Source organism: Neoalteromonas flava (assembly GCF_002807685.1).
Classification (GTDB): domain Bacteria; phylum Pseudomonadota; class Gammaproteobacteria; order Enterobacterales; family Alteromonadaceae; genus Alteromonas_E; species Alteromonas_E flava.
Window position 1 is genome coordinate 1 of record NZ_PEAX01000008.1, and the last position, 56,961, is coordinate 56,961.

At 46.4% G+C, this 56,961-nt stretch carries 60 protein-coding genes (1 of these 60 only partly in view); 29 read left to right on the forward strand and 31 right to left on the reverse strand.

What is annotated here, in order from left to right; genetic code table 11:
• The 4 genes from CSH92_RS15740 to CSH92_RS15755 form a co-directional block, all read left to right on the forward strand.
• A partial coding sequence (locus tag CSH92_RS15740) for an EF-Tu C-terminal domain-related protein (RefSeq protein WP_164084780.1) occupies positions 1 to 75 on the forward strand: 75 nt, incomplete at its 5' end.
• Between the two features lie 612 nt (positions 76 to 687).
• On the forward strand, positions 688 to 1,335 hold the full coding sequence (locus tag CSH92_RS15745; RefSeq protein ID WP_124916984.1) for a hypothetical protein: 648 nt from the start codon (positions 688 to 690) through the stop codon (positions 1,333 to 1,335).
• A 133-nt stretch (positions 1,336 to 1,468) separates the two neighbouring features.
• Positions 1,469 to 1,801: a DUF3392 domain-containing protein gene (locus tag CSH92_RS15750; protein WP_100658613.1), complete on the forward strand. Its 333-nt coding sequence runs from the start codon at positions 1,469 to 1,471 to the stop codon at positions 1,799 to 1,801.
• Positions 1,802 to 2,016: 215 nt separating this feature from the next.
• Positions 2,017 to 2,964 (forward strand): DUF4382 domain-containing protein, encoded by a 948-nt coding sequence (locus CSH92_RS15755; RefSeq protein WP_100658614.1) that lies wholly within the window; start codon positions 2,017 to 2,019, stop codon positions 2,962 to 2,964.
• A 14-nt stretch (positions 2,965 to 2,978) separates the two neighbouring features.
• Here CSH92_RS15755 and CSH92_RS15760 read toward each other — a convergent pair whose 3' ends face one another.
• From CSH92_RS15760 to CSH92_RS15775, 4 genes are all read right to left on the reverse strand, one after another.
• Positions 2,979 to 4,184: a hypothetical protein gene (locus CSH92_RS15760; RefSeq protein ID WP_124916985.1), complete on the reverse strand. Its 1,206-nt coding sequence runs from the start codon at positions 4,182 to 4,184 to the stop codon at positions 2,979 to 2,981.
• Between the two features lie 13 nt (positions 4,185 to 4,197).
• Positions 4,198 to 6,543: an EAL domain-containing protein gene (locus CSH92_RS15765; RefSeq protein WP_100658616.1), complete on the reverse strand. Its 2,346-nt coding sequence runs from the start codon at positions 6,541 to 6,543 to the stop codon at positions 4,198 to 4,200.
• On the reverse strand, positions 6,536 to 7,192 hold the full coding sequence (locus CSH92_RS15770; RefSeq protein WP_100658617.1) for a methylamine utilization protein: 657 nt from the start codon (positions 7,190 to 7,192) through the stop codon (positions 6,536 to 6,538). The genes CSH92_RS15765 and CSH92_RS15770 overlap by 8 nt, the downstream gene beginning before the upstream one ends.
• Positions 7,193 to 7,280: 88 nt before the next feature.
• On the reverse strand, positions 7,281 to 9,233 hold the full coding sequence (locus CSH92_RS15775) for an alpha/beta hydrolase family protein (RefSeq protein ID WP_100658618.1): 1,953 nt from the start codon (positions 9,231 to 9,233) through the stop codon (positions 7,281 to 7,283).
• Positions 9,234 to 9,385: 152 nt separating this feature from the next.
• On the opposite strand from CSH92_RS15775, the gene CSH92_RS15780 reads away from it, so the two are divergent.
• A complete protein-coding gene (locus CSH92_RS15780) occupies positions 9,386 to 10,453 on the forward strand; it encodes a CNNM domain-containing protein (RefSeq protein WP_100658732.1) in 1,068 nt (355 codons plus the stop codon).
• 31 nt (positions 10,454 to 10,484) lie between these two features.
• Here the strand turns inward: CSH92_RS15780 and CSH92_RS15785 are convergent, their stop codons facing one another.
• Entirely contained in the window at positions 10,485 to 11,537 is a 1,053-nt protein-coding gene (locus CSH92_RS15785; protein WP_100658619.1) for an NAD(P)-dependent alcohol dehydrogenase, read from the reverse strand.
• A 321-nt stretch (positions 11,538 to 11,858) separates the two neighbouring features.
• Between CSH92_RS15785 and CSH92_RS15790 the strand changes: the two genes are divergently transcribed.
• The 3 genes from CSH92_RS15790 to CSH92_RS15800 all read left to right on the forward strand — a co-directional run bounded on the left by CSH92_RS15790 (position 11,859) and on the right by CSH92_RS15800 (position 13,987).
• On the forward strand, positions 11,859 to 12,308 hold the full coding sequence (locus CSH92_RS15790) for a DoxX family protein (protein ID WP_100658620.1): 450 nt from the start codon (positions 11,859 to 11,861) through the stop codon (positions 12,306 to 12,308).
• 11 nt (positions 12,309 to 12,319) lie between these two features.
• Positions 12,320 to 13,015, forward strand: a complete 696-nt coding sequence (locus CSH92_RS15795) for a pirin family protein (RefSeq protein ID WP_100658621.1) — start codon at positions 12,320 to 12,322, stop codon at positions 13,013 to 13,015.
• Between the two features lie 78 nt (positions 13,016 to 13,093).
• Positions 13,094 to 13,987: a LysR family transcriptional regulator gene (locus CSH92_RS15800; RefSeq protein ID WP_100658622.1), complete on the forward strand. Its 894-nt coding sequence runs from the start codon at positions 13,094 to 13,096 to the stop codon at positions 13,985 to 13,987.
• Positions 13,988 to 14,059: 72 nt separating this feature from the next.
• Here the strand turns inward: CSH92_RS15800 and pdsS are convergent, their stop codons facing one another.
• Positions 14,060 to 16,258: a proteobacterial dedicated sortase system histidine kinase gene (gene pdsS / locus CSH92_RS15805; protein WP_100658623.1), complete on the reverse strand. Its 2,199-nt coding sequence runs from the start codon at positions 16,256 to 16,258 to the stop codon at positions 14,060 to 14,062.
• A complete protein-coding gene (pdsR, locus tag CSH92_RS15810) occupies positions 16,259 to 16,951 on the reverse strand; it encodes a proteobacterial dedicated sortase system response regulator (RefSeq protein WP_100658624.1) in 693 nt (230 codons plus the stop codon).
• Between the two features lie 211 nt (positions 16,952 to 17,162).
• On the opposite strand from pdsR, the gene CSH92_RS15815 reads away from it, so the two are divergent.
• From CSH92_RS15815 to trmB, 6 genes are all read left to right on the forward strand, one after another.
• Entirely contained in the window at positions 17,163 to 17,822 is a 660-nt protein-coding gene (locus tag CSH92_RS15815; RefSeq protein ID WP_100658625.1) for a hypothetical protein, read from the forward strand.
• A 300-nt stretch (positions 17,823 to 18,122) separates the two neighbouring features.
• On the forward strand, positions 18,123 to 19,517 hold the full coding sequence (nhaD, locus tag CSH92_RS15820; protein ID WP_100658733.1) for a sodium:proton antiporter NhaD: 1,395 nt from the start codon (positions 18,123 to 18,125) through the stop codon (positions 19,515 to 19,517).
• Positions 19,518 to 19,655: 138 nt separating this feature from the next.
• Entirely contained in the window at positions 19,656 to 20,396 is a 741-nt protein-coding gene (gene pdsO, locus CSH92_RS15825) for a sortase-associated OmpA-like protein PdsO (protein WP_100658626.1), read from the forward strand.
• 305 nt (positions 20,397 to 20,701) lie between these two features.
• On the forward strand, positions 20,702 to 21,637 hold the full coding sequence (locus tag CSH92_RS15830) for an ABC transporter ATP-binding protein (RefSeq protein ID WP_100658734.1): 936 nt from the start codon (positions 20,702 to 20,704) through the stop codon (positions 21,635 to 21,637).
• A complete protein-coding gene (locus CSH92_RS15835) occupies positions 21,634 to 22,404 on the forward strand; it encodes an ABC transporter permease (protein ID WP_100658627.1) in 771 nt (256 codons plus the stop codon). Before CSH92_RS15830 ends, CSH92_RS15835 begins: the two co-directional genes overlap by 4 nt.
• Before the next feature lie 3 nt (positions 22,405 to 22,407).
• On the forward strand, positions 22,408 to 23,064 hold the full coding sequence (trmB, locus tag CSH92_RS15840) for a tRNA (guanine(46)-N(7))-methyltransferase TrmB (protein WP_100658628.1): 657 nt from the start codon (positions 22,408 to 22,410) through the stop codon (positions 23,062 to 23,064).
• Here the strand turns inward: trmB and CSH92_RS15845 are convergent.
• Complete coding sequence (locus CSH92_RS15845; protein ID WP_100658629.1) at positions 23,061 to 23,783, reverse strand: EAL domain-containing protein; 723 nt, start codon at positions 23,781 to 23,783, stop codon at positions 23,061 to 23,063. The two genes, trmB and CSH92_RS15845, sit on opposite strands and share 4 nt — an antisense overlap.
• A 167-nt stretch (positions 23,784 to 23,950) precedes the next feature.
• On the opposite strand from CSH92_RS15845, the gene panP reads away from it, so the two are divergent.
• Positions 23,951 to 25,585 carry a pyridoxal-dependent aspartate 1-decarboxylase PanP gene (gene panP / locus CSH92_RS15850; RefSeq protein ID WP_100658630.1) on the forward strand — a complete coding sequence of 545 codons (1,635 nt, stop codon included), beginning with the start codon at positions 23,951 to 23,953 and terminating at the stop codon, positions 25,583 to 25,585.
• A 135-nt stretch (positions 25,586 to 25,720) separates the two neighbouring features.
• On the forward strand, positions 25,721 to 26,212 hold the full coding sequence (locus tag CSH92_RS15855; RefSeq protein ID WP_100658631.1) for a hypothetical protein: 492 nt from the start codon (positions 25,721 to 25,723) through the stop codon (positions 26,210 to 26,212).
• Here CSH92_RS15855 and panC read toward each other — a convergent pair.
• The 7 genes from panC to sfsA all read right to left on the reverse strand — a co-directional run bounded on the left by panC (position 26,205) and on the right by sfsA (position 32,180).
• Positions 26,205 to 27,056, reverse strand: coding sequence for a pantoate--beta-alanine ligase (gene panC / locus CSH92_RS15860; protein ID WP_100658632.1), 852 nt, complete (start codon positions 27,054 to 27,056; stop codon positions 26,205 to 26,207). The genes CSH92_RS15855 and panC overlap by 8 nt on opposite strands.
• 26 nt (positions 27,057 to 27,082) lie before the next feature.
• Positions 27,083 to 27,877, reverse strand: coding sequence for a 3-methyl-2-oxobutanoate hydroxymethyltransferase (gene panB, locus CSH92_RS15865; RefSeq protein ID WP_100658633.1), 795 nt, complete (start codon positions 27,875 to 27,877; stop codon positions 27,083 to 27,085).
• Positions 27,874 to 28,404: a 2-amino-4-hydroxy-6-hydroxymethyldihydropteridine diphosphokinase gene (gene folK / locus CSH92_RS15870; protein WP_100658634.1), complete on the reverse strand. Its 531-nt coding sequence runs from the start codon at positions 28,402 to 28,404 to the stop codon at positions 27,874 to 27,876. The genes panB and folK overlap by 4 nt, the downstream gene beginning before the upstream one ends.
• Positions 28,397 to 29,686: a polynucleotide adenylyltransferase PcnB gene (pcnB, locus tag CSH92_RS15875; protein WP_100658735.1), complete on the reverse strand. Its 1,290-nt coding sequence runs from the start codon at positions 29,684 to 29,686 to the stop codon at positions 28,397 to 28,399. Before pcnB ends, folK begins: the two co-directional genes overlap by 8 nt.
• A 152-nt stretch (positions 29,687 to 29,838) precedes the next feature.
• Entirely contained in the window at positions 29,839 to 30,723 is an 885-nt protein-coding gene (gene gluQRS, locus CSH92_RS15880; protein WP_100658635.1) for a tRNA glutamyl-Q(34) synthetase GluQRS, read from the reverse strand.
• 73 nt (positions 30,724 to 30,796) lie between these two features.
• A complete protein-coding gene (gene dksA / locus CSH92_RS15885; RefSeq protein ID WP_100658636.1) occupies positions 30,797 to 31,246 on the reverse strand; it encodes an RNA polymerase-binding protein DksA in 450 nt (149 codons plus the stop codon).
• A 226-nt stretch (positions 31,247 to 31,472) separates the two neighbouring features.
• Positions 31,473 to 32,180 carry a DNA/RNA nuclease SfsA gene (sfsA, locus tag CSH92_RS15890; RefSeq protein WP_100658637.1) on the reverse strand — a complete coding sequence of 236 codons (708 nt, stop codon included), beginning with the start codon at positions 32,178 to 32,180 and terminating at the stop codon, positions 31,473 to 31,475.
• A gap of 57 nt (positions 32,181 to 32,237) precedes the next feature.
• Here sfsA and pepB point away from each other — a divergent pair, with 57 nt between their 5' ends.
• Positions 32,238 to 33,527, forward strand: coding sequence for an aminopeptidase PepB (gene pepB, locus CSH92_RS15895; protein WP_100658638.1), 1,290 nt, complete (start codon positions 32,238 to 32,240; stop codon positions 33,525 to 33,527).
• Between the two features lie 27 nt (positions 33,528 to 33,554).
• Here the strand turns inward: pepB and CSH92_RS15900 are convergent, their stop codons facing one another.
• The gene (locus CSH92_RS15900; protein WP_100658639.1) at positions 33,555 to 33,737 is read right to left on the reverse strand and encodes a MerR family transcriptional regulator; all 183 of its coding nucleotides are present in this window, start codon (positions 33,735 to 33,737) and stop codon (positions 33,555 to 33,557) included.
• A gap of 114 nt (positions 33,738 to 33,851) precedes the next feature.
• Here CSH92_RS15900 and CSH92_RS15905 point away from each other — a divergent pair, with 114 nt between their 5' ends.
• Together CSH92_RS15905 and CSH92_RS15910 are read left to right on the forward strand one after the other, a co-directional pair.
• The gene (locus CSH92_RS15905; protein WP_100658640.1) at positions 33,852 to 34,457 is read left to right on the forward strand and encodes a YhgN family NAAT transporter; all 606 of its coding nucleotides are present in this window, start codon (positions 33,852 to 33,854) and stop codon (positions 34,455 to 34,457) included.
• Entirely contained in the window at positions 34,454 to 35,050 is a 597-nt protein-coding gene (locus CSH92_RS15910; protein WP_100658641.1) for a DUF416 family protein, read from the forward strand. The genes CSH92_RS15905 and CSH92_RS15910 overlap by 4 nt, the downstream gene beginning before the upstream one ends.
• Here CSH92_RS15910 and rsmD read toward each other — a convergent pair.
• A complete protein-coding gene (gene rsmD, locus CSH92_RS15915; RefSeq protein WP_100658642.1) occupies positions 35,047 to 35,646 on the reverse strand; it encodes a 16S rRNA (guanine(966)-N(2))-methyltransferase RsmD in 600 nt (199 codons plus the stop codon). The genes CSH92_RS15910 and rsmD overlap by 4 nt on opposite strands.
• Before the next feature lie 92 nt (positions 35,647 to 35,738).
• Between rsmD and ftsY the strand changes: the two genes are divergently transcribed.
• The 3 genes from ftsY to ftsX are packed head-to-tail and all read left to right on the forward strand — an operon-like array spanning position 35,739 to position 38,670.
• Positions 35,739 to 36,983, forward strand: a complete 1,245-nt coding sequence (ftsY, locus tag CSH92_RS15920; RefSeq protein ID WP_100658643.1) for a signal recognition particle-docking protein FtsY — start codon at positions 35,739 to 35,741, stop codon at positions 36,981 to 36,983.
• A gap of 17 nt (positions 36,984 to 37,000) precedes the next feature.
• Positions 37,001 to 37,690 (forward strand): cell division ATP-binding protein FtsE, encoded by a 690-nt coding sequence (gene ftsE, locus CSH92_RS15925; protein ID WP_100658644.1) that lies wholly within the window; start codon positions 37,001 to 37,003, stop codon positions 37,688 to 37,690.
• The gene (ftsX, locus tag CSH92_RS15930) at positions 37,687 to 38,670 is read left to right on the forward strand and encodes a permease-like cell division protein FtsX (RefSeq protein WP_100658645.1); all 984 of its coding nucleotides are present in this window, start codon (positions 37,687 to 37,689) and stop codon (positions 38,668 to 38,670) included. The genes ftsE and ftsX overlap by 4 nt, the downstream gene beginning before the upstream one ends.
• Here ftsX and CSH92_RS15935 read toward each other — a convergent pair.
• Together CSH92_RS15935 and CSH92_RS15940 are read right to left on the reverse strand one after the other, a co-directional pair.
• Positions 38,664 to 39,905: an EAL and HDOD domain-containing protein gene (locus CSH92_RS15935; protein ID WP_100658646.1), complete on the reverse strand. Its 1,242-nt coding sequence runs from the start codon at positions 39,903 to 39,905 to the stop codon at positions 38,664 to 38,666. The genes ftsX and CSH92_RS15935 overlap by 7 nt on opposite strands.
• A gap of 31 nt (positions 39,906 to 39,936) precedes the next feature.
• On the reverse strand, positions 39,937 to 41,160 hold the full coding sequence (locus CSH92_RS15940) for an EAL and HDOD domain-containing protein (RefSeq protein WP_100658647.1): 1,224 nt from the start codon (positions 41,158 to 41,160) through the stop codon (positions 39,937 to 39,939).
• 246 nt (positions 41,161 to 41,406) lie between these two features.
• On the opposite strand from CSH92_RS15940, the gene rpoH reads away from it, so the two are divergent.
• The gene (gene rpoH, locus CSH92_RS15945; RefSeq protein ID WP_100658648.1) at positions 41,407 to 42,261 is read left to right on the forward strand and encodes an RNA polymerase sigma factor RpoH; all 855 of its coding nucleotides are present in this window, start codon (positions 41,407 to 41,409) and stop codon (positions 42,259 to 42,261) included.
• Positions 42,262 to 42,352: 91 nt separating this feature from the next.
• Here the strand turns inward: rpoH and CSH92_RS15950 are convergent, their stop codons facing one another.
• From CSH92_RS15950 to pip, 5 genes are read right to left on the reverse strand one after another with little or no spacing between them, the layout of a single operon-like run.
• Complete coding sequence (locus CSH92_RS15950) at positions 42,353 to 42,826, reverse strand: SixA phosphatase family protein (protein ID WP_100658649.1); 474 nt, start codon at positions 42,824 to 42,826, stop codon at positions 42,353 to 42,355.
• A complete protein-coding gene (purT, locus tag CSH92_RS15955; RefSeq protein WP_100658650.1) occupies positions 42,823 to 44,007 on the reverse strand; it encodes a formate-dependent phosphoribosylglycinamide formyltransferase in 1,185 nt (394 codons plus the stop codon). The genes CSH92_RS15950 and purT overlap by 4 nt, the downstream gene beginning before the upstream one ends.
• A 1-nt stretch (position 44,008) precedes the next feature.
• On the reverse strand, positions 44,009 to 44,926 hold the full coding sequence (locus tag CSH92_RS15960; protein WP_100658651.1) for a bifunctional GNAT family N-acetyltransferase/hotdog fold thioesterase: 918 nt from the start codon (positions 44,924 to 44,926) through the stop codon (positions 44,009 to 44,011).
• 60 nt (positions 44,927 to 44,986) lie between these two features.
• On the reverse strand, positions 44,987 to 45,424 hold the full coding sequence (gene dtd, locus CSH92_RS15965) for a D-aminoacyl-tRNA deacylase (RefSeq protein WP_100658652.1): 438 nt from the start codon (positions 45,422 to 45,424) through the stop codon (positions 44,987 to 44,989).
• A complete protein-coding gene (pip, locus tag CSH92_RS15970) occupies positions 45,421 to 46,389 on the reverse strand; it encodes a prolyl aminopeptidase (protein ID WP_100658653.1) in 969 nt (322 codons plus the stop codon). The genes dtd and pip overlap by 4 nt, the downstream gene beginning before the upstream one ends.
• 92 nt (positions 46,390 to 46,481) lie before the next feature.
• Between pip and CSH92_RS15975 the strand changes: the two genes are divergently transcribed.
• Both CSH92_RS15975 and CSH92_RS15980 read left to right on the forward strand, forming a co-directional pair.
• Entirely contained in the window at positions 46,482 to 46,715 is a 234-nt protein-coding gene (locus tag CSH92_RS15975) for a hypothetical protein (protein ID WP_100658654.1), read from the forward strand.
• A complete protein-coding gene (locus tag CSH92_RS15980) occupies positions 46,715 to 47,347 on the forward strand; it encodes a DUF2959 domain-containing protein (RefSeq protein ID WP_100658655.1) in 633 nt (210 codons plus the stop codon). The genes CSH92_RS15975 and CSH92_RS15980 overlap by 1 nt, the downstream gene beginning before the upstream one ends.
• Before the next feature lie 58 nt (positions 47,348 to 47,405).
• Here CSH92_RS15980 and CSH92_RS15985 read toward each other — a convergent pair whose 3' ends face one another.
• Together CSH92_RS15985 and metF are read right to left on the reverse strand one after the other, a co-directional pair.
• Positions 47,406 to 48,284, reverse strand: a complete 879-nt coding sequence (locus tag CSH92_RS15985; RefSeq protein WP_100658656.1) for a virulence factor BrkB family protein — start codon at positions 48,282 to 48,284, stop codon at positions 47,406 to 47,408.
• Positions 48,285 to 48,335: 51 nt separating this feature from the next.
• Positions 48,336 to 49,220, reverse strand: coding sequence for a methylenetetrahydrofolate reductase (gene metF / locus CSH92_RS15990; protein WP_100658657.1), 885 nt, complete (start codon positions 49,218 to 49,220; stop codon positions 48,336 to 48,338).
• Positions 49,221 to 49,391: 171 nt separating this feature from the next.
• On the opposite strand from metF, the gene metJ reads away from it, so the two are divergent.
• On the forward strand, positions 49,392 to 49,730 hold the full coding sequence (gene metJ / locus CSH92_RS15995) for a met regulon transcriptional regulator MetJ (protein ID WP_100658658.1): 339 nt from the start codon (positions 49,392 to 49,394) through the stop codon (positions 49,728 to 49,730).
• Here metJ and CSH92_RS17145 read toward each other — a convergent pair.
• From CSH92_RS17145 to rpmE, 5 genes are all read right to left on the reverse strand, one after another.
• Entirely contained in the window at positions 49,727 to 49,873 is a 147-nt protein-coding gene (locus CSH92_RS17145; protein WP_164084773.1) for a hypothetical protein, read from the reverse strand. The two genes, metJ and CSH92_RS17145, sit on opposite strands and share 4 nt — an antisense overlap.
• A gap of 74 nt (positions 49,874 to 49,947) precedes the next feature.
• The gene (locus tag CSH92_RS16000) at positions 49,948 to 51,162 is read right to left on the reverse strand and encodes an ABC transporter substrate-binding protein (RefSeq protein WP_164084774.1); all 1,215 of its coding nucleotides are present in this window, start codon (positions 51,160 to 51,162) and stop codon (positions 49,948 to 49,950) included.
• A 284-nt stretch (positions 51,163 to 51,446) separates the two neighbouring features.
• On the reverse strand, positions 51,447 to 51,872 hold the full coding sequence (locus CSH92_RS16005) for a hypothetical protein (RefSeq protein WP_100658660.1): 426 nt from the start codon (positions 51,870 to 51,872) through the stop codon (positions 51,447 to 51,449).
• A 149-nt stretch (positions 51,873 to 52,021) separates the two neighbouring features.
• Positions 52,022 to 53,263 (reverse strand): malic enzyme-like NAD(P)-binding protein, encoded by a 1,242-nt coding sequence (locus CSH92_RS16010; RefSeq protein WP_100658661.1) that lies wholly within the window; start codon positions 53,261 to 53,263, stop codon positions 52,022 to 52,024.
• 272 nt (positions 53,264 to 53,535) lie between these two features.
• Positions 53,536 to 53,748, reverse strand: coding sequence for a 50S ribosomal protein L31 (rpmE, locus tag CSH92_RS16015; RefSeq protein ID WP_100644335.1), 213 nt, complete (start codon positions 53,746 to 53,748; stop codon positions 53,536 to 53,538).
• Between the two features lie 204 nt (positions 53,749 to 53,952).
• Between rpmE and priA the strand changes: the two genes are divergently transcribed.
• The 3 genes from priA to hslV form a co-directional block, all read left to right on the forward strand.
• Positions 53,953 to 56,124 (forward strand): primosomal protein N', encoded by a 2,172-nt coding sequence (gene priA, locus CSH92_RS16020; protein WP_100658662.1) that lies wholly within the window; start codon positions 53,953 to 53,955, stop codon positions 56,122 to 56,124.
• Between the two features lie 222 nt (positions 56,125 to 56,346).
• Entirely contained in the window at positions 56,347 to 56,877 is a 531-nt protein-coding gene (locus CSH92_RS16025; RefSeq protein ID WP_100658663.1) for an SPOR domain-containing protein, read from the forward strand.
• Positions 56,878 to 56,946: 69 nt separating this feature from the next.
• Positions 56,947 to 56,961, forward strand: the 5' portion of a protein-coding gene (gene hslV / locus CSH92_RS16030) for an ATP-dependent protease subunit HslV (protein WP_100658664.1). It continues 510 nt past the right edge of the window; only the first 15 of its 525 coding nucleotides appear in the window; its start codon is at positions 56,947 to 56,949; its stop codon lies beyond the right edge, outside the window.

Genomic DNA, 56,961 nt, shown 5'->3' on the forward strand with positions numbered 1-56,961 from the left:
GAAGGTTTACGCTTCGCAATCCGTGAAGGTGGCCGTACAGTAGGTGCGGGTGTTGTATCTAAGATTTTGGACTAATTGTTCAACTCTAGATAACACTAGAAATTGAAGAAGGCCGCATTAGCGGCCTTTTTTGTGTCTGTCGTTTAGCAATCATTCTTCGATTCCCGCCTGTAGCATCGGGGAGTGAGTTTATCAGCAAACCCGCGGTGAATACGTCCATGTACGCTTGATTTCGCCATCCATGGCTTCAACAGTTTGCTGATAAACTCACTCCCCAACGCAACGGCTCGCAATGGTGTACAGCCCAACTATCACGTGATTCTAGCTCGGAGGGCAGGGAGGCTGTTCAGTTTACCGAGTGTCGCTGGCAGGGAGCCAGCGAGCAAGCCTAAAGGGTAATATTTACGGCGGCTCGGGAAAATGAATAGGCGCACTGGCCGGGAGAGCGGGCTACAGCGAGTCAGGCTTTGACTCTTCGACTTTCGCCCTTATCTACACAGCGGCTAACATTGGTATATAACTCGAGCAAAGCGTCGTTTTTAGCTCGTAGTGCTGTCAGGCTTTGGCAATTTATCTAAAAATATTATTTACTTAGGGTTAAGTTTAAATATAATGACCGCCAGCGATGAACTGCTGAATAATAGCGATGGATTGCAGTTAATAATAATTCTAAAAAAGAACGCGCTAATGAAACGTCCAATAAACACGACTCTACTGGTACTTCAGTTTTTACTGCTGTGCTGCTCAAACTCCGTATCCGCTGCCCTAATTACTTTTGATGATACTACGTCTTCTGGAACCTTTATATCGTCCCCCTATAGCGAAGGTGGATATGATTTTACCTTTGGTAAAGGTATGTACTATGTTGATTCTGCCTACTCTGCTTGGACTGGTTTGTCTGCGTTCGACGGTGACGCTCTTCACTTTAATACGGCATCTTCATTTGCTTCTATTCGCTCTTCCGATGGAAGCGCATTTTCGTTAGTTAGTTTGTTTGCTGGCACCTTGCGCACTAGTTCGAATGATCAAGGCTATGTTTATTTCGATGGCTTGCGGTCTACGGGAGAATTAGTATCAACCTACATTTATGCCGGAAACAAGGCTGCAGAGTATTTGTTTACAGATTTGACCGATTTAGTTCAATTGACTATTCACCGCGACATACTTAATTTCCCGGTTATTGATAATCTTGTACTAACTGCATTTCAGCAGCCTGTATTTTTCACTTCAGCGCTTCACGCAGCCAAGCCGATGGTAACCGCAAACGAGCCTAGTGCATTATTGGCACTTTTACTGGGTTTTTCCGTTCTACTACTGGTTCGAATGCCTAGGTAGTTGTCTGCCTTCTACGGCTATTTTAATTTAAGCTTGTGTATCAAAAAATCAGGCCGTTTGTAATAGTGGCTTTTAGATGATGCAATTACGCAATATCTTGTAAATAGGCCGTCATTCAGCAAAGGTGTTTCAAGTGGATATAGTTGTACAAGCTTTACAGCAACTCACGCAATGGGTCAGTCCCTACTATTCTGAAATAGCATTAACCATTATTGCAACAATTCTGGTTGTGTATGGGGATGTTATCAACAAACATATAAAGCGAGCGCTTAGTCCCTATCATTTTATCGTGCGCACCGGCATCTTTGTTTTGATCTGTGCATTTGGCTACGGTTTGCTGATTGTGTATACCACGCCTTGGGTCAAAGAGCTGATTTTGTTAGTCCCAAGTCTCTATCGTGGCTTGGCGATAATTTTCCTATTCTTACTACTCGGTTATCTAGCAGAGAACCGTCGTTACATATAGTCACTAAGCAAAATCTACCTTCACAGCATTGATGATAGTGTAATTTTTCCCATGAGGGACTGTATCCAATTTGATACGGTTATCATTGGCAATATTCCCGAATTTCATTTAGGCCTTGGTATTCTGTGCCCTGTGCCTTGCTATTAATGCGCTGGCTGAGATTGGCAATGTTCTTGCACTGTGAACATTGAAGTAATAATCAAAGAGGTAGATGTATGCGAGCGTTTAAATATTCCGCAATAGGTTCTTTATTCATACTCACAGCGTGTGGTGGTGGCTCGTCAGGACCGGCAGTCGATGACCCAGTTGTGACGCCAGCGCCGACACCAGCCAGCCTAACTCTGAATGTTTCAGATGCACCAGTTGACGATGCCCTTGCGGTCGTTGTTGAGTTCGACTCAATAGAGCTTACGGGCAATGGTGATCCGATTGTCTATAACGTTACCGATGAACAGGGAGGCGCGCGTCAGATTGATCTGTTAGCGTTTCAAGGCGAAGATTTTGCCACTCTATTGGATAGTGTTGAAATTGAAGCTGGAACCTATGGACAGTTGCGCCTTAACGTCACAAACAATTCCTTCATTGAGATGACATCTGGGACTTTTGACCTGCGGGTACCGAGCAATCAGTTAAAGCTCGATGGATTTACTATCGATGAGTCAGAGCAAGCGCTGTATACGGTTGAATTTGATTTACGTAAATCGTTAGTCGCACCGCCAGGGCAAGATGCTATATTGCTTAAGCCTAGAGGCGTCCGAGTAGTCGAGAATAGTGAAGCTGGGACTATCGCTGGAACTGTAGATGAGTCGTTATTGGTAGTAGAGCAATGTGCCGATAAAGTCGATATCGCAGTCGGTAATGCTGTCTACATCTATGCCGGGACGGATTTTACGTTAGACGTACTTGGTGATGATGCCGATGAGCCAGCAGATATTAACGAAATCTCACCGGTTGCGATCGGTGAAGTGTCACTAAATACAGACACTGAATATGCCTTTGAGGTTGCTTATTTGCCGGTTGGAGATTACACCGTTGGCTTTACGTGTTTAGCGGCTAACGATGAACCCGAAACCGATGAGAATGTTGCCGATGGTTTTAGCATTCTGCTGCAGCAATCAGTTAGCGTTAGCGCCCAGCAAAGAGTGAGCGTTACGTTTGAGTAACGTCTAGTTGCACGTCAAAATTGATAACTCAGCACTAGGCGAAGCTGCTGCTGAGTTATTGTTTCTGACTGCGAAAACTGACGGCGATTAGCCGCCCGATTCTTATTCCAATGGTATTCACTACCGAGTTCCCAGTGGCTATTAATTGCATAGCGCCAGGCGACGGTAACCCCAATACCGTGACTATTATTTTGATCTTGTGGCCAGCGGTCATCTTCATCGACATCCCATAGATCAAGTCGTGCAGAAATCCGGTGATCGCTATCGTTCCAAGAAACAGCGACATACGCTGAAGAGAAATCGGCGTATACAAAACGGCTACCCATATCGGTCGCTCCGTCGAGAACTTGCGCCATGACCCGCCATTGAGGAGATAACTGATGCTGGAACGTAAGTGAATGAAACTTTGTGCGCCACGCATATAGCCGTTGTTGATTGACCGCGGTTGGGTCCGCTAGGTTGTCATAGTAGTAGTAGCGAACTTCGGTTTTGCGGAAGTACCTTGCCTGTAGTCCAAGATAAAATCCCCATTTCCCGTCAATCTCGGTAAACGGTTCAACGTAATTTGGGCCATTGACTAAATCTTCACTGATCACCGTTGGAATGGGTGAAAAAGGAATTTTGTCGTGATGCAGGCTTTGTCGGTCATGCAGTGCAAATCCGCGCCAAGTGAGCAATGAACCTATTGGGTCATTGCCTTTATACACGCCGAGATGGGTTTCCCAGCTCCACGGACTGCGTCTAGCCCGGCCATTAGATAGCAGGCTGAATTCGGCACCAAGGGTACGTAGTTCCTCGCCAAACCAGCTATTGATTGCCGATTGGGTGTAGGTATATGGTGATAACCAGCCGGGCTGGGTATTTTCAATCGATAGCTCGGGATAAAAGAAGCCTACACGAGATTGAAACTTAACGGTCTGTTGCATAAGTGGTTTGTAGCGAATGAATGCTTGCGTTAGGCCTAGTTTTCTCTCTCCGTCAGAATAGATGTTGCCAACCATATCAATATGCCACGCATCAGCCCAATCATGTTCTAAGCGTATAAACCCCTGCTGCAGTAATATTTCGCTTCCCTCGGAACGTAAAATTCCGCTTCCTTGAGAGAGAAAGTTAGGTTCTGAACTACTAACACTTAATCCGCCTTCGACGCGACCAGATATCTCCTGTGCTATTGCTGAACTGCAACACATGAAAAGTAAGACGAAAAGTATCCGCATCATTACCTCATTCTAACTAAGGGCATTGGAAACAAGGTTGTTGGAGTAACCATGCAGTAATCGCTTCGGCTGGCTGTGGGCGGGAAATATGGAACCCTTGTGCCGTGGTGCATCCCATTTGATGCAGCAGTGCAACGCTTGCTTGGTCTTCTACTCCCTCCGCGACCGTGCTAAGTCCAAGATTTTTCGCCATGGAAACAATCGTTTTGACCATTGTTTGATCATCGCTATTGGTCGCAAGTTGCAGCACGAAAGCCTTATCTATCTTGATCTCATCCACCGGCATCTTCTTCAATTGGGCAAGAGAAGAGAATCCGGTACCAAAGTCATCAATGGAAAGCTTGATCCCCATACGGCTCAACATGTGCAGTGCGTTGATCGCGATTTCAGGTTCAGCCATTACTGCACTTTCGGTCACTTCTAGAATTAAATGCTTCGGCTGCATGGAGAATTCGTTGAGCAACGTTGATACCATCAAAGGAAGCGATAGATCGGTAAGGTCAATGGCTGAAATATTAACTGCCATAGCCACTTCAATACCTTCTTTGCGCCATTCACTTTGTTGCCTGCAAGCTTCTCGTAATGCCCATTGGGTGACATATTTTATCGCACCGGTTTGTTCAGCCAGCGGAATAAACTCATCAGGAGGAATAAAGCCATGCTCAGGGTGGGTCCAACGAATTAAACACTCAACACTGTCAATTTGGTCCTGCTCGATGGTTAACTTAGGTTGGTAAAAAAGGGCCAGTTGACCAGCAGTGAGTGCATCCTTTAACTCACCCATTAAGCGCAAGCGCTGCACAGAAAAAGTGTTGAGTTCGGATGCATACAGCACATGCTTCTTGTGTGTCGACTTACAATGATTGAGCGCAATATCAGCGGCCTGCATTAGCTCGCTTGGCGTTGTTGCGTGCTCAGCATAAGTCGCTCCACCTATACTCACATCGATATCGAGAGATAAATTCTGCAGACTAAAAGGCGAGTTAAATTGGCTCGCGATTTCATCCATGAGCTGTTCGGTATTGGCATCTTGTGTGCCAATCAGGGCAAATTCATCACCACTTAAACGAGCGATGAACAAGTCGTTGCGAGAGCCGTGTTGGAGTCTTTCCCCCACTTGCTTGAGAAGTTCATCCCCTGCAGTATGACCAATGGTATCGTTGATTTCTTTAAAGCGATCGATATCGATAAAGACAATGTTAAATGGCGTGTCGGGGTGGGTGGAAATTTGCGTCTCCAATCGCTGCATAAAGCTATTGCGGTTGGGGAGCTGGGTTACTTCGTCATAAAAAGCCAGGTGTTGTATTTCCTGCTCACGCTTAATAATCCCTTGCTGCATTGAACTGATCGCGCTAGATAGGGTGTTCACCTCGGTCGTGCTTTGGTGAGGCAGATCATCGACAATAATCCCTTGGCGAATTTGCTGTGTCATGGCCACTAATTTTTGGATCGGCTGGGTTATGCCATTGGCGATAAACAATGCACTTAAAAGTGCCAAGCCAGCCGCAATCACAAGCAGTCCAAACAAGCGCCCAAGTAAAGCGTTGTAGGATAAATAGGCATTCTCTTCAACGGTAGACAACATTAATTGGATTGCAGCGGACGGCGGCTCACCGAGGGAGAATAAGGCATATATATAATGACCACTGGGTAAATAACTATCCTGTAGAGAGCGGTCTTTGTTAATCTCAACGGTGTTGAACTCTTGCTGAATATCCGCTGAGTAACTTGATGCAACAAACTCAAAGCTTGAACCACTTTGCCGGATAAAACTAACGTCCATAGATGTCAGGCGAGTGAGCTTTTCATTCATCAGCGCATCAATTGATTTGGCAAATACAAGCCATGCAATCGGAGTCCGTGAACGCGGTGTATTTTTTACGGGAGCGGCTTTAGCCAAAAAAAACTGCTGTTCATTGGCAATCCAGGTAACCCCGGTCTCAGCCATTGTAGCAACCAGCGTGGTGTCTATTTGATTAAAATTATCTGAAGCTGAAAGTAGCACACCATCCTGGCGAATAACGGCGAAACCTTCTGCATCGAAACGCTGCATAAAGTTCTGCATCGCCAGCTCTAATGAGGCTGGATCTGCACTGGCTTCGACAATCAGTTTCTTCACGCTAAAATCATCAGCCAGCGTTGCCCCAGCGCTTTGCAACACATTTGCGGTATCTGATAAGTGCTCGCGGATCACTGTGTGAGCCACATCGGTGTAATTGCGTAATACTCCAGTAGAATGCTGGTATGTAGCAGATTGCACGATATACAGGGTAAACGTGACAATGATGACGACAATCGTAAGAAAGCTGATTAGCAGTTTAGTGCGCAGCGCAACACAGGCTGAAAGCCAACGTTTAATCATAGTCACTTAATCCATCGGATGCTTCATAGTCGCCTAGACTCGGCCATAAATCTTCAGTCAATGTCAGACGGGTTTCGGTTTGATCAACGCTGACTGATATAGGGTGGGACGCATTGCGGTCGTTGGTTCTAATTCTTGGATGCCAAATTGACAACAGGTAATCACCTTCAGGTAGGGTCAGCGTCACTTTACCTTGCGCGTTGGTTTGTCCAAAGAATGGTGTATCTGCTACATAAATATAGCCCAACATCCAGTCATGAATATTGCAACCGAGCTCGACCTCGCCAGCTGTTTCGAATAATAGAGGATCAACATCCAACTCACTGTAAAGTTTCAGTTCGAAGGTTTTGGCGGGTGAAAATGAGTAAACATGGTGTTTCACGCTATCTGAGTTGGGAAAACTCACCTTGGTGCCACGTTGGACCACCAAAGTATGCGGCACAAATTGGCGATTAACCTGATCCATTACCGCACTCAAAGAGGCTGCTGGAGCAGCAGTATCGCTGGCGGATAGTGGCTTTGCTAAGACGGCTATATTAGTAAGTGGGCTCCCATCATTGGCCACTACCGTCGCAGTTAGTTCACCACCAAAAACCAAGCTAACCCCAGCGACCCCAATAATCGCAGTTCCAAAAGCACGCCACCGCATAGTTGCTCTCACCTGTTAAATACATAGTTACTATGAATAACAGAACGGTAAAAAGCGAATTTTATTCCTCTAGCCTTTAAATTAATGATTATCTGGTTTGGATAAAGTATAAGGAGTCGCTGAGAAACACTTTTCGAGTTTGTGCTTGCGTGAACCAGTGGTCGGAACCGTTCGCGGGTAGCAAAACAGCTCCTTTATTGCCGCTATCCCTTAGTTTGGCATACATGCGTTCAGAATGTTTATAGCGCACTACGGTATCGCGTTTGCCGTGAAACATGAGTAGTGGCAAGGTATTTTTGTCCGCTCTTTCGTGCGGTGATATAGCCGTTAAGTTACTGCTCGTGATCTCACCTGCAAAATATTGCTGAGCGTGCTTATTACGCTCCCATCCGTCATTGTCAGAAAATAATATGGTTTCTTCATCCAATAGTTGTTTCATATTCGAAACTCCCGCAGATGAAATTGCACAACGAAATTGTGCTTGCGCCTCCACAGCGGCTAATAGCGCAACGTAGCCACCGTAACTGTGGCCAATGATACAGGGTTTACGTTGAGCGACTCTTCCACTCGCTAGTACCGCTTGAGTGCCTTCATAGACATCTTGCTGCATACGTCGGCCCCATTGTCCGTACCCAGCGTTTAAAAACTTATAGCCGTAACCTGAAGATCCGCGAAAGTTGGGCTGATAGACGGCATAGCCATTAGCCACAAAGAAATCGCGGATCCAATTGAAATCGGCATTATCGCGAGAGTGAGGGCCACCATGGGGTAAAACGATAAGTTCAGGCTTAGTGTCACTGACGTTAGGCAAAGTTAAATAACCGGGGATTGTTAAACCATCGGTTGCGGTAAAGGTAAACGGTTCTGTTTGCGTGGGCTGTCGCTCAGCCAAAAGTGGATATTCTTCTCCCAGCAAGGCGATTTCTCCTGCACCTCGATCGTACAAGTAATAGGTAGGTCCCAATCCAGTACCACTCACCACTACAGTCAATAATTGACGATTGCGGGAGTAGCTCAGGATCTCGACCTGCGCTTGTTCAAATGTAGCCTGCAATGAACGGTAGATACCGGCGAGTTCATCATCGAAAACAAAATGTTGTTCGAACACGTCGCGAACAACTGTTGCACCGAGGAGTTTTCCGGTATGCAAATCTTGATAGAAGTCATTGTCGAGATCATGTTCGGCAAATCTAAGCAAGACATTGCGTTTGGCCTGCAAATCTTCTTTGGGCGTGGCATAAAGCCCCCAAACACCATTTGATGTGGTCCACCGCACGTATGCAGTCTCGCCATTGACGGCGAGTATTCGCGGTATGCCAAATTCTTTCTCTGGGAAATATTGTACTTGGTTATATCCGCTACCATCGGATTGCTTCCAATACGTTTCCCAGCGCTCGGCGTTATCACTGTATTGCTGATAGCCAAGAAAGTCGCCAGTGTCGTCAAAAATCCATGAAGCCCCGTTACTATTCGGCATAAACACTGATTCGATTAACTCAGTGTCACCCGTTAACACATTCAGCTTGAACAAGCCTTCGCTGCGTGGCGCTTCCAAATTGGCTCTGTAGGTATTCGACACGTAAACGTGCGCAGCATCAGCGGGTAGGGTGTGTTCCAGACGCATGCCGTTAGTGTTGTATCGGTAGCGTTCGCTACTGAACGGAAACAGGGCCTCACCGTTGATTGTATTAACTAACGCAGTGCGGAAAAACGTGTACCACATTTGGGCTGGCGCGTAGTGATAAGGCACTGTAATCGTCAGCATAACCCGTTCGTCAGCTACCCACCTGAGATCACGGATCTCGCCTTCGTTGACAGCAAAAACAATCGGCTTTTCTTGATTTTCAGTCAGTGACTGCATCACCAGTGCATAGCTATCCTTGTTACGTTGTAGAAAAGCCAGTTTGGCGCCGCTGGGCGATATCTTCATGGTTTTAACGTCGGGCAACGAACCAAAAGCTGTTACTAGCGGTTCTTCAGCCTGACTGAGGCTTATAAAGCAAAAAAATAAACTGGTGAATAATGCTAAGTACTGCCGCATATCCCTAACTCTGAAATTTCCTTTTTACGAACTGTATCGAATTTCCTAAAGATTGCCTAGCTCAATGCTAGGCTCTTTGACAAACAGTGATTTAACTTGAACATGCGACTGAGTATTGCATAATGGGCGTCCGCTTGGTTCTGGTTTTATTTATGTTTCTGCTGACTATTTATGTCTTGATTGCATTGGGATTTTCATTCTTATGCTCCATTGCTGAAGCCGTGATTTTAAGTATTTCACCCGCTTATATTTCTTCTCTGAAACACCGTGATAAGCCATCAGGTAAGCTCTTGGAGCGTTTATCCAATAATATCAACCAGCCATTAGCTGCTATCCTGACGTTGAATACCATTGCACATACGATGGGCGCCGCAGGGGCAGGGGCACAAGCGGCTGCTGTGTTTGGTGATGCCTATCTTGGTGTCATTTCCGCTGTTCTTACGTTATTGATTTTAGTCTTTTCCGAAATTATACCTAAGACCTTAGGGGCGACGTTCTGGCGCCAACTTGCTCCAGCGACGGCCTATTTTTTAAAGTATTTAATCATCTTGCTCTACCCATTTGTCAAAATGTCCGAATGGCTAACCAAAGGGTTTAAAGAAGACAGTCCATTGCGCGGACTGAACCGCATGGAATTGCAAATGATGGCAAAACTATCTGCTGAGGAAGGTCAGTTAGCCAATCAAGAAGTGGCATTTGTGCAAAACGTATTGAATTTACATAGCCTTAAAGTAAGAGATGCGATCACCCATCGCACGCGCATATTTTCCGTTGATGAGAGTACCAGCGTCGAGGCTTTCTTTCATAAGCACAGTAATATTGAGTTTTCACGGATACCGGTCTATGAAGACAACGACAGTGAAAAAATAACCGGTTATGTGATGCGATCTGACCTCCTAGTTGCGCAGGCCAGAGGCAACGGCACAAAGTCGTTACAAGAATACGTGAAACCTTTGGTCACTTTGTTAGACTCTATGCCACTGTCGATCACATTCAATCACTTTATTGATAGCCATGTGCATATGCTATTGGTGGTTGATGAATATGGTGGTCTTGTGGGTATCTTGACGCTCGAGGATTTGCTCGAAAAATTACTTGGCGTTGATATTATCGATGAAAAAGACAATGCCGTAAGCATGAAGCGCCTCGCGCGGATTGTCTCCAAGCGCCAGGAGAAGCGCCTAGCTGACGCTCAATCATTTGCTGATCCGGAAAGCTAACGGGGCAGAAACGAATTCTGCCCCGTTTGTCTTAATTTTCTACTGCAAGTGACGCCATATCGATAACGAAGCGATGAGCTACATCACCTTTACTGAGATGGGCGAACGCATCATTGATCTCTTCGGCTCGAATGGTTTTGCATTCAGGGTGTATATCGTGCTCTGCACAAAAATCCAACACTTCTTGGGTTTCTTTGATGCCACCAATCAAAGAGCCGGCGACCCGCCTGCGGCCCATGATAAGGGGGATAGTCATCGACTCTTCCATTGGACCGACCTGGCCTACGATCACCAGCGTACCATCAACATCTAGTAATGGCGTGTAATCATCGACATTATGCTTCACTGGCACCGTATCTAAGATCAGATCAAAGGATGCCATGGCAGCTTTCATAGCCGCCTTGTCGGTAGATACCAGAACGCCTTTTGCACCACTCTGCTTGGCTTCGGCAGACTTGGCGTCAGAACGACTGATTACCGTAACCTCTGCGCCCATTGCGGCTGCTAGTTTTACAGCCATGTGTCCAAGCCCACCGAGTCCGATTACGCCGACTCGAGACCCTGCTTTAACACCCCATGTGCGCAATGGGGAGTAGGTAGTGATCCCAGCGCAAAGGATAGGGGCTGCTCGGCTCATATCGAGTGCGTCAGGCACACGCAGGACAAATTCTTCGCGCACAACAATGTGCTTAGAATAACCACCTTGAGTCGTCTCTCCGGAAATTCGATCGGGTGCGCCATAGGTTGGGGTCATGCCGTTGCGGCAATATTGTTCTTCATGATTGTGACACTGGTCACACTCTTGACAACTATCAACCATACAGCCGACCGCTACCGAATCACCTACCTTGTAACTTTTAACTGCTGGACCCACGTCAATCACTCGCCCTACAATTTCATGGCCAGGTACGAGTGGATAGTGTTGGTCGCCCCAATCACCATTTACCGTATGCAAATCAGAGTGGCAAATACCACTATATAAAATCTCGATAGCCACATCATTGTCACGTAATGCGCGTCTTTCAAAATGATAGGGCACCATGTGTGCATCTGAAGAATGTGCTGCGTAACCAATTGTTTGCATAAGCCCTCGCTGCTTGATTATTTGATTTTACGTTAGATAGATAATGATAGTAGTTCAACAAAGATCAACCGCCAGTAATATCACTTTTATTGTTAGTGCATTATGTGACTGCTAAATAGTTCCTGAATGTATTCCGGAAACGCTAAAAAACCGCCGGCTGCGAAAATGCAGGCATTGCGCTCGAGTAAATCGCCAAGTAAAAAATTCAAATAATTTGAATGTTTTATTGCAAATGTTTCGCTATCTAATTTAACTGTTCAGGCTAATAATGAATTCACTGGGTTTAATTTGATTAAATAGTTTGAACTTTTGGAGATAGACATGAATAAATTATCAGCATTATTTACCTCACAACCTTCTTTGGCACCAGTGGCATTACGCTTATCAGCTGGGGTGATTTTCGCAGCCCATGGAGCGCAAAAACTGTTTGGTTGGTTTGGTGGTTATGGATTAGAAGGCACAGGACAGTGGATGGCATCAATCGGTCTTGAGCCTGGCTACTTAATGGCTTTGATGGCGGGTAGTGCAGAATTCTTTGGCGGTTTATTTTTACTGCTTGGTCTGCTTACGCGACCTACTGCGTTAGTGTTGGCGGTAACCATGCTGGTCGCCATTGTATCGGTGCACTTAGAGAATGGTTTATTTATGGCTAACAATGGTTATGAATTTGGCTTGAGCTTGCTTGCGATATCGGTGGCCCTAATGGTGTCAGGAGCAGGGCGATTCGCACTCGATAATGTTGTACAGCAACGTCTCAATGGCAACGCATAAGGAGGCAGATTATGTTTAATGTCAGATTATCTGACGCCCGAGGTCACGCCAACTTCGGTTGGCTTGATAGCCGGCACACGTTTTCTTTCGGGCAATATTATGATCCACAGCACATGGGGGTGTCAGCGTTACGAGTTATCAATGACGATAAGGTAGCGCCTGGTGCAGGATTTGGTACCCACGGTCACAGCCATATGGAAATTATCAGCTTGGTGACTGAAGGAGCGATGGTGCATAAAGATAGCGAAGGGAATGAGCAATTGCTACCCGCGGGTGAGTTCCAATTGATGTCAGCAGGCAACGGGATCACGCACAGTGAATTTAACGCATCGACGACTGATCCTTTGGCTTTTTTGCAGATCTGGATCCAACCCAACGAGCGCGGTGGGCAGCCCGGCTACCAACAAAAGCGGTTTGACTTAACTCTGCCGCAGACCATGGTGATTACGCCTGATGGCAGCAATGGAACATTGCAAATCAAGCAGGACGCCAGTTTAAGTCATATCAATTTGACGGCAACTGATAAATTAACGATGGGGTTAGTCGAGGAGCGGAATTATTATCTTCATGTTATCCAAGGTGATATTTCTGTATGTGGGCACTCATTATCATCAGGTGATGGAATTCACTTTAGTGAAGAGTCGGAACTTGAGTTAATCCGCAATTCAGATAGTGAGACGACTGCGTTACTGTTTGATTTGCCTTAAAGCAACCGCACAGGTGGCAATTGCCACCTGTTGTTGAATTGGCCATACTGAATAATCTAAACCTAAACCGAATTCCTCATGCCAAATCCTATCAACCTTGATGCACTTATGGTGCTTAAAACGATACAAGAGAAGGGATCTTTTGCGGCCGCTGCCGAGGCATTGTTTAAAGTTCCTTCGGCACTGACTTACACGGTCAGTAAATTGGAACAAGAGCTTGGCGTTGCATTATTTGATCGCAGTGGTCATCGCGCCGTGTTGACGCCGGCAGGACAATTAGTTCTGGAAGAGGGGTTGCAATTATTGCAGGCAGCAAACCGTTTGGCCGAAAAAGTCAAAGAGTTGGAAACCGGATGGGAGCCCAGGTTAACCATAGCTCTGGATTCGTTATTACCGTGCACACCGCTGTTAGGACTTATTGAGGATTTTTGCCAATTACAAAAGCCGGTGAATATTCAAATCATTGAAGAAGTGTTAGGTGGTAGTTGGGATGCTTTGTATACCCAACGTGCTGATATTGCTATAGGTGTGAGTGGAGAAGTCGCCAGTGGTTTATATGATATTGCGCAAATTGGTGAAGTTGAATGGGTGTTCGCCGTTGCACCTCATCATCCCTTAGCAAGACTTAGTGAGCCGGTAGCGGCAAACCAAGTCCAAGAATTCCCTGCAGTTGTAGTATCGGATTCATCGCGCACGTTAGCGCAGCGCTCATCGGGTTTATTTGCTGCCCGACAAACCATTAGCGTGAGTTCGCTAGCGCATAAAATTGCCGCTCAAGTACAAGGTGTTGGTGTTGGCTTTTTGCCGCTACATGCGATCAAGCAAGAACTCAAAGAGCAAAAATTAGTCATTAAATACACGGATATTCCGCGCCCGCCCATTCCGATATACCTAGCCAAAGCGAAAACAACGCAAGGCAAAGCGGCGACTTGGTTTTATGAACACGCCACTGAACAAAATTGGTTAAATTGAAGTAAGTATTCACCAACTTTTCTGCGTTACTAGTTTTAGGTAGGTAACATCGAGTCATGCTGAGTAGCTTATCTATTCTGGTTTACTCGGTTCGGATTTTTGCGCATTGTGATCAAGCTTAAATTTACCGAGTACACACACACCACTTTTATCCGCAAGATTCGTGATACGCAGTTCGCCAGCGTGAAATTTTGCAATCGTGCGTGCGATGTATAGACCTAGACCGAGGTGAACACTCGTATCTTGTGGGTCGTTCACTTGACGAATGGACACCATAGACTGAAACAGCTCTTGCTCCATACCGCTGGGTAATTGACTACCGTAATTGGTAATACTGAGGCAAAAATACTGTGATTCTAGCCAAGTATGTATTCGGATGGGAGAGCCAGGAGTGCTGAACTCAACTGCATTATTGATAACCTTGTCGAGTAATTGCGCGAAGAGATCAGGGATACCGTTGAGATAGACGGTTGCGATCTTGCTGGTAAACTCAAAGGGATGAGTTTGATAGAGCGCAGAATAACTGTCGCTGCACGTGCGGATGACGTCAATTGCATCAAACTTAACTTTATTTTCGCTAACGAGCGCGGCTTCCATACGTGTCGCTTCACTCATTCGGGTAAGAATACGACTTAACCGCTCAATACCGCTTAGCGCTCGTTGAGTATATGCGCGCTGCGATTCATTCTGTTCAATGGTCATTAAATTATCTAACGAAGAGCGCACAATGGCGACCGGCGTGCGCAATTCATGAGATAACCGCGATGCCATATTCTCAAGGTATTGAGTGTAATGAGTCAAGCGTGTAATCACGCCAGAAAACGCTGCTGAGAGATCGCCAATTTCATCATAACGAGGAACCTCAGGCAAAGTACCAACGATGCGGCCACTGTCGTCAATTATGGTTTCTGTAGCGTCGCGTAGTTTGCGAATGCGGTTAGTAATGCGCGCAGCAAAAAATAAGATAGTGGCGATAGCAACAAAGGTTATTGCCAGCATTACATGAAACAGTTTCTCTAGTGCACGATTACGCAGTGTTCTAATCCCATGGGTCGTTTGTTCCACCACGACTGCCCCCATCACTTGTTCATCAATAAAAATAGGATGAGCGGCTGACAGGATAACGGCTTTGTTATCTGGGCTTAACCGCCATAAAGCACTTGCGTCGCCCTGTAGTGCTTGTGCGATTTCATTGCCCTCTAGGGCAAATGCGTTCTCTAATTCATCAATAAAATCATTGCTGGGTTGCGTCAACACGAGGTAGTACAAGGGAAGCAGCCAGCGCTCTTCGATCTGTGCCCACCAGGATGATTGGCTGCGAGCTCGGTTGCCAGCATTGATCCCTGTCGCACTTTGAATGTCACCCGCGCGCGCGAGCACGCGCAAGTGCTTGTCTACGACCCAAACCCGTGAACGGGTGTACTGTAAACTCGTTAATAAACGTTCAATTGCTCCGGATTGGGTCGCGATAGTACCTAATTCTTGCTGCTTGTTTGGATCTGAAGTACCAATAATACTCACAACCGACGCAGTGACAGATTCATCCACATCGACCATGGCAAATGCCAAATTGCCGGCAGTCATCGCTTGCGGAAATCGGATCTCGATGTTGTAGCCCTCAGCAGTTTCGACCCACTGCCCTTGAATACGATTCTCGTTGCCCAGTATTTGGTAGCTGTTGGCTTCTGGGGCCAGTTTAAACCCATTGACCCAGCCAGATTGCCGTGGCGCAATTGCATAGCGTGTAATGTTGCCACTGGTATCACTCATCGCAATCATTAGATGGTCATTCTGGGCTATGCCCAAAGCGTTAGCTGGGCGACGGATCCAGACATTATCCTTAACAGCGAACATGGCATACACATAGCCCTGATAACTACCCACCGTATGGTCAAAGGTAAGGCTAACCGGTTGCGCGAGTGGCGCTTGTGCATCGTCGATCCGATAGCGAGCATCATAATGGCGGACGATGGGTTGAGCATCGCGCCAGTCAGTAAAATCGCCATCGAGTTTTATCGCTTGTCGAATTGGCACCGCGTAAAGATCGGTGCCCGGCCGAACGCTCTCTCTTTTGGTCGCCGGTGAATCGAACAGGGCCTCTCGTTCATGCAGAGCACTGGCGATTGCGCGAGCTGTACCAATCATGGTTTGCTCTTGACCCGTTCTAAGGTATGACTCTAGTTCCCACACATATTGATAACCTACATATGGAATGGCCAACAAAAATACTGACATGAGCAATAGCTGAGCACGAATGGGGATCCGGACCATCTAATCACTCGTGCGCCAGCGATAACCCATGCCATAAAGGGTTTCGATACGATCGAAGTTAGCGTCTAGTTGGACAAACTTTTGCCTGATCCGCTTAATGTGTGAAGTAATGGTAGTGTCGTCTACAACCATCTTCGAATCGTCCATTAATTGTTGCCGACTTTTCACATGACCCGGGCGTTTAACTAACGAGTACAACATCCAAAATTCGGTAACAGTCAGATCAACGGTACGTTGCTGCCATCTCACCAACATACGGTTGGCGTCTATCTGTAAGTCATCAAGCTCAATTAACGACGCCTGATCAACAGGGGCATGTAACAAATCAGTGCGCCTGAATAATGCCGCAACACGGGCCACAAGGTGCGGTAAAGAAATATCTTTAGTAATGTAGTCATCGGCTCCCATGCGCAGGCCACTGACCGTATCAATATCATTATCACGCGCGGTGAAGAAAATAATCGGCAATGCAGATGACCACTGACGTAATGTCTGGCAAAGCAAAAAACCACCATCATGTTCGTGCTGTAAGCCAATATCGATTATCGCAAGGTCAGGTAAACGCACTGCCATGGCAGCTTCTGCGTCAGCGCGGTTGTCGTATCCCACGACTTTGTATCCTTGGCGACTAAATGCTGCAATGTAGTTTTCCCGTAGTGCGGGATCATCTTCGACTAATACAATTCGTTTCATGGCGTTTTCGCTGTTTACTTATAGCCCGCAGTCTACCGCAAAAACTATGTGACAATAGTGCTGGCAATGAAATTCCATTTTTCTGCCACAATTCGCCACGGTGTTGGAATATTCCTGCAATTTCATCTGTAAAGTATGCAATTTCTGGGTGATGAGCTTCGGTTAGAAGTGGTTGTTGCTATTAAGTTACAACACAAAGGAAGGATGCCTTATGTCACGCCTGCTCGTTATTTTCTTATTTCTTCTAGGAAACGCCGTTGCCGCTGATGAACCTTTTATTGTTAGTTATCCACCGCATTATGAAATTGAACCGTGCAAAAAGATCGTACAACGGGCCTACGCGGACTTGGGGATTACTGTTGAATTTGTCGAATTGCCAGTTGAACGCCGGCTGTTTAGTTTGTCGAAGGGGCTAACCGATGCTGATGTGGGAGCAAGGCAGCGACAATTTGAGCAATATGAAAATATCGATGCTGTACCGTTGTCTTTGACTACGGTGTACTTGTATTTGCTGTGTCATTCAAAAGACTGTTCGCCCCAAGTGCTTAAAAATGAGCGACTAAAAGTGCATTCAACACATTTTGGTCTTGGCATGCTGAAGACCTTATTCGGTGATGATGTGAAAGCGCAAATCACGACCATTGAAAATTACCGTACTCTTATCGATATGTTCCATTTGCGACGCGCAGAAAGTATTGTTTATGTTACCGGAAAAGACTTAACGCAATGGCAGCAAGAGCATACTGCAAGTGTTGCGCTGTTGCACGAAACGCCACTTTACCATGTAGTAAATCATCGCCATGCGGCACTTATTCGACCACTTACACGGGCTCTTAGGAAGCACTTGATGGCGAGTCAACGAATTGAATAGGGCGCTTTGATAGCCGCTATTTGTCGTGTGAATGCGAATCTAAGCTCCACTACTATTACTCTACGCTAGCTGATTTATTGAAGTGCAAGCGCATGATCTAAAACAATATTAATTGTTTTAACGGTGCTAATCTTAGCTCTCTTAAGTGGAGCTGAAAATCAGTAGATTGGAAATAGCTTCACAGACACTACCAAGGTCGTATGGTATCGAAGCACTATGCGATTAATCTTTGGTGACTCGGTAGCAAGTTAGATCATAGATAGTCGATAGGGTATGGGTTTTCTGATGTTCTTTAAGTGTATGCTTTTTTGTGGATTGGTGAGCTTTGCCGGTTCAGCTGTTGCAAGCTCTTCTGCAGCTATGTTAGAGCCATTGAACTTAGTACACAGTGGGTTTGGTTACGCCGCACTCGTCATGTTTGCATTCGCGTATTTATTCGTGATTTTTGAAGAGCAAATTCACTTGCGTAAATCAAAGCCGGTGTTGGTGGCCGCTAGTGTAATTTGGATCCTTATCGCTGTGGCTTATCTAGGCACGGGGCAAACAGCGGCAGTGGAAGAGGCCATCCGACATAACTTTTTGGAATATGCCGAGCTCTTTTTCTTTTTAGTCGTGGCGATGACCTATATCAACGCAATGTTGGAACGCGACGTGTTCGACGCTTTGCGTGATACGTTGACTGCCCGTGGATTCAGTTATCGAGCCATATTTTGGCTCACTGGCATTCTTGCCTTTTGCATTTCACCAATTGCCGACAACTTAACCACCGCATTGGTGATGTGTGCCGTTATTATGGCAGTTGGTAGTAACAATGCGCGCTTTATAAGCATCGGTTGCGTCAATATTGTTGTAGCAGCGAATGCGGGTGGCGCTTTTAGTCCATTCGGCGACATTACGACGCTAATGGTTTGGCAGAAGGGTATTCTATCCTTTGTTGAGTTTTTTCAATTATTCATTCCCTCGCTGGTCAATTTTATTATTCCCGCCACGATTATGTCTTTTGCTTTGCCGAATGGACGCCCAGTGAGTAATAGTGCTGGAACAACTCCTATTAAGCCAGGCGGACTGACCATCGTTGGGTTATTTTTATGCACCATAGTGACAGCCGTTTGTTTTCATAATTTTCTGCATTTGCCGCCGGTCTACGGCATGATGTTTGGCTTGGGTTATTTGAAGTTGTTTAGTTTCTATCTACGCGTAAGCTATGGTAATGGTCATCATGAATCAGATAGCTTGCCGGGCACTCACAACGATCCCGATTCTTTTGATATTTTTACCAAAGTAGCCCGCGCTGAATGGGATACCCTATTCTTCTTTTATGGCGTCATTCTCGCTGTGGGAGGGCTTGGTTTCATGGGGTATTTAGCACTTGCATCGGAAGCGATGTACGGAACCTTTGGACCTACAGGAGCAAATATTTTGGTTGGCGTGTTGTCGGCGGTCGTCGACAACATTCCGGTGATGTTTGCAGTGTTGACGATGTCACCGGATATGTCTCAGTCACAATGGCTATTGGTGACCTTAACTGCAGGTGTTGGCGGCAGTCTGCTGTCGATCGGATCTGCCGCAGGAGTGGCGTTGATGGGGCAGGCACGTGGCTACTACACGTTTTTCTCGCACTTACGCTGGGCCCCGGTCATTGCCCTAGGTTATGCAGCCAGCATCGCGGTTCATTTTTGGGTGAATGGCCATTAAGTCTAGGTAATATCGCTACTGCCATAATTCAGCCATAAATTAACGGCAACTTGCCATTTTTCCGTAATCTCCTGTGCATGTCAGCGTGGTTTCCTATAACGGTGAATTAACTTCATCGTAAACATTAAAGGAAAACCTATGACACACGTAAATTCAGGCTTTAAACGCACAGCAATTGCACTTTGCTTGGTATTAAGCAGCGCTCACTCAGCCGTTGCTGAAACAGCAAACGATGGTGCGAATGATGCTACAGACAATAATCCTTCAGTTATAGTCGGTGGTGCTACTGGGGCTGCCATGGGCGGACTTGCGGCTGGCCCTATCGGCGCAGTTGTTGGTGGTATTATTGGCTTAATGATTGGTAATGATGTTGAGCAGCAAGCGGAACTTTCAGATTCGCAAATGCAATTAGCCAAACAGACAGCCGCGTTGAATGCGCTGCAGGACGAACTAATTGCATGGCAACAGGACGCGATGTTACAGCCGGTCAATGAGGTCACTGTCGTTGAACCCTTATTGCCAGAACTAACTACTTCAATCCAGTTTAAAACAGGGCAAGCGAGCATTGAAGCGGTTTATCAAGAACAGTTAACCTTGTTGGCTGAGTTGATGACAGATGCCCCTGGCCTTGGTATGCAGATTATTGGCTACGCCGATCCACGGGGGAGTCAGGACGCTAATTTTACGCTCAGCCAAGCTCGAGCCAATTCTGTTAAACAACAACTCGTTGAACTGGGCGTCGATCCGGCAAACATCGTTACGCATGCGCGCGGCGAGCAACCCGCCGAGCAGAACAACTCTGTTGAGTCGTATTTCTTTGACCGTAAAGCGGTGATCATGTTGGCACCACAGGAAAAAATGTTAACCGCTCAACACTAAACTCTCGCGACTGATATTCCGAATGTTTGTATAGGCTACCTCGTTACGATTGCAGTGCATTTGAGGTAAGCCTATGCAGCATCTTTCGTTCTGTCCCCTCGGAATTGACTCCTATCCTATTGGCTCAGTGGCCTCAGTCTATCTTCCTCTCGCATGAGCGAGTTTCTGATATGCTTTCGGGGACTTATTTATTCTGGTTTTCTTCTGCGTTAAGTGGTTGAAATTTGCCATAATGGCAGCACATACCAAAGATATCTTTGTAGCAGCACCGGCTGATGCAATCTCTTGAATATTTTGAGAACACTATGTTAGCACTGGATATTAAAGGTCTAAAGAAGACCTACGCAGGTGGCGTCCAAGCATTGAAGGGCGTTGACTTAGCAGTCTCCCAAGGCGACTTTTTCGCGCTGCTAGGGCCAAACGGTGCGGGTAAATCGACCTCGATAGGGATCATTGCGTCGTTAGTCAATAAAACCGCAGGCGAAGTAACGGTTATGGGGCATTCTATTGATACCGATTTAACCGCTGCCAAGTCGTGTATTGGTTTAGTACCCCAAGAGTTTAATTTCAACCAATTCGAAACCTTGTGGCAAATCATGCTCAATCAAGCGGGTTACTATGGGGTGCCGCGTTCGATCGCGAGGGAGCGCGCAGAAATCTATTTAAAGCAGTTGGATCTTTGGGAAAAGCGCGATGCCCCAGCACGCGAGTTATCCGGTGGGATGAAGCGTCGCTTAATGATAGCAAGAGCTCTCATGCATCAGCCCCAGATTTTGATCCTTGATGAGCCTACCGCTGGTGTTGATATTGAAATTCGCCGGTCTATGTGGCGTTTTCTTACGGAAATCAATCAACAGGGCATTACGATTATTTTGACCACGCATTATCTTGAGGAAGCCGAGAGTTTGTGTCGCAATATCGCTATCATTGATAAGGGCCAGATTGTGGAAAACACCAGTATGAAGGCGCTTTTGGCGACCCTGAACGTGGAAACCTTTGTGTTAGATATTAGCCCCGTACAACAAGCCCCATCCTTACCCAATTATGAGTCGCGGTTGGTCGACGATCATACCTTGGAGGTCGACGTCCATAAGTCTGAAGGTCTGAACCCCGTGTTCTCGCAGCTCACCGAACAAGGTGTGCAAGTCATGAGTATGCGCAATAAAGCGAATCGCTTGGAAGAGTTGTTTGTACGCTTGGTCGAATCGGGGCGCAGTGAGCAACAGGAGAAGTCTGCGTGAATCATTTATATTTTGTTGCATTGCGCACTATTTGGATTAAAGAGTGCACTCGGTTCTTACGTATCTGGGTGCAGACTCTAGTACCTCCAGCGATCACTATGAGTCTCTACTTTGTGATCTTTGGGAATCTTATTGGCTCACGCATTGGTGCTATGGATGGTGTGAGTTATATGGAGTTTATTGTACCCGGCTTGATAATGATGGCAATTATCACCAACAGTTACTCCAATGTCTCTTCGTCATTTTTCAGTGCCAAATTTCAGCGCAATGTTGAGGAATTATTGGTTGCACCGGTGCCAACGTGGGTCATTATTTTTGGTTTCGTTGGTGGTGGTGTTGCGCGGGCGATGCTGATCGGTATTATCGTGACCATTGTAGCGTCGATTTTTGTTGATCTGCAATTGCTGCACCTAGGTGTTATTATTGCGACTCTGGTGCTTACCTCTACGTTGTTTGCAACTGCAGGGTTGATAAATGCAGTGTATGCCAAAACCTTTGACGATATCTCTGTGATTCCCACCTTCGTGTTAACGCCGCTGACTTATCTCGGCGGGGTATTTTATTCGTTATCACTGTTGCCAGAGTTTTGGCAAACGGTTAGCAAAGCGAATCCAATCGTTTACATGGTGAATGGGTTTCGCTATGGCTTTTTGGGTAAATCTGACGTTGACGTGACGGTATCACTGGCGTTGTTGATTGGCTTTAACGCGGTGTTGTTTACTATTGCCTACATGCTATTGCAACGCGGTGTGGGGATCCGTAGTTAATTTATGCAGTCACAAGCCCGTTCGGTCACCACCACTCAACTTGCTGTGCATGAAAAACTAGCGCACTACGTAGAGCGCTACCAGCAAACGCAACGGGTACATGCGGTAAGCGAGCATACGGCTGCAGCTTTTGAGCAATGTCTGGACTGGCTTAGGGACTGGTCTGGGCCAATCATATTTGATGCCTGCTGTGGCGTTGGTGAGAGCACTGCGCGCATCGCTGAGCGCTACCCAGACTGTAAAGTCATCGGTATCGATAAGTCAGCTGCGCGTCTGGCAAAGCACCAACATTACGCCAATACTCAACAAAACTATCAGGTTGTGCGCGCCGACGTAAGTGATTTTTGGTATTTAGCCAGACAACACGGACTCAAGTTAGCGAAACACTTTTTGCTCTATCCCAATCCCTACCCTAAGCCTTCACAACTGCAAAAGCGTTGGCATGCATCACCGAGCATGCCGGATATTATCGCATTAGGTACGGAGCTTGTCGTACGCAGTAATTGGTTGATTTTTTTACAGGAATTTCAGCAGGCCTTAAGCCTCTATGATATTGAGAGCGGAATTGAGCCAGTATCTTCTGGCGAACCGTTGACCCCATTTGAACGCAAGTATATGGCGAGTGGACAAGCCTGTTGGCAGCTGATTTCAACGCCTTAATTGTTCGCTTGCACACTTGCATTTGGACGGCTAAATAAAAATCCCTGGGCATAGCGGATGGACAGTTGATCCAGTAGCGGCAGCATCTTTTCATGCTCTATATGCTCTGCCACTACATTAACGTTATGGCGTTGCGCAAAATCACAGATATGCTCTACGAATTCTTGAACGCCAGAATTCTGATTGAACTGATTAATTAACTTACCACTGAGTTTAACGCCATGAATGGGAAGCGTTAACAAGCGTTGCACATTGACTGGTGTTTCGCCCAAATTATCAATAAAAACGCCGATCCCAAGCGCTGCGCATTGTTCCACAAACTCAGCTAACTCTGCTTCATAATGCAATGCTGCATGTGCGGTTATTTCAATACTGATGCGCTGTCGATTGGGATACTCGTTAAGTGCATTACGAATGAATGGGATCAATTGGGGGTTTTGCAGATCAGCAGTATCTAAATTGATGTTCCAGGGAATATTCACATGGCGAAAATATTGTGCGCACTGCAATAACATGGTTTCGGTTAACTGTGAGCACCAATTATTGCGCTCGACGATAAACAAAAACTCATTGGGCAGGAATGTATGTTCTTGTTCGTTAATCAGGCGCGCGAGACATTCGTAGCGCCACACGCTATTGGCGTGCCGATCCATAATAGGCTGGAAAAAAGGAACAATGCGGTCGAGGGAAAAACTCTCAGTGACCTCTTTAATTGGCATTAGATCAAATTATCCTCATACTCAGTAATAAAACTATAACAGATCATTTCAGACTTGGTACGTGTTTATGCGTGCTTTATCGCTTGGTAAAAGGCGCCAACTAGGGTAAAGTCCGCGATCACCGTTGACACGGCGTATTTTGGATCGAGGCAGTTGGGGGCAAGGCAGTGAGTAAAGCTGAAGTCAGTATGAGTCATCTATTACGGGTGTTTACTAAACCCGAGCAGATGAATTCTAAGCTTGCAGAAATTGAGCAGCATATTTCTGACAACTTGGCAGATTTCTTGTCACAGCATGTTGTTGCTAAGAAAACCTCACTGGAAGAAATTGAGCAAGATTTTGCCGATGCACGTCTGCCAGAAATCCCTGAATTCGTTTCAACCCACGCTGAATCATTGCTCGACAAATTAGTCGCTCATTCCGTCAATACCTACTCGCCGACATTTATCGGTCACATGACCTCGGCACTGCCTTATTTTCACTTGCCACTTGCCAAGCTGATGGTTGGTTTAAACCAAAATTTGGTGAAAATAGAAACCTCAAAAGCATTTACGCCGTTAGAAAGACAAGTGCTAGGTATGATGCACAATTTGGTTTATCAGTGTGACGATGCGTTTTATACCCAACACTTACACAGTGCGCGCCACTCCTTGGGAGCATTCTGTTCTGGTGGAACGGTCGCCAATATCACTGCGTTGTGGGTTGCGCGCAATCACTTGCTTAAGCCAGACGGTAACTTTAAAGGGGTCTCGCGAGATGGTTTATTGGCGGCTTATCGTCACTACGGTATCGACGGTGTCGGTGTATTAACCTCTAAGCGTGGGCATTATTCATTAGGCAAAGCCATGGATTTGCTTGGACTTGGGCGTAATGAAATGGTGACTGTTGATTGCTTATCGCAAACTTTGTCCCCCGAAAAAGCCCTCGCTTTAGGCAAACAATACCAAGCCCAAAATAAACGTTTACTCGCTATTGTTGGCGTTGCGGGAACTACCGAAACGGGCCATGTTGATCCTTTAGACGAGCTCGCCGATGTTGCTAAAGAATTAGGCTGTTGGTTCCATGTCGATGCTGCTTGGGGCGGAGCAACGCTGTTTTCTGAGCGTTATCGCAGCAAGCTTAAAGGTATAGAACGAGCTGACTCGATAACCTTTGACGCCCACAAGCAAATGTACGTGCCTATGGGAGCGGGGATGGCACTGTTTAAGGACCCTGAACACAGTAATGCCGTGCGCCATCACGCCCAGTATATTTTGCGCGAAGGCTCCAAGGATTTGGGCTCGACAACATTAGAAGGTTCTCGCAATGGTATGGCGATGTTGGTCTATGCGTCACTGCATATACTCGGACGACGTGGCTATGAGTTATTAATTAATCAAAGCATTGAGAAAGCACATGCTTTTGCAGAGATGATTACTAATTCGACTCATTTTGAGTTGGTTACTTCACCGACGCTAAGTCTATTGACCTATCGTGTGGTGCCTGATTTTGTGCAGCAATCTACTATTGCATTATCTGCTCGTGAAGGTGCTCTATTGCATGATTTACTGGATCAACTAACAGTGAGTATTCAGAAACGTCAACGTGAGGCCGGTAAGTCATTTGTTTCGCGGACGCGTTTAACCACTGAGCAGTATGCCGATCGTCCGGTTACGGTGTTTCGCGTGGTATTAGCCAATCCATTAACCTCGTTAACCGATTTGCAGAACATTTTGGCTGAGCAAATCGCTATTGCGAAAGACTGCCAACAGTGGCAACAAATCGCGGATTTGGTCGCCCCACAACAGCAGGTTGTTGGTTAGCGTTAAATCGCGCCTTTACATCCATCCATCCATCTGATTTGTTAGAGATTTAATTAAAAACCCTGATTTTTGTATGGACTTGACTAAAGCAAGGTAAGCGATTAATTTATAACCTAATCACTTAACCGATTAACTATGTCTGCGGCCAAAATCTATTACCGGATCAGTAAAGAACACAATGCTCTACTTGTATGGGTCAGTGGAGCTATTAGCTTTGCTAAGGCAATGGAATTTCTGCAAACCTTCCTCCAAGACCCTAATTTTGCGTATGGTATGGACAGTTTTTATGACCTATCCGCCTGCACAGATATTGATGGCGATCTTAAGCATGCTGCCGAAATTTCTGCTCTCGTCAGTGGCGAATCCATGCCCTTGTTGCCGGCAAAAACGGCGTTTTTATTGCCAGAGAACAATGAGAAAGTCAGTCGAGTAATTCACGGTATGATGCTAATGTTTTCAGCCTCACCGATTGAGCATGCATGTTTCAACCAAACCCAACGCGAACAGTCCTTTGATTATTTGAATTTTGATCAAGGCTTTAGAATGGATATTGATAAATTCAGTCAGCAAGTATTTGCAGAGCCTGAATTAATTCTAGCGGTGCCTGGGATTACGGCGCTCAATTAACCCGAACTTGAATATTATCGATAAGCCGTGTTTTACCTAAAAACGCGGCAGCTAAGATCACTAAATCTTTATCTTCATGCCCTGGGTGCAGCAAAGTGCTGGCGGCTCTAATTTCAATATAGTCAGGTTTAAATCCGGCTTCCGCGAGTTTGTTTTTGGCACTGGTGATCATGCTTGAATAATCAAACCGTCCGGCTTGAACTTGCTCCGCTAGGGTAGCAATTGTTTGATACAGCAATGGCGCTTTTTGACGCTCATCTTCGGTTAAATAACCATTGCGTGAACTCATTGCCAGTCCGTCTACTTCACGCTCGGTGGGAACACCGTAAATCTCTAAATTCATTGACAAGTCTGTTACCATGGCGCGAATGACCTGTAGTTGCTGGAAGTCTTTTTCACCGAAAAACGCTTTATTGGGTTGTACCATATTGAACAGCTTACAAACGATAGTAGCAACACCTCGGAAATGCCCTGGTCGACTCGCGCCGCAAACCATGTAAGACAAGCCGGGAACTTCAACAAACGTCTGCTGCTCAAGTCCTCGAGAGTATATGTCCGACGCTTTTGGGGTAAACACCACATCAACACCGAGTGCTTCAAGCGCCGCCAAATCGGCTTGCATCGTACGTGGGTATGCATCTAAGTCTTCGTCGGGACCAAACTGTAACGGATTAACAAAAATCGATACCACCACAATACTGGCTTCAGCTTTGGCGCGCTGTACCAGCTTTAGATGACCGTCATGCAAATTTCCCATGGTAGGCACAAATGCGATGACTTCGCCTTTTAATTGCCAGGTGCGGCGCAACTCTCTTAATGACGTAATGTTTTCAATCACTTGCATAATGAATTCAAGCTCTGATTTGGGTATTACTCGAAACTGTGTGCAGCGTCTGGAAACTGCCCACTTTTAACTTCTGCAACAAACTGTGCAACCGCTGAGGGTATGTCTGCACTCTCAGCGAGGTAATTCTTAGAAAACTTAGGCATATAGTTTGCGCTGACACCTAACATGTCATGCATGACCAGGATTTGCCCATCACAGTGAACCCCTGCGCCGATGCCAATCACAGGAATACTAACCGCTTGTGCAATGCGTTTCCCTAACTCCGTTGGAACGCATTCAATTACCAGCAGTTGAGCGCCGGCACTTTCCAGCGCTTGTGCTGACTGGATCAAAGCAAGCGCTTGCTTATCGTCGCGGCCTTGCACTTTGAAACCGCCAAAGACATGCACGGACTGTGGCGTAAGCCCAATATGCCCGCACACCGGCACCCCACGTTGGACCAAACCACGAATAGTCTCGCTTAGCCACTCGCCACCCTCTAATTTGACCATGCTCGCGCCACTGGCCATAAGTTTTCCGGCTTCCAGATATGCAGTTTCAGGCGTGGCATAGCTCATAAAGGGCATATCCGCGATGACGAGTGCATGTTTCGCTCCAGCGCGCACCGCACGGGTATGGTAGGCAATATCGGCAACCGTAACACCTAGCGTGTCATCACTACCATGCAATACCATACCTAACGAATCACCAATTAAAATCACCTCAACGCCAGCGTCATCGAAGAGTTTGGCAAAACTTGCATCGTAGGCTGTGAGCGCGGTGATTTTTTCCCCTTCATGCTTCATCTTTTGTAAGCTGGCGATGGTTTTCTTTTTCACGCGCTAATCTCCTTAACTTCAGGTTCACTTCTCATTCGGCGTAAGCCTTTGAGTGAACAGTCGGCAACCCAGGCGGCTAAGGGCCTGCCGTCAGGCATAACCATATCGGGGCCAATTTCAAACAACGGCACCAGAACAAACTCTCGCCCAGCCAACCCGTAGTGGGGTACGGTTAATCGTTTAGTTTGGATGATCTGTTGGTCAAATAACAGAATGTCCAAATCCATGGTTCTTGGGCCCCAGCGCTCTTGTTTGCGCTCGCGACCAAACAGTTGCTCTATGGATTGTAGTTGATCAAGCAAGGAATCGGCGCTGCAACTGCAACGAACATGCATAACGGCATTAACATAATCCGCTTGTTCTTGGGGTCCCATAGGAGCGCTGCGATAGAGTGACGATGCGCGCACAAGCTCTACATCATCGAGTTCGGTAATCTTATTTATTGCTTGCTGTACCTGCTCGCAGGGCAGACCAAATATTGGACTTGGAATGTTACTCCCAAGCCCAATAAAAACTTGTTCATACATCGCTTTTCGGTTTCCGCGGTTTACGGTTTTTAGGCGGACGACGGCGCGGCCCTTTACCGCCATTGTTAGCCATTTTACGGCGGCCGTCAGGATCTTTATTTTGGTATTCTGTCCACCACTGCGCCACTTCAAGCGCCTGACCACCTTCTATTTGTCCGCGAAGCAACATAAAATCATAAGCCGCTCTAAAGCGCGGATGGTTAAACAGTGTTTGCGCCCGGCGCCCAAAGCGTTTCGGTAAACGCCATTGGAGTTGCCATATTTCGCGCATTGCAGTGGTAAAGCGTTTCGGGATCATCAAACGTCGGGTCTGTGCGCTGAGTATATCATTCATGGCAATGTTAAATGCATCATGGGGTTGCAACCCAGATTCAGCCATCAATTGTTGATGACGCTCTTCCAATGGATACCAAAGAAATGCGGCGAGTAAAAACGCAGGCGTTACCCGCATCTCGTTGTTGATCCGATTATCGGTATTGATCAACATTTGTTCAATCAGTTGATACTCACGGCCAGCCGGGTTGTTTAACACATCCTCTAAACAAGGGAATAGTGGATAAAACAAGCGGTATTCAAGCAATAAGCGGAACGTTTCTAACGCCTGACCAGACAAGAACAACTTTAAGTATTCTTCAAACAAGCGAGCCGGTGGAATGTTGCTTAACAGTCCAGCTAGGGCGATGATCGGCGTACCGGTACGCGGTGTAATATGCATATCCAGTTTAGCGGCAAATCGCACAGCGCGAAGCATACGTACAGGGTCTTCACGATAGCGGGTTTCTGGGTCACCAATTAACTCAATCTCGCGCTGCTTAATGGCGCGCACACCCTCGGCAAAATCAGTGACGCTATAATCGGCAATGTTGTAGTACATGGCATTGATCGTGAAATCCCTGCGCTGGGCGTCCTCGTCAATGCTACCAAAGACATTGTCGCGCATCAGCTGCCCATGTTCCGACTGTTTACTGTGATCGGTGGAATCTTCGTCGCTGGTGTGATGCCCACGAAATGTCGCCACTTCGATAATTTCACGCCCAAAGACAATATGTGCCAAGCGAAAACGTCGGCCAATCAGGCGGCAATTTTTAAATAGACTTTGCACTTGTTCGGGTGTGGCGTCAGTGACAACGTCAAAGTCCTTGGGATGTTTACCAAGCATAATGTCACGAATACAACCACCGACGAGATACGCTTGAAAGCCAGATTTGTTAAGGCGGTATAGTACCTTTAGGGCATTATCACTGATTTCTGAGCGGGTAACAGGGTGTTCAGCGCGCGGGATGATCACCGGACGCAATTCCTCAGAAGGCAGACTTGTATCCGCTTTGGGTTGACCTGAGAGTGCATTTTTCACTCTACTAAAGACTTTACTGATGATACGCCTTGGCTCCTGAAACGCGATATGCCCAATTAAAGCCAGCTATGATATGCTGCTTAAGGCATTTCGACAATAATTTCGCGTTGCCTCGGCCATTTATTCCACGAAAGATGTTCGATGGCCCACGCCAAAGTTGCCGATACCGACGATAAATCTTCTTGCTTAGGTATCCTCGCCCCCAGCAACCGAATAACTTTATGTAGATTTTCGACCGCATGTGCTGCTTGTATTGGCGGTGCGTGATTTTGTTTACTGAGTTTAAAACCTGGTTTGGTGCAAAGCACGGGTAAGTGCAAATAGAGTGGTGCTGGTTTAGCAAAAGCTTGATAAAGCGCAAGCTGACTCGCCGTTGTCTCCAGTAAGTCCGCGCCACGCACAATGTGACTCACTTGTTGACGAATATCATCTGCTACAACAACCAAATTGTAAGCAAATAAACCATCTTTGCGCTTTACAATGAAATCATCAAGATTGTGCGGATCGGCAATCGCTATCTTTCCGAGCAAGAGATCATTAAATTCGACGCGAGTTTGGCCTTGATAGAAGCGCAAAGCGGCCCCTTCAACTGGATAGTCTCGTTTCCGACAATAACCGTCGTAGTGACCATGCGGATTGCGTTCACGTACTTTTGCGCGTGTGCAACGACAGGCGTAAATAGAGTCAGCCAGGGTGGTCAGGCAGCGCTGATAGTAAGCATGCTGCGTTGATTGATAGGTTACCGAATCATCCCAGACTAAGCCATGCGCTGATAGCGCCTGCAAGATTGCCTCATCGGCGCCAGGCACACAGCGAGGAGTATCGATATCTTCAATCCTAACCAACCATTTGCCGCCGTGCTGTCGAGCATGCAAATAGCTGCACACCGCGGTAAATAATGAACCTAAATGTAAATTGCCACTGGGAGAGGGAGCAAAGCGCCCTATGTAGGGTTGTTTGCTCATAAAAAGACAGAAAAAAAGCCACGCGAGCAGGCTCGAGTAGCTTTTTTAACACTCCAACTAACGGTTGCGCCCATTAGCCTTGTAATTGCTTTTCCTTGATTTCTGCCATTGTTTTGCAGTCAATACAAAGGTCTGCGGTCGGGCGTGCCTCTAATCGGCGAATACCAATTTCAATGCCGCATGAATCACAAAAACCAAAATCATCATCTTCAATACGCTTTAACGTTTTCTCGATTTTCTTGATCAATTTCCGCTCGCGGTCGCGCGTGCGCAGCTCTAAACTGAACTCTTCTTCTTGCGCTGCTCGATCCACTGGGTCAGGGAAGTTTGCTGCTTCGTCTTTCATGTGGGTAACAGTGCGATCGACTTCTTCTCGCAATTGGTCACGCCAAGCTTTGAGGATCAGACGGAAATGTTCCATCTGCTTCTCGTTCATGTACTCTTCGTCTTTGCCTTCTTGATATGCCTGTAGGCCGGCTAGCGCCAAAAGACCAAGAGGCTTATTTTCTTTAGTGGTTGGCATATGACACTTCTCCCAGAATCAAATCCATTACATCTACTTTCTTAACGTAAGAGTATGTCGTCGTTCTGACAATACTGCAAACACAGTCGCTATTTCCAACGCCGGAATAAAGATGTTGATTTATCTACTCTCAGATGGGTAACAAAAACGTGGCGTGATTTGCTAGCCATCGTGCTAAAAACAAGCGGCAAATATGGCGTTGTTCTGATAAAAATCAACATTTTTTTCACAAGTCAACACTTAGCTTTTGATTTATATGAATTTTTTGTTCGTCGATATAGCATTGGTAGGCATAAACCTCTAATCCGGCGCTCACCGCTTCGCGCAGTGCTTGGGCATAACTTGGATCGATATGGGCTGCGGGGCGTACCTGGGTAATCCCAGTGTGCTGTACGCAAAAAACTAATGCGCAACGAGAATATGCTGTCAGTTGCTGAGCGAGCTCCTGACAATGTTTAGCGCCACGACTGGTAACCGCATCCGGAAAATAACCAACACCATTGTCTGCTAACGTAACGGATTTAATTTCTACTAAGCATTCTTTTTGCGACGCACTGTTGCGTAGTAAAAAATCGAAGCGAGAGTTCGCGTCTTGGGGTTTATATTCAGCGCGAATATGGTCAAAATCAGCAAAATCGGGCAGGCTTTTATTGGCGAGTGATTCGGCTACAATCTTGTTTGCACGATGTGTATTGATCCCAATCCGGTGGCCCTGCTTATCCTCCACTAGCTCCCACGTATATTGAAGCTTTCGCTTCGGATTGTTGGCAGGACTCACCCAAGCCCGGAAGCCGGCTTCGGCACAACCGGTCATGGCACCAGTATTGGGGCAATGCGCGGTAATCAGTTCACCCGAGTCAAGTTCAATGTCAGCAAAGAAACGCTTATAGCGCCGCAGCAGTTTACCGGGGAGGAGTGGTGCTTCGAAATCCATGGAATCCTGATGTAGGTTTGTTAAAGTAGCGCGCAAGAATAGCAAAAAGGGCTAATAATGTCGGATTTTACTTTACGCTTAACAACAGAATTACCTAGCGGTGCTTGGCGCGAGGATTCATTAATCAGTTTTGAGCAAAATGGGGCCAATATCCACCTCAATGAAACAGGGCTAAATTTGCGTCGTATTCAAAAAGCCGCGCGCATGCTTGAGAGTAATGCCATCGCTCGCCTGCAATTGACTGGAGATTGGGATATAGAACAGCAATGGGCATTTGCCATCAGCTTTGTGTCGCACAAAGCTAAAACCGAGTTGTTGTTCTGTGACAACGCAGATAAGGCGACATTGGAACAGCGTTTAAAGGCCCTTGTGTTTACCCGTAAGCTAGTCAATGAAACACCTGAAGTCATGAGCCCGGTGTATTTGGCTGAACAGGCAGCACAATGGCTGTCAGAACTTGCGCCCAAACACGTGAGTTACCATTTGATCAGTGGTGAAGAACTCGCTGAACAAGGTTGGACTGGAATCTACAATGTAGGGCGTGGCAGTGAGCGTCCGCCGACCATGCTAGTGCTTGATTTTAATCCAACAGGCGATAGTCAAGCGCCGGTGACTTCAGCCTTGGTTGGCAAAGGGATCACCTTTGACAGTGGCGGTTATAGTATTAAATCCAGTGAGGGAATGCTGGATATGAAGTGTGATATGGGTGGAGCGGCAACAGTTTGCGGTGCGCTTGGGTTGGCGATTATGCAAGGCCTAACCGCGCGTACACAGTTGTTTTTATGCTGTGCAGAAAACTTGATCAGTGGGCATGCGTACAAATTGGGTGACATTTTGACCTATAAAAATGGGTTGACGGTGGAGATCGTCAATACTGATGCAGAAGGTCGCTTGGTGTTAGCTGATGGCTTAATGGCGGCGACTGAAAGTGGCGCTTCATTAATTATCGATGCTGCAACACTAACTGGCGCTGCTGTTGCAGCGGTTGGCAATGAGTACAATGCACTGTTTTCATTGGACGATGAACTGCGCAATAAGATGTTGCAATGGGCGGCCGCAGAAAATGAGAAAACCTGGCCATTGCCATTGGAGCCATGGCATCAGGAAAAATGCCCGTCAAACTTTGCCGACACAGCAAATAGTCGTCCGGTTAAAGGCGGTGGGGCCGGCGGTGCGTCGAATGCGGCAGGATTTCTCTCACGGTTTGTGGGGGCCGATGGAAAAGGCTGGGCACATTTGGATTTAGCTGCGGCTTATAGTGGCTCCGCAACTAGCACTATGCCTGCAGGCGCTACTGGGCAGGGTATTCGTACCATTGCGCGTGCACTGCTAGAGCACACGGCGTAATATGGAAGTGGGCGCATTTAGCAGTAGTTAAATGCCGCCCAAACGCTCCGCAAGCTGTTTATAACGCTCTACATCGCCTTTATCGAACAAAGGCTTACCATTGCCATCCTTTTCTTTTGCAATCAGCAGGCTTTCTCTTTCAAGGCGCTCCACACGAATTTCTTGCACCCCTAAAAATTCTGCAACTTCGCTAACTGACATTAAACTCATAGTCGATTCCTTTAATAAAATTTCAACACGATCGTTATTAATGTAAACCGTAACTATAAATTTCGCTATAATAGCGTGCAATTTTATCGAGATATCAGGTTTTGCGGAGTTAAGATGGATACGCTATCGGCAGCGGTCATGTTGTTTCTGATCATGGATCCATTAGGCAACCTACCAATTTTCACTTCGATCTTAAAGGGTATTGAACAAAAACGGCGGCGCATTGTAGTAGTGCGAGAGTTAGTCGTGGCGTTGGGTATCTTGTTTGTGTTTCTATTCAGTGGTCAGGCGATCCTTGACTTTCTTAATGTAGGCCAAGAGACCGTGCGGATTGCGGGTGGAGTGATTTTGTTTTTGATCGGTCTTAAGATGATCTTTCCACAACCGGGTGGCGTGACTGGACTTGCAGTAGGAGAAGAGCCATTCATTGTGCCGCTTGCGGTGCCAATGATTGCTGGGCCGAGTACGCTTGCAGCGCTGATTTTATTAAGTAATCAAGATCCCTCGCGAATGTTAGATTGGTCACTTGCATTGTTTGCAGCGTGGCTCGTTTCAGCGATTATTTTATTGTTTTCGGGGTTATTCCATAAGCTGCTAGGTGAGCGTGGATTGTCAGCCATGGAACGTTTAATGGGGATGATCCTGATCATGATCGCGATTCAAATGTTATTAGATGGTGTTAGCGCCTACATCGCGCATGCTACGGAGATTGGTACATGAGTAACCAGCAACAAAAATTATCAACCTTTGCGCAAGTTAGAGGCTTGTCTAAAGTGCAAGGTGTTGGCTTTTGTGCAACGTTATTACAACGTCAAATAGCCAATTTTTCGCTGTTTTGCGAATTGTGTGACTGGGATGGCGATGCACAAATGCAAAAAGCCTTGGCGCAATTGTGGCTTGCCTACGATGCGTTAGTCGCGAAACGCAAAATCACGACCAATTTCGCTCTGTTAAAGGATAAGGTCGAAGAGGCAAGTCCTGACCCCCAAGCCTTTGATAACTTCGGAGTTTATCCTGCTGTGGATTGCGCTATGGCGATGGTTGCCGCATTGAGTTTAGTCTCCGGTGACGATGAACAAGGCGCTGTGGCAGTCAGTAAACTGTCGCAGGGCAGTGTTGAGGCTGTCATACTGGCTACCGAAGGTGAGCTGGATAATGTGGCGATTAAACAACATCCTTTGATGCAGCGTGAAGTCGATTTTCAACAAGCGCTGCTCGATCGGTTAACACAGTCATTGCCGGCAGCTGATGAATTGCGCGATCTAGCGTTAGTCGATAACGCGACCAATATCGGGGTTAGTTTAGAGGACTAACGCGTCCAAACCCCAAAAGCGACTTGTGCTGTGTTTTTTTGTTTCTGACACGTTAGACCAAATTGAGCGGGCAATTCATTCAGGGAACGTTCTGTTTCAATATAGATTTTTGCCTGCTCCGCTAAAACGTTTCCTTTGGTTAAAACATCTAATATCGGCGCGAGTAAGTCTTGTTGAAACGGCGGGTCAAGAAAAACCAGGTCAAACGTTTCGGAACAATTTTGTAGATAGTTTAACGCGTCGTTGACCGTCACCTGTGTCGCTATAGCTGGTGCCTTTAGTGTCGCTATGTTTGCACGGAGCTGCTCGGCGACACGTTTATCTTTCTCCACAAAGTGCACGGACTTGGCATAGCGCGAGAGGGCCTCAAAACCCAAGCCACCACTGCCGGCAAATAAATCCAAACAGCGTGCATCGCGGACATCATGCATTAACCAATTGAACACAGTTTCTTTGGTTCGGTCCGTGGTTGGCCGCAAGCCTTGGGCATCGAGTACAGGCAGCTTTCGGCCGCGCCATTGACCCGCAATGATGCGGATACTGCCCGCGGATGCTTGTTTACTCTGCGGGTTTTGCCGTTTTCTGTCTCGCTTCATGGGGGCTGGCAATGTTAAGATGTCCGTTTAATTAATTACAATTGCTAGTGTACCCGAAATCAAGGGATACGTTGAGATGGAAGCAAGCCTAGATGTCAAAATTTTTTGATTGGTTTAATAAAGATAAGTCGAAACCTTTAACACGCGAAGATCACATTGCCGAGCATTCCACTGACAGTTCGGAGTCAGCTCCTGTAGATACGATTACTGAATCCCCCATGCCGCTAGAGCAAATCGAAGGCGCAGTGACACAAACTACCGAGCACGATCCGCAGCCAGACCCCGCCTCGCCTCAAGTAGTCAGCGAATCTACTGATGACGTAAAACCATCCGAGCAGTCGTCTACAGCAAGCGAAGGCGCAGAGTCGAAGCCAGCAACGATTCCCGCGGAGCCCAGCAAGCCAAAGTTCTTCGAGCGCTTAAAAGCCGGATTGTCACGCACTAAGCAGAATATAGGCACGGGATTTGTCGCCTTATTCAAAGGTAAATCGATTGATGATGATCTGTATGAAGAACTTGAAACTCAGCTGTTAGTCGCCGATGTGGGTATGGACACTACGACTAAAATCATTGATCGGTTAACTGAGAACGCTAAGTTGTCACAATTAAAGGATGGTGAGGCCTTGTACGCCATGCTGCGTGAGCACATGCAGGAGATGCTTGAACCGGTAAGTCAGCCGTTAGAATTAACTGCTAATCAAGGCCCCTACGTCATTCTAATGGTCGGAGTTAATGGGGTGGGTAAAACCACCACCATTGGCAAGTTAGCCAAACAGTTCCAGCAGCAAGGCAAGCGGGTTATGTTAGCTGCGGGAGATACGTTCAGAGCCGCAGCAGTCGAGCAGTTAGAAGTATGGGGTGAGCGCAATAATATACCGGTAATTGCCCAGCATACAGGTGCAGACAGCGCCTCGGTATTGTTTGATGCGCTGCAAGCCGCAAAAGCCCGCAACGCGGATGTGTTAATTGCCGATACTGCGGGTCGCTTACAAAATAAAGACAATCTAATGGAAGAGCTCAAGAAAGTGGTGCGCGTGATGCAGAAAATTGATCCGTCCGCGCCGCATGAGGTAATGCTCACCGTTGATGCAGGTACCGGGCAAAATGCGATCAGTCAAGCCAAGCTCTTCGGCCAAGCAGTTAATGTCAGCGGTATCACTTTGACTAAGCTCGATGGAACTGCAAAGGGGGGAGTTATTTTCGCCATTGCTGATCAGCTCGGGATCCCGATCCGCTACATTGGGGTTGGCGAAGGGATTGATGACTTGCGCCGTTTTGACAGCGCTGAGTTTATCAATGCATTATTCAGTGACAATGAGAGTCGCGACTCCGAATAAGTGACATAGGCGCAGGCATGATCAAATTTGAGCAAGTAAGTAAGACCTATCCGGGTGGACAACGAGCGCTCCAAAAAGTGAACTTTCACTTGCAGGCAGGTGAAATGGCATTTCTGACGGGGCATTCTGGTGCGGGTAAGAGTACGTTGCTTAAATTAATCAGCATTATGGAACGCCCTACGGTTGGCAAGATTTTCATCAATGGTCATGATTTGGGTAATATTACGCGCAACCAGATTGCCTATATTCGGCGTGATATCGGGATGATTTTTCAGGACCATAATCTACTCCTAGACCGCACGGTCTTTGATAATGTTGGGCTGCCTTTGGTCATTGAAGGCTATTCACATAAGCAAATTAAGAAACGGGTGGCTGCGGCATTAGAAATGGTTGGCCTTAGCGATAAGATCCGTCAGTTACCCGTAGCGCTCTCAGGCGGAGAGCAGCAGCGAGTGGGCATAGCGCGCGCGATTGTCAATAAGCCACCACTATTACTTGCTGACGAACCTACCGGTAACCTTGACCCTAAACTCTCTATGGAAATCATCCGGTTGTTCGAAGATTTTAACCAGGCCGGTGTCTCGGTTCTCATTGCTACCCATGATCTAGGTTTGATAGCACGAATGCGCTACCGCACATTAACCTTGAAAAATGGCCAAATGATCACTGATGGACTCACTGAGTCGACGCCGGAGATGGTGTTATGAGCCTCCTCTTTAAAGACCGCCCTAGTGGTGCGGTGCAATCTAACAAGATCAATTTTATACAGCGTATTTTAATGTTTTTTGTTAATCATTTACGCCAAGCGTTGTACAGCTTAGGTGAGTTATGGCGTCAACCCGTAGCATCGATGATGACGATCGGCGTATTAGGGCTCAGTATTACCTTACCCAGTACCTTGTATATCTTGGTCAGCAATGTTGAAAAAATGAGTGAAGGCTGGCAACAAGCCTCTGAAATCTCGCTGTTCCTGAAAAGCTCAGTCAACGAGCGTCAGTCGCAACAGTTAGTCACCCGGCTGGGGTTGTGGGAAGAAATTGACGGAGTCGTTTTTATTCCTAAACAACAAGCGCTGGAAGAGTTTGAGCAGCTGTCCGGGCTCGGCGACACTATCGCTTATTTGCCAGAAAATCCCATCCCGGATGTCGTGTTGGTAACGCCTACAAGCAAACACAGTAGTCCTACCGCAGCGAAAATGTTGCTAGAGAAATTACTCAACGAGCGGGAAGTTGAAATCGGTAAATTAGATATCGATTGGTTAGAACGCTTGTACGCACTGGTGAATGTAGCTCGCGAGCTCGTTACCTTTATAGGTTTGCTTTTGTTTATGGCGGTGGTACTTATTATCGGCAATACAATCCGCTTAAATATCCTGAATAAGCGGGATGAAATCATCGTAATGAAATTAGTGGGTGCCACAGATGCATTTATTCATCGCCCATTCTTGTATACCGGCTTCTGGTATGGCTTGCTTGGAGGGCTCATTGCGTGGTTCGCGGTATTGGCTATTTTATGGTGGATGGATGCCAGTATTACTCGATTTGCCGAGCTTTATCAGAAGCAGTTTTCCATCTCAGGATTGGACGGTGGAGCCTTGCTAACCATGCTAGGGCTTTCAGTGCTATTGGGTTTGATGGGTTCGTTTATTTCAGTACAACGTCACGTGCGTCAGATAGAGCCTCAATAGTTAACTTTGCGCTGAGGAAAATACGACGACAATGTTTGGCGTACGCCATTGCCCCAGACTATCGCTTGATTATATAAACTATGGAGCTCTTTTTGGTCGATTTCGAGCTGTTTAGAAGCGCGAATAACATTAAGCCATAGGCCGCTTTCAAAAGCTCTAACCAGGGTGAAATAGCGGCTAAACTCTTCACTTTCACCAAGGATACCTTGGGTTATTTCATCTGATAATGGCAACTGCACGAGAATATCGCTCATCGTTTGATCCAGTAACGCATCGAGCAATGAGAACAGTCCGATTAAAAATCCTATCGGTGGATCTATTTTTAAATGGCGCTTCTGCGACAACAAGTCAAAGAACTTTGCACGCACCAAAGACATATGGGTAAGTTCTAGTGGTTTTTCGTCACTGAGGTTGGCCAGAGACAGTAGGGCAATAAATTTTTTAATTTCGACTTCGCCCATGTAGTTCAGCGCGTGGCGCAATGAACTGATCTTGTAGCGCTTGTTGATCATTGGATTATTAATAAAGCGCAGCAACAGATACGACAAAGCCGCATCACGCTCGATGATTTGATTAATCCGGTCAAAGTCAAAATCAGGATTACTACTTTCACCCATCAAATCAACGAGGGTCAATTTACTCGCCGGTAAATCGCGTTGTAAACGCGCTTCGGGTTGGGCGAAGAAATAGCCTTGGAAGAATTGAAAACCAAGCGATTGGGATGTCGCAAAGTCATCATAAGTATTCACGTGTTCTGCGACGAGCTCTAAATTAGCATCAACCAAGCGAGGTAACTGCTTTTCTAAATGCTCAAAGCGATTGACTGCGAGGTCGATTTTAACAATGTCGACCAATGGCATAATCTCGGTTTTGCGATTGAGCAATTGCGGATCATCAAGGGCAATCCGGTAGCCTAAGTTTTTGGCATGCTTGCACGCGTCGGCAAGACCAATATCACCACTGGGGTCACGATTTAGCTCAATCACAACACGGTCGGGGTCTAACTCCTTTGGTACGCCCTGCATCAATGTGGCTGGATTTAAACTAATAAAGGAAGTTTTGTCGCCCGAAATGTCATCTAAACCCAACGCATAGAAATGCTCGGTGATGTATTGTTGCTTCTTATCTTCATACTGTGGCAGGGCACCTTCCTTGCCATCACGAAAAATAAGTTCATACGCATAGACATCCTTTTCTTTATCGAGGATCGGATGTCGAGCTACAAATGCAAACATAGATTATTCCTTTACTTCAGCCGGTATGCGTTTATTCGCTTAGAGCACTTTGTTTCATGGCGTGCCCCCATTTCATCGCTTCATTATAAAATCTGTGAATGACTGTTTGTTCAATGCCGTATTGCTTCGAAAAGCGCGCTACTGCAGGCCAATTGCCGACTTCAAATGCCCTGGCAACGTTCACGCATGCGCGTAATAAATTTTCATTCCCAATAAGCGCTGATTTAACGTTATCGGCCAGAGGTAGCTTTTCCACCAGCGATTGCATTGATTGATCCAAAATAGTATCAATCAAAGAGAATAGCCCGGTTAAAAATCCCGTCGGCGGATTTTCCCTTTCTTTTAACAGCAATGAGATAAGCTCACAAAATTTAGCCCGCACCAGTGACATATGCATCAGCTCGATGGGCTTGCCTTCACTTAAATTTGCCAATGCAAGCAATGCAATAAACTTCTTAACTTCAATCTCGCCCATATAGGTAAGAGCGTGGCGTAATGAAGTGATTTTATTGCGCTTGTTAAATAAAGGGTTATTGATAAACCGTAATAACATGAATGACAGCCCGACATCACGCTGTAAAACCTCATTTACCTTATCATAATCAAATGTAGCGCTTGAACTAACCGCGACCAATTCTAGCAGTGATAGTTTTGATGCGCCCATTTGCTTATTTTTAACGATCTCTGGTCTGGCAAGAAAATAGCCTTGAAAGTAATCAAAGCCGAGGGCTTTGTATTGTTCAAACTCTTCCAAAGTTTCGACTTTCTCGGCAACCAACTTGGTTTTAGTCTCTTTTAGCGCGGGTAATTTCTCGGCGACTTGTTCAGAGCTTACCGCCTGAATGTCAATTTTAACAAAGTGTACAAACGGTAAAAATGGGTCCCACTTAGGGTCTAAATCATAATCGTCGAGGGCCAGTTTGTAGCCCAAATCACGAATATGCTTACATGCACTGACTAGCTCTTTAGTTACCTTCACGGTTTCGACGATTTCGATCACTACCACGTTGGCATCAAGCGAGGTCGGAAAACGATAAAGTAGCGTATCTTGGTGAAAGTTAATAAACGCAGTTTTATTGCAACTTACCTCTTCTATGCCCAACGATAAGTGATTTCCGGTTAGTATTTTCGAGGTGGCTTCGTCAGCGTTGATTTCAGGAAAACAATTTTGTTCTCCGTTGCGAAATAACAATTCGTATGCAAAGACGTTTTTTTCGGTATCAACGATGGGTTGTCGAGCGACATATGCAAACATAATAACAACAATTCTCTGGAGTGGCAGAAACACCACAATTATTACGAAATTGTACGTTGATTGCTAAAAAATGAAACTTTTTTATACAATTAACGGTCTTGAATTAGGCGAAATCATCACCATATTGACTAGGTTAACAGGGAATCCGATAAATAATTGACCGAAAACGCGGTGATCGTCGTATAAGTAGGTAGTTTTAGTACGGTGGCTTTGCTACACTTTTCGGATATTTATTAGAGGTAACACATGAGTTCAAAAATGCAATCCATGGCATTGTCTGTTCCTCTCAGTGGCAGTATCGAGAGCTACATTCAAGCGGTTAGCGGTATAGACATGCTAACAGCTGAAGAGGAACGTGAGTTAGCGATTCGCTTACGTGAAGAAGAAGATTTAGGTGCGGCCAGAAAATTGGTCATGTCGCACCTTAGATTTGTTGTCCACATTGCCAAATCATACGCAGGCTATGGTTTACCCCAAGCCGATCTTATTCAAGAAGGTAACATTGGGTTAATGAAAGCGGTGAAGCGCTTCGATCCTTCGGTAGGCGTGCGTCTGGTGTCTTTTGCAGTGCATTGGATCAAAGCGGAAATTCACGAGTTTGTTCTGAAAAATTGGCGCATTGTTAAAGTTGCTACAACGAAGGCGCAACGTAAGTTGTTCTTCAACTTGCGCAAAGCAAAGAAACGCTTGGGCTGGTTTACACACGAAGAAGTTCAAAAAGTTGCGGAAGAATTGGGCGTTAGCACAAAAGAAGTGTTGCAAATGGAAGCGCGCATGAGCAGCCAAGATACGGCGTTTGATTTATCTGCTGATGATGACGAAAGCGGCAATTTTGCCCCGGTACAGTATCTAGAAGATAAGTCAGCCGATGTTGAGCAAGATGTGATTGATAACAACTGGGATCAACGCGCATCGAAGCGTCTATATGCAGCGATTAAAACCTTGGATGCTCGCAGTCAGGAAATCATTGAAACACGCTGGCTATCCGATGATAAAACCACACTGCAAGATTTGGCTGATAAATATCAGGTATCGGCCGAGCGCGTTCGCCAGATTGAAAAGAATGCGATGAAAAAATTGCATTCAGCAATGGCAGCGTAATCTGGTACGTTTAATCTCACTATAAACGCCGGCTTTAGTCGGCGTTTTTTATTGGCCGCACTAAGGCTCTAATTGCAAACAATGCTTTTTACTACTTGATTACGATGTGGTGTTGGTCCAAGAGACGCAGCTTATCTTTCACTAATATAAATACATCGCCATAATCTTTTTCCGTCAACGGCGCACCGGTGCCGCCAAGGCGCTCGACCAAATCAGGAACCGTATTGCTGTGGCCAACTATAACGCAATCTCCCTGCGTTGTTGTTAGGCTGTTGATTAACTTTTCAGGTTGACGGGGATCGTACAATTGCACTTTTATTGAAAGCGCGTTGGCAAGCGGCGTGACTGATTGTAGAGTGCGCTGGTAATTCGTTGAATAGATACACTGAATGTCTTTGTCATTCAGTAATGCAGCTAACGCGTTCGCTTGCTGTATTCCGCGGGTTGAAAGGGGCGGATCGTCGGGTGTTGGCGCTTTTTCAAAATGCCGTAGCACGTAGTAGGTTTGTGCCAAGGCACTCGTCTGCAAGCAGAACAGCATCAACCCAAGGAGTAATCCTTTCATCCTAATATTACCTTCACTGCAGCCGCGGCTTGTTGGGCAGTGGAAACTGCGCCTTCAATGCTATCTCCCAGTGCTAATGCCACACCCATGCGACGAGTTCCCTGTACCGCCGGTTTACCAAATAAGCGCAGATCGGTGTCGGGTATGCAAAGTGCTTGCTCCAACGCCGTGTATTGAATATCTGAGGTATCTCCGGAAACCAATATTACGGCAGAAGCGGCGTGACCTAATTGCCTAATGTTGGGGATCGGTAAGCCAAGGAACGCCCGCGCGTGCAGTGCAAATTCGGACAATGGCTGCGAAATTAAAGTCACGAGTCCGGTGTCATGAGGACGCGGTGAAACCTCACTAAAAATCACTTTATCGCCTTGAATAAATAATTCAACGCCAAACAAACCATAGCCACCTAGCGCTGCCGTTACTTTAGACGCGATTGCTTGCGCGTTGGTTAATGCTGCAGCCGACATGGCTTGCGGTTGCCAGGATTCTCGGTAATCACCCTGCTCTTGGCGATGGCCAATGGGCTGGCAAAAACTCACACCCTCACTATGCTGAATGGTTAGTAGGGTTATTTCATAATCGAAATTAACTTGGCCTTCGACAATCACTCGTCCCTTGCCCGCGCGCCCACCTTCCTGAGCATATTGCCACGCGGCTTCAATATCCTCAGGGCCCGTTAGGCGAGATTGACCTTTACCTGATGAACTCATGATTGGCTTAACAAAACACGGGTAGCCAATCGCTTCTATGGCCTGCTTAAAATCAGCGTAATTGTCAGCGAACTGATAAGGCGAGGTTGGTATGTTGAGTTGCTCGGCTGCTAAGCGCCGGATCCCCTCGCGGTTCATAGTAGTATGAACCGCATTTGCTGAGGGTACGACAGTAAATCCCTCTTGTTCTAGCCGTAAAAGTTCTGCAGTCGCAATGGCTTCGATTTCCGGCACGATATAATGGGGTTTCTCTGTCATCACCGCAGCGCGCAGTTGTTCAGCATCTAACATCGAAAATACGTGTGCACGGTCAGCCACTTGCATTGCAGGGGCGTTTGCATAGCGGTCACACGCAATAACCTCACAGCCGAGGCGCTGCAACTCTATAACTACTTCTTTACCTAATTCGCCAGCGCCAAGCAACATCACGCGCGTCGCACTGGAGCTAAAAGGGGTACCGATAGCAGGCATCTTAATCTCCATTTTTTGCTGCGGGCAGCGGCAGCACCCAAAACACACCACTAAATTCGGCCACGGCATTATCTCCGTCGAGAATATCAACACTCAGTTTAACCGGGCATTTTTTCCCATTGGCCAGCGTTTCAAACTTAGCGTTGACGGACTCAATATTGCAAATAGCGCGTGGCTGCATCGTGATTGGTTTATGGTAGTGAATATCTCCATCACCGAGAACGATATCGCCGTCGAGTCCTTGCTGCTTGAGCTGCAAATGGATCATGCCCCAGCCGGTTAAGGTAGCAAGTGAAAAAATACTGCCCGCAAACATGGTACCGTGGACATTGATGTTCTTATTTAACGATGCTCGAGTCTCTAGTGTGCGGCCACTATACTGATAGATTTTTATGCCCATATGCTCGGAAATAGGGATGGTATCTGACCAAGTGGCTTGCAATTCTGCACACCATTTGGGATGCAGCATCAAGACATTTTTCTCAGTAAGCTCTTTGACCATTTGGCTGCGTTTAAGCTTATTGAGTTCATTCGGTGCCTGAGCTTCGACTTTGTAGCCACAGGACTCGAAGAACGCGATGGATGTTTCGCGGCTATTAGTAATCGCACGAGTCGCGCCCAGCTGACGAGCGACGGCTTCAAGCGCCGACAATATCATTTGCCCTAGCCCTTTACGTTGATGATCAAGCGATACGGCGATATGTCTAACTTGAGCTTCTTCCGAGGTATTTAGGTGAACCCTACCAACGGCCACAATTTCGCCTTTGCCATCGACGATCATGCGATGCTCTGCGACACTCTCATATTCATCTTTTTCACTACCTGGCGGGAAGTTCCAGGGTTTACGTAACAATTGCCAGCGAAAATCAAAGTAGTGCTCAAACTCTTCGTCGCTGCTTGGCGTGGCTATTTTATACACAAAAGACTCGCTTAATTTTGGAAGATAAACATTAGACCTTATTGTTAGGTAGTCGGCAAGTTAGCTAGTGAGCCAGAAAGTTACGGGACCATCATTGATCAGCGCAATCTGCATATCTGCACCAAACACGCCACACTCAACAGGTGAATGTAATGCCCGAGCTTGGGCGACAAAATACGCAAACAACTCTTCACCCAGTTGTGGAGATGCCCCTTTGGAAAAGCCAGGGCGTGTGCCTTTTTGAGTGTCTGCCACCAAGGTAAATTGTGAAACTACCAGCAGGCCACCACCAACCTGCTGTAAGTTGAGGTTCATGCGTCCTTCCGGATCAGAAAATACGCGGTAATTTAAGATCTTTTTAAGTAACTTGTCAGCGAGTGCTGTATCGTCATTGCGTTCAACGCCGAGCAACAATAATAAGCCTGAATTAATGCTTCCCACACATTGGTTATCAATGCTAACGCTAGCTTCTGTGACTCGCTGGATTAAACCTATCATTTTGCCCTACTGATATATTTATAAAACTCGTCTGTGGCTTTCCGCAGTGCATTGGCAATGCCTTCTTCACTGGTGCTATGCCCAGCATCGGGCACATATAGCAACTGGCTGTTTTCCCATTGTTGATGCAATGCATACGCTGCCTCCGCTTTACAAATCATGTCGTAACGACCATGAATGATGGTTGCAGGAATGTGCGCTATGTTAGCGATATTGTCGAGAATATAGTTTTCGGGAATAAAGCATTGATGCTTTAAATAATGACATTCTAACAAGGCCAAACTTTTAACTAAGTGAAAGTGTTGATGCACCAAAACGTTGGGGTAGGGTAATACGAGCTTCGATATGCGCTCTTCCCAGCTATACCAAGCTTGCAGCGCATGCGCTTGAGTGACTTCGTCTGCAGTATTGAAAATGGAGTAATAACGGTTGCATATATCTTCACTTGTGGCAGCAAAGTCAACTGGCTTGGCAAATTCTGCGTAGGCTTCAGGATAAACACTCGCGGCGCCACAGTCAGGCCGCAAAAACCAATCGATATCCTGTTGCCGAGCCAAAAACGTACCGCGCAGGATCAATCCAGAGACATGTTGTGGAAATCGAATACTGTAGACTAGTGCAAGGGTTGAACCCCATGATCCACCAAAAACCAGCCATGAAGAAATACCTAAAAATTGGCGAATTTGCTCAATATCAGCGACTAAATGATCGGTTGTGTTTGCATGTAGTGCCGCGAACGGAACACTTTTACCGCATCCACGTTGGTCAAATCCGATGATGTGATAGTGCTCCGGATTGAAAAAGCGTCGATAGATAGGATTTAGCCCCGCCCCAGGTCCGCCGTGGATGAAAAGCACGGGAATGCCGTTAGGATTGCCACTCATTTCAACAAACAGAGTGTGCTCATCACCTACATCTAACGTAGTGGTTTGGTATGGCGCAAGATCAGGGTACAGATTTGGCATTCTTTTTGTATTATTCCACTTGTAGTCGAACAGGTGTTCGCCTATGTTAAGAACACTTTGATTGCAAATTCAACAGTTATGGAGAAAGAAATATGTCAGGACAAGGTTCAGGCGGAAATGTAATTGCAGCTATTTGTAGTTTTTTTATTGCTGGTTTAGGCCAATTGGTGCAAGGACGGATTTTGGCCGCGTTAGTCTTTTTCGTGTTGGTGTGGGTGAACTACGCACTGGCGGCAACCGGAATTTTATTCTTTATGGCTGTACCTGGTTTTATTTTCCACGTTTGGGCGATTATTGATGCTGCCCGTTACAAAGGCGCTAGCTAATGCGCGCGTTACTTATCGCATTAGTACTTTTCCTCAGTGGTTGCCAGAGTGCGTATTATGCCGCATGGGAGAAATTAGGCGTCGAGAAACGAGATATCCTTGTTGACCGTGTAGAAGATGCTCGAGAAAGCCAAGAAGATGCACAACAGCAGTTTTCCTCGGCGCTTGAGCAATTTAGCACATTGATTAATTTCGATGGTGGCGAACTGCAGGCAGTGTATGAAGCACTCAGTGATGAGTATGATTCAAGCAAAACTGCAGCTGAAGCGGTCAGTGCGAGAATTGATAGCGTTGAAAGCGTCGCTGAGGCACTGTTTGCTGAATGGCAAGAGGAGTTGGGTAACTACTCCAATGCCAATATGCGTCGCGATAGCGAGCGTCAATTAAAAGACACGCAGCGTCGCTACAACACGCTGATCAAAGCGATGCGGAAGGTTGAAAATAGTATGGATCCGGTTTTGGCTTCATTGCAAGACAACGTTCTTTACTTAAAGCACAATCTAAATGCGAATGCAGTAGGCGCTTTGCAGGGCGAATTGAATACTATTCGTAAAGATGTTGGTCGCTTGATCGGTGAAATGAATGCGGCGATTGAACAATCTAATCAGTTTATTAAGTCGCTGAACGGATAGCGGTTAAGAAAAAAAACTATTGTTCAAATACTGAGTTGAGTGTGAAAAAGCGTTCAACTCAGTTCTCCTCACTCATCTCACGTGGTTCTTGTTCAACTCGTTTTTCGAAGGTTTCAGTGACTGCACAAGTAAACTCGGCACCTAACAACACTACTATCCAAGACAAATAAATCCACACAAACAGTATAGGAATCACTGCCAGCGCGCCGTAAATGAGCTCATAGGAAGGAAAACTGGTGACGTACAAAGAGAAACCTTTTTTGGTTAGCTCAAATAATAGCGTCGATAACACAGCCCCACTTAAGGCATAAACAAAGCGTACGCGCCGATTGGGCACTAACATAAAAAGGATCAAGTAGGCTGCAATCGAGGTCAAACTCGGGACCAATTTTAAAAAGAAGGTGCCTAAACCGGGCGTATATTCTTCGGCAAAATTGGCCAGACCCACCAGATAAGAACTGACGACGACGCTCGAACCAATTAATAATGGCCCCAGAGTTATAACCATCCAATAGATTGCAAAGGTATAGATTAGCGGGCGCTCGCTGGGTGTGCGCCAGATGGCATTAAGGGTTTTATCAACATTAGAAATCAGTAGTAAAGCAACCAGAAGCAACGAGAGAATACCAATTGCTCCCATTTGCGAGGCGTTGCCAACAAACTCCCCGATGTAGTTTTGCACAACATCACCAGAGGCCGGTACAAAGTTATTGAAGATAAAATTCTCAATTTTACCGCGCGCAGTTTCAAAGGCTGGAAATGCTGACATTAAGGTGAAAAACACCATGATAAAAGGCACCAACGACAATAACGACACATAAGCCAAGTGACCTGCAGAGACCGTTATTTTGTCTTCTTTACAACGATAAAGAAATGTTCCACCCAGCCGCGCCAGTGTGGGCTTTATGACATTCCAACGGTGAACCAGCTTATCCATAGTCTTCCAAACGCCTTGTTCGTGGGGCGTAAATAATTAATCGATGTGTGGCTATTCTTGTCTAAGTCCGAGCATATGGCAAATGGCGAAACTCAGCTCGCTTCGGTTCAGTGTATAGAAATGGAAATGTTTTACCCCTTCTTTGGCTAAAACCTTTACCATATCCATCGCAATATTAGCGCCGAGCAAGTTACGTGTGGTTTGATCAGATTCGTCTAAGCCATCAAAATGTTTGTGCAACCAGGCCGGCACATGAACATTCGTCATCGCAGCAAAACGTAGGAGCGTTTGATAATTGGTTACCGGTAAAATCCCTGGAACAATATCCAGATCGATGCCTGCGGCAGCAGCACGGTCACGAAAGCGCAAGAACACTTCAGTATCAAAAAAGAACTGCGTAATCGCTTCACTTGCCCCAGCTTCGTTTTTACGTTTGAGGTTAAGTAGATCAAATTGCGCGTTGGGGGCTTCAGGATGCTTTTCCGGATAGGCTGCAACTGAAATATCAAAATCTGCCACCTCTTTTAGCAATTTTACCAGATCCGATGCGTATAACGCGGGTTTACCACCACCGGGAGGCAAGTCACCACGTAACGCAACGATGCGGCGAATGCCATTATTCCAATAGTCGCGAGCAATAGTTCTTAATTCTTCTTCGCTGTCATCGATGCAGGTTAAATGAGGTACAGCAGGTACACCTGCTTGGTGTTGAATTTGTTTCACTATATCGTGGGTACGATCACGCTCTCCACTGTTTGCGCCATAGGTCACCGACATATAAGCCGGCTTTAACGGCGCTAGACGCTCGATTGACTTCCAGAGGGTTTTTTCCATTTGTTCGGTCTTGGGCGGGAAAAATTCGAATGAAACGGCAATGTCATTCAGTTCGGCGAGCGACTGATTAAGTGCATCAATACCTTGAGCGTAAGAGACCATAATAGAAAAAACTTTGCAAATAGACGTTTAGACGTCTAAATTAAATGTTATGCCGAGGTGAGTCAAGCATTCTTATTGAGTTTGTTGTGATTGCTGTATGCTTGATTGACCTTTACGAAATTGCGGTTAGAATTTCCCCCGCTAAAACAATAAAGAATAAAAGGCTAGCCAATGGCAGAGTGGAATGGCAAATACATCCATCCGTATGCAGAGCACGGAAAGAAAAGTGAGCAAGTTAAGAAAGTCACCGTTTCAATTCCCATCAACGTATTGAAAGTGTTGACTGACGAACGCACTCGTCGCCAAATTAACAATTTACGCCATGCAACTAACTCAGAATTGCTTTGTGAGGCCTTTTTGCATGCGTTTACCGGTCAACCATTACCTGATGATGATGACTTGCGTAAAGATAATCCACATCGTATTCCAACTGCCGCCCGCGATATCATGCGTGCAATGGGTATGGATCCCGATGATATTGATGCCATGGAAGACACTTCGGAAGATTAATCTCCGTCGGCATTGGGGTCGCTAAGCAACTGAATACATACTTGATCGCCATAATAATTATTCGCGTAATTACAACGTTGTGTCGTCGGTTGTTCAGGTGGCAGGTGAAGCGCCCGTTTAATTTGCCGGATAAGATTTGTCATAGTCAACTCCTAGTGAATGCAGTTGTAGTATGAAAAACCAAGATTATTGATTAAATTGACTTAAACCAATCGGTTTAATCGTTTTTCTGAATGATGCCGGGTGCTAAGTATTTCTCTCTCGCTTGCTCAAGGGCTTCAGCGGTTTCTTTCACATTGATGGATTGCTGCATAAATTCGACGAAAATTGCACCTGCTGCTCGGGTAAATTCAACATTAGTTTCCCGATCAAAGTATTGCACCAAACCGTCTGCATTTGCTAGGTGTTCTGCGCCTGTTGCTAAGAAAAAATCATCGCGCGGCTTGAAGTCATTGTGCGGGGCGATTTTACCCACGTATTCAGCTAAAAAGGTTTGCGTATCCAATTCGGCTAGAAACAACATAAATTCTTTCACATAGGGTTTGTCAATCGCAGCTTTAAGAGCGACAGCAACGTCTGTTGGGGCGTCTTCATAGCGTGGCATATCAGTCTTCAACCGCGGAAACGGGAAGAACCCAATATCAGCTTTAATACTTTCAGGCACATGAGCGAGGAAAAAGTTGCCGTTAAGCATCATGGCAATTTTGCTGCGGTAAAAAAACGGCAAAATACCATTCCACGTTAGGGGGGCATGAATGGGGTCGAATGCGCCAAGTTGGATGATTTGCAGCCAATGTTGCAAAACGTCAATAACCTGTGGACTGTTGAAAGGCGCGCTACCGGTTAAAAGTGCGAGATAATGCTCGCGCCCCAACAAGCGCAACGTTAGGTAATCAAACCAAGCTAATGTTGACCAGCTAGAGCCACCACTAAAACTGAGCGGGGTGATGGCGTGTTCATGCAGGCGTTGAATGACTGCAACAAACTCCGCCCAGTCGTGAGGCGGAGATATATTCCATTGTGTAAACAATGATTTGCGATAATAAATGCCCCATTGATAGTAGGCCATAGGGATTGCGAAGTAATGCTTGTTGCGACGCACAACGGATTGGATCGAAACAGGGAATCGCTCGCCCAATTGCTGCTCACTCCACAGGCTATCGAGCGCTGCCAGTTTTTCACACTGGATCAAGTTAGATAACTGGGTGCCTGCATAGGCCAACATAATGTCAACATCTGTGACGACGCCGTTACACACATTGATGACTCTTTGTTTATGAGCCTCTAATGTCTGGGGTAGGACTTTAACCTTTACATTGGGGTATTTGAATTCAAAACGCTGGGCTAATAGATGATAAAGCTCTTGTTGTGCAACTGAAGAGGGGTTAACCGCAAAGCGGATGGCTTGGCGCGATTGTGTCTCCTCAGACATGGCATAACAACACGCCGTGTTTATGCATAGCGAAAGCGCGAATAATGTGGTTTTCCAATGCGATTTTAAGCGTGCGAACATATCCTACCTACGTGCAGTTTAGAAGCACGAATTCCTACAGACTGATCTATACGGGTAACTTATCAAAAGGAGCATGTTTTTGTGTAGCTCGGCGTGGAATTTCATCGTGGCTTTTTGCGTTTAATAAAAAGATTCAGTTCGTCTTTAATACACAGGAAGGCTGCATACGATTTAAATTTTTTGGTTAAAAGAACAGTGCAGGACTATGGACTATGGCGTTGCAACTCACTATCAGATTGCATTGGATCTTGCTTTAGCCAAGCAACCGCGTCACTTAGGTTAGTAAACTCTCTACTTTGGTAATGTTCACAATCAGGTGGAAGTACCAGACTTTTAGTTACCCTCGCTGAGATTGCAGAGCTTGATACATAGGCTTCTTTGACTAAACCGGTCTTGATTGCGCGACAGGTCGCTTCATTGAGATAGGGTATAGCTTCTGAGGTAGGCATCCAGTCTTCATGGAGAATGCCAACCGCGTAAAAGGGCGGCTTAACCAAGGGGTTAATCGTGTGGTTAAGCTCATGAATAAACTCTTTAGCTTTTTCCAAATTCCAGCCGCCAGAACACTCCATATAAACTATGTTGTCAGCAACCCATATTTTGAGCTCACCATGACTGCTAAATGCCATGCAAATTCACTTGTACGCCAGTAACTTTATAACTGTAGAAAACTTTTTAACGCCTGACAAATTTACCCAACCGATAACTGCAGGATCCTAAATAACCCAGAGCCGAGTATTTATGTACTCTGGGTGTATTTTTTAAGCCGAGAAAACGACTACTCCATATACCCGTCAGGAATGTCAATACGAGCGACACCAGAAGCTACGGCCGCTCGCGCAACAGCTTTCGCGATAGTCTGACATAACCGCGGATCCATCGGCTTGGGAATAATGTAGTCTTTACCAAAAGTCAGTGACTCAGAATCACTTGCCTCAAGTACCTCTTGTGGAACGGGGAGTTTCGAAACTTGCCGAATCGCTTCTACCGCCGCCACTTTCATTTCATCATTAATGGCCGAAGCACGTACATCAAGTGCACCGCGGAAAATAAATGGGAAACACAATACATTATTGACCTGATTAGGGTAATCAGAGCGCCCAGTAGCCATAATCAAATCATCACGAACTTCATGCGCTAATTCGGGGCGGATTTCCGGATCTGGATTTGAGCAGGCAAATACAATCGGATTGGGTGCCATAAGCTTTAAGGTTTCTGGGGGCAATAAATCAGGTCCCGATACACCTACAAAGATATCAGCGCCGGCCATCACGTCATCGAGGGTGCGCTTATCAGTATTGTTGGCAAATAGCATTTTGTGTGGCGTCAGATCGTCGCGGCGAGTGTGAATAACACCTTTGCGATCTAACATGTAGATTTTCTCACGCTGTGCACCACACTTGATGAGTAGTTCCATACAGGCAACCGCAGCAGCTCCAGCACCAAGACACACAATGATCGCATCATGTAATTCTTTACCTTGGATCTCTAGCGCATTTAACATGCCCGCAGCAGTAACGATTGCAGTACCGTGTTGATCATCGTGAAACACTGGAATTTTACAACGTTGAATTAACGCCTGCTCAATCTCAAAACACTCTGGTGCCTTGATGTCTTCCAGATTAATACCACCAAAGGTATCTGCAATATTCGCGACAGTGTTGATAAACTCTTCTGTCGTGCGGTGTTTTACTTCGATGTCAATCGAGTCAATCCCGGCGAAATGTTTAAACAACAACGCCTTACCTTCCATTACCGGTTTAGAGGCAAGTGGGCCTAAGTTGCCCAAGCCTAATATTGCTGTGCCGTTGGAAATCACTGCGACCATATTGCCTTTTGCGGTGTACTGATAAGCCGCGTTTGGGTCGTCGGCAATCTCGCGCACGGGTTCGGCAACGCCAGGACTGTAGGCAAGGGCGAGATCTTTGACGCTGTTGGCTGGCTTACTTAGCTCTACTTTGATTTTTCCTGGGGTTGGCTTAGCGTGATAGTCTAATGCTTGTTGGCGAAAGTCAGACATGCGTCGAATTCCTTGATAGTGTGTGCTGTAGGGTTTGCGTTTATACGCTGTTTTTTTATTTCGATAATCTATCACACTCGATATACGCGGCATATCGGATGTGCACGCGATCAGCATAGCGAAAACTAAAGGTAATACCAATTAAAGGCAGCGCAAAAATAACACACATTAATTTCATGAATGTGCATGGCTTGGTTTATAAGTTTAGGGGAATAATGCGGCAGGCACAAAAAAAGCGCCCAATAGGCGCTTTTTTCGCGAAGTCAAAGAGCTTATTTCTTGCCCAATGCACCGAAACGCTTCTTGAAGCGATCAACACGACCACCGGTATCAACGTTACGTTGTTTACCTGTGTAGAACGGGTGACATGCAGAACATACGTCTAAGTTAATGTCTTTACCTAGAGTAGAGCGCACTTTTACCACGTTGCCGCATGAACAGGTTGCTGTGATTTCGCTGTAATTCGGATGAATATCTTTTTTCATTAGGGTTACCTCACCGTAAGGCCGCATCGCTATTCAACCCGCAGTTGAACACCATACGTTACAAAAATCTGGCAATCGATGGTAAAAAACCGTGGTTGCCGTAAAGAGCGGCGCATATTAATGTACACGCCTTGACCGATCAAGTGTTTTTACGCCTTTAACGGTGAAATATTGTCCAATTTTAATAGGCTGAGAGAGTAACCATTGTCAATCGTTAGAGTAGCATTGCCGGTGCCTATGCGCCGCTTGTTTGATTATCAAGCTGACAACGCCAGCGTAGGCTGCCGCGTGTTGGTGCCCTTTGGCAGGCGTGAATTGGTTGGCGTGGTCATTGCGCAGGTAACTGAGTCCTCGTTTGATGCAAGTAAAATCAAGCCGATTAAGCACGTAATTGATAGCGAAGCCGTGCTTGATGCGGAGCTTCTTTCGCTGGCTCAATGGTTAGCCGACTACTATCACCATGCCTTAGGTGAGGTGATTGCAACTTTATTACCTGCCGCGCTACGCAAGGCACAAAGTATCCAGCGACCAAGCATCGATTGGTTGGAATTGTCGTTAGCGGGTGAACTGCAGCTACAACAACCCTTGCGCGCTAAGCAGCAACAGGCCTTATTAACACTATTGAGTACCGCTCCTTTGCGCGCTGGAGACGTGCGTGAGCAGTTTGGGCAGTCCGTCATCAAAGCTTGTATTGAGAAGGGATGGGTTGAGAAAGTTAGCCGTGAAATTAAGCCGCAGTTGGATTGGCACCAACACTTAGAAATTGGTGCGGCCCCAACGCCAAATGCTGATCAAGCACTGGCTATTGCCACGATTTGTGCGCAACCAAAAGGGTATACTCCCTTTTTGCTTGAAGGTGTTACCGGCAGCGGAAAAACAGAGGTTTATTTGCAAGTCATCCAGCCACGTCTTGCTGCCGGCGAACAGGTGCTCATCTTAGTACCTGAAATCGGACTCACTCCACAGACTGTAGCGCGCTTTGAGCAGCGTTTTGGTCTGGCAGTAGGCGTGTTGCATTCAGGGATGACAGACAACGAGCGTCTGGCAGTATGGACGCAAGCCAAAGAAGGCAGTATTGGACTCGTGATCGGCACCCGCTCAGCTATTTTCACCCCTTTCAAACGACTGGGCATGCTCATCGTTGATGAAGAGCATGACGAATCCTATAAGCAACAAGACGGCATGCGCTACCATGCTCGTGATATTGCTGTATTGCGGGCTAAACGAGGCGATTGCGGCTTGCTCTTAGGCAGTGCAACACCGTCGTTTGAATCCTTACACAATGCGCTTACGGGTAAATATCAACTATTGCTGTTACAACAACGCACCGGCCAGGCGCAAATGGTCAATCAGCAAGTGTTGGATATTCGTGGCCAATCCATGAATGCGGGGATTGCTGACCCGATGTTAAGCAAGATGCGGGAGCACCTCGCAGCGGGTGGGCAAGTGATGGTATTTATTAACCGACGTGGCTTTGCTCCTAGCTTGTTTTGCCATCAGTGTGGTCATGTAGCGCAATGCGCCCGCTGTGAATCGCCGTTTACTGTGCACAAGGCGGTAGCACGTTTACATTGCCATCATTGCGATAACACGCAAAAGTTACCCCAGCATTGTGCCTCATGCGGCAGTAATGAGGTAGCCTTTCAAGGGGTTGGCACTGAGCAGCTCAAGGAATACTTGGACGCGGTTTTCCCCAATTACCGCAGTATTCGCATCGACAGTGACTCAATGCGTGGTAAACAAAAGTTGGCGAGTGCACTTGAGGAAATCAACGCCAATAAACATCAAATCTTGATTGGTACGCAAATCTTGTCAAAGGGGCATCACTTTCCGTTGGTGACTTTGGTGCTAGTGGTTGATGTAGATGGTGCGCTATTCAGTGCAGATTTACGTGCCACTGAAAAATTAGCACAGTTATTGACGCAGGTTGCAGGTCGCGCTGGTCGCGAGAATCGGCAGGGAGAAATGTGGTTGCAAACCCATCAACCGGACCATCCGTTGTTGCTTGATTTATTACACAATGGTTATCACCACTTTTCCCGCTACGCTTTAGCCGAGCGTCAGGCGGCACAAGCCCCGCCTTTTTACCACCATACGGTATTTCGCGCCGAGGCCAACTCGATCGAACCGGCTGAAGCGTTTTTACACGACGTGCAATTGTTGCTGCAGCCCAACTCAGCATTAACTATCCTTGGCCCCATTCCTGCCTTGATGTTCAAACGCGCAGGACGTTATCGTATGTTACTGGTGATTAAGTCGGCACACCGTTCCATTGTGCATAATGCGATTGCCGCGCAACTGGAAAATATTGAGTCGCTCAAAAGCGCAAATCGGGTACGTTGGGCTATTGATGTGGCGCCGACGGATTTGAGTTGATGCTAACGAATGTCACTGCCTTCATACGGGCGGTAGGTCAAGATAATACAATTGCTATTCTCGTCGCGATTTCCAACTATTGCTTTAACAGTGCTTTATGTAGAATGATGACATGTTAATGTATAACCTGTTTAATTGTTGCTGTGCAAGCGAGTGCGCTTGTTACCGAATTTATCAGTCGTGCTAGCCTGCTTACGACCATTATTAAAGTAGTTTATCTGAATGCCACATAAAGATTATGTCACACGCGGTCGCGCGACAAAACAAACTAAACCAGAGAAAAAGCCTACGCCTTGGCTTAATATTGCCATTGCGGTGGTAGTCATTGTTGGTTTTGTGCTCTTGCTTTGGCGTATCAAAGACAACGCGCCAGCGCCACAAATTGCACCGTCAGAGCCTGAGGTCATCGCCGATACTCCGGAAGAAGAATTGCCCGAGTTACCGCAAGAAGAATGGGAGTTCATTAGAACCCTGCCAGGTTACGAGGTTGAAGTTGAGCAGGTTGAACAGGTGACTAAGCGTTACCTAATGCAGTGTGGTAGCTTCCGCAATGAATCGCAAGCTGAAGAAATGCGGGCGCAGATCGCCATGACGGGTATGGAATCAATTGTGCGCCCGAGTGAGGGCAGCAATGGCCGCTGGTATCGAGTGATCCTTGGACCTTTTGAAAGTAAAAGAGCCGCAGAAAGTAGTCGCCACCAATTAAGCCGGATCAACATTCGTACCTGCCAAATCTGGTATTGGAACCTTTAGCGTATCGATGACTTGAAATTAGTCACGTGAGCCCCACCTTAGCTAAAAGAATTTAGCAAAGGAAAACGCATGACAACTATTGTT

Coding starts and splice junctions, on each gene's coding strand:
- CSH92_RS15760 (WP_124916985.1), bottom strand. CDS start 4,184: ATGATGCGGATACTTTTCGTCTTACTTTTCATGTGTTGCAGTTCAGCA.
- rsmD (WP_100658642.1), bottom strand. CDS start 35,646: ATGAAGCGAGACAGAAAACGGCAAAACCCGCAGAGTAAACAAGCATCC.
- CSH92_RS16000 (WP_164084774.1), bottom strand. CDS start 51,162: ATGTCTGAGGAGACACAATCGCGCCAAGCCATCCGCTTTGCGGTTAAC.
- dtd (WP_100658652.1), bottom strand. CDS start 45,424: ATGATAGGTTTAATCCAGCGAGTCACAGAAGCTAGCGTTAGCATTGAT.
- rpmE (WP_100644335.1), bottom strand. CDS start 53,748: ATGAAAAAAGATATTCATCCGAATTACAGCGAAATCACAGCAACCTGT.
- CSH92_RS15830 (WP_100658734.1), top strand. CDS start 20,702: ATGTTAGCACTGGATATTAAAGGTCTAAAGAAGACCTACGCAGGTGGC.
- CSH92_RS15905 (WP_100658640.1), top strand. CDS start 33,852: ATGGATACGCTATCGGCAGCGGTCATGTTGTTTCTGATCATGGATCCA.
- metF (WP_100658657.1), bottom strand. CDS start 49,220: ATGGTCTCTTACGCTCAAGGTATTGATGCACTTAATCAGTCGCTCGCC.
- purT (WP_100658650.1), bottom strand. CDS start 44,007: ATGCCTGCTATCGGTACCCCTTTTAGCTCCAGTGCGACGCGCGTGATG.
- CSH92_RS15975 (WP_100658654.1), top strand. CDS start 46,482: ATGTCAGGACAAGGTTCAGGCGGAAATGTAATTGCAGCTATTTGTAGT.
- CSH92_RS15985 (WP_100658656.1), bottom strand. CDS start 48,284: ATGGATAAGCTGGTTCACCGTTGGAATGTCATAAAGCCCACACTGGCG.
- CSH92_RS15785 (WP_100658619.1), bottom strand. CDS start 11,537: ATGCAAACAATTGGTTACGCAGCACATTCTTCAGATGCACACATGGTG.
- CSH92_RS15790 (WP_100658620.1), top strand. CDS start 11,859: ATGAATAAATTATCAGCATTATTTACCTCACAACCTTCTTTGGCACCA.
- ftsE (WP_100658644.1), top strand. CDS start 37,001: ATGATCAAATTTGAGCAAGTAAGTAAGACCTATCCGGGTGGACAACGA.
- CSH92_RS15845 (WP_100658629.1), bottom strand. CDS start 23,783: ATGCCAATTAAAGAGGTCACTGAGAGTTTTTCCCTCGACCGCATTGTT.
- CSH92_RS15765 (WP_100658616.1), bottom strand. CDS start 6,543: ATGATTAAACGTTGGCTTTCAGCCTGTGTTGCGCTGCGCACTAAACTG.
- pdsR (WP_100658624.1), bottom strand. CDS start 16,951: ATGAAACGAATTGTATTAGTCGAAGATGATCCCGCACTACGGGAAAAC.
- CSH92_RS15980 (WP_100658655.1), top strand. CDS start 46,715: ATGCGCGCGTTACTTATCGCATTAGTACTTTTCCTCAGTGGTTGCCAG.
- CSH92_RS17145 (WP_164084773.1), bottom strand. CDS start 49,873: ATGACAAATCTTATCCGGCAAATTAAACGGGCGCTTCACCTGCCACCT.
- panC (WP_100658632.1), bottom strand. CDS start 27,056: ATGCAAGTGATTGAAAACATTACGTCATTAAGAGAGTTGCGCCGCACC.
- dksA (WP_100658636.1), bottom strand. CDS start 31,246: ATGCCAACCACTAAAGAAAATAAGCCTCTTGGTCTTTTGGCGCTAGCC.
- rpoH (WP_100658648.1), top strand. CDS start 41,407: ATGAGTTCAAAAATGCAATCCATGGCATTGTCTGTTCCTCTCAGTGGC.
- pip (WP_100658653.1), bottom strand. CDS start 46,389: ATGCCAAATCTGTACCCTGATCTTGCGCCATACCAAACCACTACGTTA.
- ftsY (WP_100658643.1), top strand. CDS start 35,739: ATGTCAAAATTTTTTGATTGGTTTAATAAAGATAAGTCGAAACCTTTA.
- CSH92_RS15855 (WP_100658631.1), top strand. CDS start 25,721: ATGTCTGCGGCCAAAATCTATTACCGGATCAGTAAAGAACACAATGCT.
- nhaD (WP_100658733.1), top strand. CDS start 18,123: ATGCTTTTTTGTGGATTGGTGAGCTTTGCCGGTTCAGCTGTTGCAAGC.
- CSH92_RS15910 (WP_100658641.1), top strand. CDS start 34,454: ATGAGTAACCAGCAACAAAAATTATCAACCTTTGCGCAAGTTAGAGGC.
- CSH92_RS16005 (WP_100658660.1), bottom strand. CDS start 51,872: ATGGCATTTAGCAGTCATGGTGAGCTCAAAATATGGGTTGCTGACAAC.
- gluQRS (WP_100658635.1), bottom strand. CDS start 30,723: ATGAGCAAACAACCCTACATAGGGCGCTTTGCTCCCTCTCCCAGTGGC.
- CSH92_RS15755 (WP_100658614.1), top strand. CDS start 2,017: ATGCGAGCGTTTAAATATTCCGCAATAGGTTCTTTATTCATACTCACA.
- CSH92_RS15900 (WP_100658639.1), bottom strand. CDS start 33,737: ATGAGTTTAATGTCAGTTAGCGAAGTTGCAGAATTTTTAGGGGTGCAA.
- ftsX (WP_100658645.1), top strand. CDS start 37,687: ATGAGCCTCCTCTTTAAAGACCGCCCTAGTGGTGCGGTGCAATCTAAC.
- pdsS (WP_100658623.1), bottom strand. CDS start 16,258: ATGGTCCGGATCCCCATTCGTGCTCAGCTATTGCTCATGTCAGTATTT.
- folK (WP_100658634.1), bottom strand. CDS start 28,404: ATGTATGAACAAGTTTTTATTGGGCTTGGGAGTAACATTCCAAGTCCA.
- CSH92_RS16025 (WP_100658663.1), top strand. CDS start 56,347: ATGCCACATAAAGATTATGTCACACGCGGTCGCGCGACAAAACAAACT.
- CSH92_RS16010 (WP_100658661.1), bottom strand. CDS start 53,263: ATGTCTGACTTTCGCCAACAAGCATTAGACTATCACGCTAAGCCAACC.
- CSH92_RS15770 (WP_100658617.1), bottom strand. CDS start 7,192: ATGCGGTGGCGTGCTTTTGGAACTGCGATTATTGGGGTCGCTGGGGTT.
- CSH92_RS15815 (WP_100658625.1), top strand. CDS start 17,163: ATGTCACGCCTGCTCGTTATTTTCTTATTTCTTCTAGGAAACGCCGTT.
- pepB (WP_100658638.1), top strand. CDS start 32,238: ATGTCGGATTTTACTTTACGCTTAACAACAGAATTACCTAGCGGTGCT.
- CSH92_RS15950 (WP_100658649.1), bottom strand. CDS start 42,826: ATGAAAGGATTACTCCTTGGGTTGATGCTGTTCTGCTTGCAGACGAGT.
- trmB (WP_100658628.1), top strand. CDS start 22,408: ATGCAGTCACAAGCCCGTTCGGTCACCACCACTCAACTTGCTGTGCAT.
- CSH92_RS15775 (WP_100658618.1), bottom strand. CDS start 9,233: ATGCGGCAGTACTTAGCATTATTCACCAGTTTATTTTTTTGCTTTATA.
- CSH92_RS15800 (WP_100658622.1), top strand. CDS start 13,094: ATGCCAAATCCTATCAACCTTGATGCACTTATGGTGCTTAAAACGATA.
- pdsO (WP_100658626.1), top strand. CDS start 19,656: ATGACACACGTAAATTCAGGCTTTAAACGCACAGCAATTGCACTTTGC.
- metJ (WP_100658658.1), top strand. CDS start 49,392: ATGGCAGAGTGGAATGGCAAATACATCCATCCGTATGCAGAGCACGGA.
- CSH92_RS15780 (WP_100658732.1), top strand. CDS start 9,386: ATGTTTCTGCTGACTATTTATGTCTTGATTGCATTGGGATTTTCATTC.
- CSH92_RS15745 (WP_124916984.1), top strand. CDS start 688: ATGAAACGTCCAATAAACACGACTCTACTGGTACTTCAGTTTTTACTG.
- sfsA (WP_100658637.1), bottom strand. CDS start 32,180: ATGGATTTCGAAGCACCACTCCTCCCCGGTAAACTGCTGCGGCGCTAT.
- CSH92_RS15935 (WP_100658646.1), bottom strand. CDS start 39,905: ATGTTTGCATTTGTAGCTCGACATCCGATCCTCGATAAAGAAAAGGAT.
- CSH92_RS15795 (WP_100658621.1), top strand. CDS start 12,320: ATGTTTAATGTCAGATTATCTGACGCCCGAGGTCACGCCAACTTCGGT.
- CSH92_RS15940 (WP_100658647.1), bottom strand. CDS start 41,160: ATGTTTGCATATGTCGCTCGACAACCCATCGTTGATACCGAAAAAAAC.